The organism is Desulfobulbus elongatus DSM 2908 (genome assembly GCF_000621145.1).
In the GTDB taxonomy this organism is placed as follows: domain Bacteria; phylum Desulfobacterota; class Desulfobulbia; order Desulfobulbales; family Desulfobulbaceae; genus Desulfobulbus; species Desulfobulbus elongatus.
This window is the reverse complement of the sequence record NZ_JHZB01000006.1, coordinates 113,820-162,593: the sequence shown is the minus strand read 5'-3', so window position 1 is coordinate 162,593 and position 48,774 is coordinate 113,820. Positions and strand designations below refer to the sequence as shown.

The following is a 48,774-nucleotide window of genomic DNA, read 5'->3' as shown; positions in this document are numbered from 1 at the left end:
ATCATCACCACCAATATCGACTTCAAGCAACTCGGCGACTACCTCGGGGACCCGGTCATCACCACCGCCACAGTTGACCGGATGATCCACCACTCGATCATTCTCACCGTCAAAGGCCCTTCCTGGCGCCTCCACCAATCACGCCAACTCAACGCCCCCAAATAACGAGAACCACCTTCCCGGCAGGCATCAGGGCTGCGTCGGGCCCGACGCAGCCCTGATGCCTGCCGTCCATCCCATCATTGGGGACCTCTCTGAATCGGTGTGAGATCGCACGCTCATCGAAATCCGGCAACTTCGACGGGGTCAGCAATAATACGCCTAACGGGTCAGTTTTTTATCGGTGGTGACAGTGTGATCAGAGCGGAGGCAAGCAAAGCAATATTCACCAGGCCACAACCCAAGCCGTAGAGCTTTTCTCCTTCGATAAAATCCATGACTTCGGCCAACGTGGGCTGTTGGCTCGGACGCAGGAGCCGCAGGCTGGCCAGGGTCTGTGCGCGTGGTTCCGGCGGTGTGCCGCAGGCGATCTCGACGATGACCATCGGATGGACGAGCACCATGTCCGCTTCAAGCAGCCAAGCGAGCCGTGCATTGCCATATCGGAAATGGTCAACCCAGACAGAGGTATCAACCAGTACGCTCATGGCGTTGATTCTTGCCGTCGGCGCGGCACATCCGCCATCTCAGGGGCTGCCGCTCCCAGGGCGACAAGGCGCTTTGCCGCCTGCACCCGGACAAAGGTTTTGACGGCTTCCCGGAATATTTCTGTTTTCGGGATGTCCGGGCCAGCCATTTCCAGCGCCTGCTCGTAGAGGGCATCGTCAATGGTGATGGTGGTACGCATGGGCTTCCTCGTCAATTGCGATGACAATAAGCATCAAAAACAACATCAATTTACCGCACTCCCTGCACGAATGCAAGCCGGCGGAGCAAGAGAAGGGTCGTCATCTATTGTACGGCAAGGCACCGTGGCGCACGACTTCCACGGAAACAGGTAAAACCCTGCCATCAGATACCCCGCAATTGCTTCCGACGCTTCCGCAATTTCTCCCACGCTTCCTTTTTGTCTTTTTTTACATTGTTTTTATCCCATTTCTCCGTTTTGAACACATCCTGCAGTTTCAGGACGGCAGGCTCAGAGAGTTGATCGATTGTCTCCATGATCTTTTTCACCTGCTCCCATTTCTTCCCGGAATCGCAGCTATGCAAGGCAGCGATCCGCTCCTCTTGTTCCCGCTCTTCCGGGGTGAGACCGATGTCACTCCCCCCTTTTCCGGCAGTGCCGGAACCAACATCCTCTGCGGCACTCCAGGTCATTCCCGAAGGGGTAAGCCATTGCTGAAGATAGCTATCCCAATCCGATTTCCATCTTTTTGGGTTAGCTTCGCGGACCCGTTGCGCCGCCGCCTTAACCCGCTCGCCGACTTCCTGTTGTGCCTGGTGTTCCTGAAGATGTTTATTGTCCATGATCTTCTGGCGCAACGGCCCCCAGTCGGAGATCCGTTCCAAATCCGCCAACAGGCGACGCCAGGGATAAAGACGCTCTTCTTCTTTCTGCCGGCGCTGTTCCTCAGCCTGTCTACGCAGTTCGATATCCTGCGTAACAAGGCACCGAAAATGATCGGTGTTGTTGGTCGTGGACAAGGCAAAGCGCCCGTAGCCGATGGACGTTTTGCTGCCGAAACCCAGTTGGCTGAATGCCCGCTCAAACATGGCGATGACGGACTGTTCGTCCATGACGTCAAAGGGGCGAAAAACGTCGGTGGGTACTAGGCGTTGTCCTTGCTCGGGCAAAGGCGATGCAAAACAACGGAAGACAAATTCGGTTGCCGGAGCGACGGTGAGGAATTTCACTGGAATGGGGTTTTCGGTTTCCAGCGGCCCCTGATCACCCGAATAATACTTGCCGAAATGAGGGTTCATGATATCGGGCTTGATTGTCGGCGTCGAGGCGGGATAGGCATCGAGGAAAACAAGCTGCCCACGGACGCTGTCCGCTTTGCCGGTGTCGGTGTCGCCGAAATAGCGGCGCAGGGTTGCATGATCATCACGAATTTCCAGGTGGTCGGGTTCTTTTTCGCTTGGAACAACAGCACCCGGTTCCGTTTCTGCAATCTCCAGAGCACAGGCCAAACGCAGTACGCCCTTGACCGCACTGGCCGGGATATAGGGCAGGCCGGTGTTGCGGTCGAGGATCATGCCGGTTTCGGTAGGGTGACCGGAGCCCAGCCCGGAGACAAAGGAGCTGAGCAATCGGACGCGGAATTCCCAGACCATGACGCCACGACCGGACTCGGTTTTGAGAATATCGGTTTGGCGGGTGTGGATGGCTTTCAACAAAGCAGAGGCGGTGGGAAGAATATGGTGAGCTTTTCCACTCAACCGTTCAATATCTGGAGCGTACTCATCACGGGGGCCATTTTTCGTTTGTACAACACGAGCAAGGTACTCCGCCTTGAGTTCACCCCCGCTCGGTCGCCAACTTGTCATTCTGGAAAAATACAAAGCGTAATTCACCCCTTTTCCGTTTTCCAACAACTTGGCTTGCCAATCAGGGATCATATTCATTTTTGTCCCCCTTCTTCCTTTTCAAAAGCGCGAACATAGCGCTTCAGCCATTGCAGCATGGCAAGGGCTTCCTGTTGGGCCTGCAAATACTGGTCTTGCTTGAGGCCAGAGAATGACAAAAGAAATTCCATCTCTGGTTGCTTTTTCAGAGCAGGAAATTCCCGAGTCAACCATAGTTTGATGACATCGAAGGTATCCTTGTATTTTTTATCCTTCTTTTTAGAGAACAAAAAAGCCATGGTTTGAGCCAATCCGTTGCTCAATATCATGGTCGGCACACCAACGATAAAATTAGCTGTTTTCTCGTCAACTTGGCCTTTGAAGACCGCAGTAATTTGTTCCAGGGCAAAAGCCGAGCGTTTCTGTTCTTTGGTCTGCATGAGCGTCTCCTTCTCAGAACCAGGTAAGGGAAAAGATACCGCGGCCGAGGGTCTCGTCACCGCCGATTTGTATATGGCCGCTCACCACCTCATCCTGTATATAGCCGCGGATGGCATCTGCCTTGAGGCTCTCTTTGTCGTCGCGCGAATCGCCCCAGAAAAGAATGGTGTACATCAGGGTATCAGCGGGAAGTTCTTCCTGATAGCGGAGCGAACCGTTGCTGGTAGTGCCGGTTTTTTGGTCGATCTTAATCTGGGCCATGACCGAGGTGCAGTGGGAGACACCATAACCGAAGACCTCATCGTGGACCACCAACAGCCGTTCCGCCTCTTGAAAGAAGGGCGTACCTTCGCCGAGAGAGCATGGTTCGGTTGCTGTGACCTCCATGTCTTCCAGAAGGATACGGTCACCCTCTTTGCATAGGCCATTCGCCCATAGGGCCTTGTCGGTGGTTAGTTCCTGAAGGTTTGCAAGATCGATCGTCTTCCGCCCGGTCAGAGCCAGGTCTTGGTTCAATCGCTTCAATACCGCCGGGCAGGTAATCCAAACAAAAGGGGCGACGTTGGAACGCATGGGGAAAGCGAGAATTTTGACGTCACCAACCGTGAGCGAACCGGCGTGGTCATTGTCTCTGGAGTCCGATCCAAAGATCAGTTCGGTTATCTTTTTAAACGCTTCTTCATCGGGTCTGGCTGTTATCGAATTTTTGAACCGGTCAAAATGAGCGCGCAGGGCACCTTTCATACCCGAGGCTTGGATGACCGGCCAGTTGGTGTGGCGCTCGCGTTGAATAGGGAGGTCGACGACGCCGACCGAAGCGCCGCTCCCGGCATGGCAGGGAGTGACAGCATAAAGGCCAAGGATGGATGCAGTATTTTTCATTATTTTCTCCTTATTGAGCCAGGGGGATACAGAGAGAATCGATATTGTGGTTAAACACGGTTCCGGCGGGCAGCCAGGTGGAGGTGGCTTTGTGAAAACCGTTGGCCAGGTCCCAGCCGGCAAGGGTGACCGGTTTTGCCGCAGCAAACACAGCGGACAGGACCTCGTTGGTGAGCTCAACCGGGGCGAGAGTGACAAACAAGGCGGCAGGCATAGCCGGTAGATCTGGGGCCTGGCAACGGATATAGCCGCACACCCGCTGCTCGCCACCCAAATTGAGAAACCCCTTCTCTGCCAGTCCGAGGTTGCGGTCGATGCCGCAGACCATGGTCACTTCCGGTCGCAAGCGGATGTGCCCTGCCGAATAGATGGCGCCTTGCTTCACCTTGCGCTTGCTGTCGATGGCGATACCGGTGCGTGGTTCCACGTCGTAAAGTTCGCCGGGGGCGAGGAGGTCGCCTTCAACGAATTCGGTTGGTGGCGTACGCAGGCAATCCAGCCGCAACCAATGGCCAGCAAGCGGCTGCGCATCAGCGGCTCGGACCATGGGGAGGTTGGTACCGGCTGAGGAGTGCAGGTGAAGCGAATCTGCGGCCCGGTCAGGCTGTGCGGCCCTGAGAATAGTTTGCCCAACCATGGATGGCTGACCGCCTTTGGCCAACTGCCCTGCTTCGACGAACCAGTTCGCTGGACAGGGAACATAGATCGTCTCCCCACGGGCCAGCAAGATGGCGGTGACGCGAAACGGGGCTGGCTGACTGCAAGCGCCGATACCTTCAATGACATCGCTTGCGCAACGGTTAGCCTTATAGTCGGCAAAAGCGATACGGCGTTGTTTGAGCACAGCGGTCCGTAGGGCACCCTGGAGCACGGAAACGGGGGGCGGAAACAGGGCATCCCTGCTTGGTTGCCCTGCTTCCAGGGGCTCAGAGCCTCGAAAAAACAAGGTGTCCGCTGGAGTAATTTGGTACCAAATAGTCATGCATTCCTCCTTGCAGCAGGCAAAGCGAGAAAATGAGCGATGATTGCGGCTTCCGGATTATACCAACCGGGCTGGTTGGAAGTGCCACGCACCATCAACCCAGCCAGGCGACGGGCAAACAGGTTTTTCTCGTCATCTTTGAGCTTTTTCCCGGAATGGCCGACCTCATAGGCGATCAAGCTGACCACCTTGTCCCGGTTCGCCGCTCGGGTTGCTTCGCTGACAACCAACGGTGCGAGGGCCTGTTCCAGGTCGCCCAACCGATACAATAGGCTGCCGCCCATGAGATCGTCGGTAACGCCTCGCATTACTTCCTTAAACGAAGAGAGCAAAGGTTCCGTGCCGGGTGGAGTGCCATTGCTAGCAAAATAGCTATTCTCTTCATCCCATTGCATCCAAAGATCACGGTCGCCACCGGACCGTTTCTTCAAGCGGACGGCGAGAGCGTTACGGCCGGCTCGTTTTTTGGCAATGCCGTCAAGAACGGCATGGGCGTCACGCAACACCTCCCGCAGGGGTGCCTTGTGATGCGCAATGACCACGGCAGCGGAAATGGAAATCTTTTCTGCTTGTCCCAGGTGCATGCCTAGTTTGCCAGCACCGGCCGGGCACTCCCCCCGAACTTCTACTGCGCCGTCAGCGGTATAACGAACAAAGCCCATGGTGTAGGCTTGGCGGATGGCATCAGCCGCTTCCAGAGCTGCATCAAGGGGAAGAATGGCACAAACGTCGTCACCGCCAGCATAGATCAACCGGCCGCCCAGGCGATGGACCACCGGGGCCACACCATAGCGGGCGAAGCTGTTGAGCCCGTCGGAGACAGCCGCATGCAGGGCAGGATTGAGCAGGCGAATATTGTCCATGCGGGGTCGGAGTGCCGAATGGGGGTGAAAGGTGGCCTGCTCGAACCGGGCCTTTAAATCAGGATGCAAGACATCCCCCCAGGTGGCGGTCAGGGTTTTGCCGTTGATCAAATCCCCCATCTTGTCGCCATCCATGAGCAGGAGAGCATAGTATTTGTCGCGGTCGGTGAATCGTATCCCATGCTCCTCCCCCTTTTTCTTAAATGATCGAATCGGGGTAGGGGTATCGTCGTTGGCGTCCTGTTCCTCCAACTCGCTTTCGTGGAGTGATTGCACGACCTGCTCTTTCTCGTCCTCAGTTATCACCTGTTTTTCCAATAAAGCGTGGATATACCGGTCAGCCGCCATTGCAGTCGTGGCTGGGAACTTTTTGGCGTCGGTCAACACTTCAGCCAGGAGTTCCGTCTTGTTTTCGATATTTTTGAGAACTTGAGGCAAAAACCGTTTTACTGCACAGACCGCACAGAGGCGTTCGCTTTTCCCTATCTGGGCGAAACTGTCTCCGCTGTTTTCCTTACCGCGTACGCCGTCCCAAAAATCTTTCACCGCATTTTTGTATTCGACGGCCTTGGTGCTGCCGGCCTGACTGAAATCATGCAACACCTCATGCTCGCCGCAAAGCGGGCACTTTTCCCCCTGCTGTGGTCGCCGGATGCGCGTCGGTTTGAGCTTGGCAGCGGCCAGCACCGATTGCACCAGGGTATGCGATGTTCCATACAAGCGGGCGAGCGTCGCGCCTGTTTGCCCATAGGGTTTGGCAAAGGCGGCAATGGTCTGATATTCGTCCTGCCATTTTTCTTGATGCAGCAGCGAAGCCAGGGGCTCCCGGTCGTCCAAACCGGCCAGGCGGCTGGCGGCATGGTTGAACTGCCAGTAGTCGGCGATCTGGTGTTCAAACAATTCCGCCAGAGTTGCCCCGCCACCGTGTTGTTTAACGAGGTGACCCTTGACCAAGCGGGCTTGGCGAAGCCATTCCTGTTGTATCGCCTCTTCAAGGCGGCGGCAGATGTCACCTACCTGGGACGTTGGGCAGAGAAAGACGAATTTATTGGGAAAGGAGGCGATGGCAGCGCCGTTCTTTCGATGCTGCTGCAAGGCTTCGTCTTGTTCTTCAAGAAACCGTTCCAAGTGAAACGCCTTACCGATCCACGATTCCACCAGTGTTTGATCGTGCAGCGACGGATAGAGGATATGATCCGGTCCCAGGGTATCCGCCACATGGCGGATACCGGCGAAGGCCAGATACGACAGGATCACCGAACCAACCCAGTGGTCGCGCAATTTACGCGCCCGACTGATGAACGGCTGTACCGGCGTGATGGCGAACACCGCCAGCGACAATTCCTTGGCCGGATCGGCTGCCAGGCTGGAACCGATGGCCGAGGTCATGCCCAGATGATGCCACAGAGGATGGTCCGGCATGCGGGAATCGGCCGGGAGCAGGTCCCAAGCCCCGCCAAGGCCACCGACGTCTTTTTGTCGCAGCCGTTTTTTCAAGGCGAAGAAAAAATAAAAATAGAGCGCCCGCGCCCACTGTTCAGGGGTATCATGCCGATCGAAGTAGCCGCTTAAGGGACGCTCCTCCTCGGGGATGGCCCGCAATTGTTCAATAGTCTTGTCCAGACCGAGATCGGATTTCAGCAATTCGCGCAGGGCGGCATGGATTGCGTCAACCTTGACCGGTGGCATACCAAGCCGCAGGGCACGCCCTTTGACGAGCGGATGGGTGACCACGGGGTCGGCACTAAAGTCGATCGCTCCGTTTTGCGCGGAATCGGTATTGAATCCAGGCAATGCCGCCCTAGTCAGGCCGGCGGCAATCATGTCGGCGTTCTGGTAAGTGTCCTTGGACGGGGTGGTCACGTGCAGCAGTTCAGCCAGGTCAGCCGCCAGGGATTCATGCCGCCGGATGTCGAATATCTTATGCACCGGGTCATGCAGCCACAGCGAGAGTTTATGCTGCCAGTAGTTGTCGTGTGTCATTGCGCACCCCCGCAGCGATGGAATTGTTTGTTGGCGTCGAGTCGGGCGTGGATTTTTTTCCAGATATCGAGTTCCTGGCCCAAACCGTTATTCCATTTTTTGGGCAATTTATGGGGTAGATGGAGTATTCGGCCGACCAATTGATCGTTTAAATTCCGTTTGACCATAAGCCGAAGCTGGGAGGGCATGCGGCCTTCATTGCCGCCCCAGTCCCTGTCAGAGACGGCATGATTCGTCACTGGATAACCGAGTATGTGCCTCTCTTGCAGCCCTTGCGGTTTGATGTTGATTCCTGTCCGTAAGTTCATGTACATCTCAGCCAGAGTTTTCATGGTCGTCTTCCAATCATTCCCGAGTGGATGGGTCTCCCAACACAGAATACCTTCGCCGTCACTACCCAAGGAAGCCGGATACGGTTTTCCTTGTTCAGGATCAAGCAAGCGAGAGACGGCAACCGCGGCAAAGGCCCGGGTATCTTTCCGCTGAAACACATCTCCTGAAAACGAAACTGATCCCCAACCATTTCTGGACCTGGAACCAAACGTACCAAAGGCATCGACGTATTCCAGAATCTCACGCAGATCAGCCTCGTTGAGTTTCGGAAACGAGATATCAAGTTTAGCCTTGCTCCCTGGGGCGATGTATCTTTTTGTTTCTGTCTGACCTCCTTTGTAGGTGATCGGTCCGAAACCCAAATACAAAGCATTGGAAACCTTCATGCCACCCTTGACTTCCGGGTGCGATGTTTTACCAAAATCAACCTCCTGCCCGGAAAATGAAAAATCTCCTTCAACCGGAGTCAGCATGAGACGCACCCTGCTTGCGCTGGCCTTACTGTCGTCCAACACCGAGCCAAACAGATCGCCTTCCGCCGTCAACATCTCCTTTACATCCTTTTTTTTGCTTCCAACTGCCACCCGCCACCACTGACGGAGCAAATTCTTGAAGGGTGCGGTCCGCAATTCTGCGTTCTGATCCGCGCCGCCCAGAAAGGTCGGGGTGAGAAACTCGACGGTCAGGTGCAGGGTTGTCGTGTTGTAGTATCTGGTGATGATCACGTTTTCACCTCCTGTTTCACGAAATCAGTCGTTGTTCGACCAACTGGGTTATGATAGTGTCGAGGGTGGTCAAATCTTCTTTTCCTTGTTGTTCCACATCCTGTTGAGCTTCAGCTTTTGCCGTCCAGGCATGGTCAAAGCCGTTTCTTGTGTCGACTAACGGTTTGACGATTCGCCTTAATTGCGGTTCAACCCCAACATCCTGCAATGTATTAAACCAAGGCATCAGTATTTCCTTATCTGTGGCAGCTTGATCGCTAAACCGCCAATTATCCTGTGCGTATTGCATCAGGTTGACAAAAACCTCGGCAAACCTGCTTCTGTATTTCCTGCCATCGGCACAAGACATTTGTTTGCTGTATTTTCCGCTTAATCCAATCATGCCGATCGATCCGACCAACTCCCGCATGGCGGTGAAGGCCTGCATGAACAGGCGGTGTTCGAGCAGTACCCGGATAATCTCCAGTTGGCTCCTGAAATAGGCCTGATCGTAACGGCCGCTGGTCGGAACAGACAGCGTGCTGAATTTGTTCCAAACCAGATCAAGCATCACCCGAGCGGAACCGGAGGTCTTTGTTCGGGCCTGTTCGACTCGTTCCAGGGCAGCCTCAACCTTCTTGCCGATGTTGTTGACATCGACATTGCGGATGCAGTCGGTCATTTCCGCAAACGCGTCAATCAGGTGCTCGTTCGCCAGTGGTTGTAACGACTCCACTTCGGTATTTTTCGCCAACTCTCCCAATTTACGGGCATCGGCGTCATCGGCGAGCCGGGCCACGGCCTCGGCCCAGTCGTTGATCACGTAAAAATCACGCATGTCGACGATGGGATGCTCCTTGTCGGGCTCCTCCTTGTCCCACCAAGCATAAAGGGCGTGTGCCAGTTTGATGTCCTTTGCCCGGCGCAAGAAACCAATCGCGCTGGAAAAGACAATGGGAACGGACCGAAAGCCATGGGTAAAGTCAATGATCAGAGTATCCCCCTGATCTATATACCTCAGAAGTTGCTCAAACCACTTCCATTGATTAGGAGCGGTCATTTCTTCAGGGACGAGAACGCCGGGAGGGAATGGGTCCGGTACTGTTCGCAGGTGTAACCGCATTTCCTCTTCAAGAACAGGAAGCTGTTTGCGGGATTTCTCCGTACAAAAAAGGATTAACCTTTCGACGGGTTCTTCCGCTGTCTTTTGCTCTTCTAGAAATTTGAGAATAGCTGTCTGTGCGAAACGAACATCCACGATTATGTCCGACCTTTTCGTCCAACAATATTTAGCTTTGGAGTACGGCCCTGTCCCCAAAAAACTCACGAATACCTTTGCCATGGATTGCTCCTGTTGTTGTGATGAACGGCAACCGCTCAATGTGTATCAATTCCATTCCATCGTCATCTTCCCCAACCCGAACACGGTCTGTTTGCCGAGGTTGACCCGGCCGGCATATTCGAGCAGGGGCACAAACTCGTTCAGATCCCCACGGTATTCGGTGGTGCCGATCAGGCCGCTCAGGGAAACTTTCTGTTGTTGGCGGTTGCTGAAGCGCAGCGTCTCGTGCCAGCGAATCGTGGAGGCGGTGGTTTCAACCTGCTCGGCCCGGCGGACCAGGCCGCTGTAGTCCAAGGCCGGTTCGCCTTGACCGTAGGCTGTTTCCAGGGCCGCAATTCGGCGCAGGGCAGCCCGAATAAGGACGTGAAAGGGCAGGTCCTTTTGCAGCGAGTCGCCTTGTTTCAGCCGCAAGGGGGTATCCAAGGTGCAACGCAACGTGTGCACCGGTTCTTCAGGAGGCTCAGCCAATCCCAACTCAACGGTTGTCGGTGGGTGATGCAACCGTCCGCTGTGATCGTCGAAAATAAATGTGGCGCCATCATCGATTTTCTCGAGAACAAAACGTCCCAGCCCGTTCCGGGTCGCCGCGCCGATACCGACCTCGCCCATCTGCTGCACGCTATAGACGATATGGGGGAGGAAATCGATACTCCGGCCGATGAGCAGCAATTCGAAGGACCATTCCCCACAAGGCTGTCGTTGGCCGCTGGTGTTGTTTCCCGGCTGAAGAACATAGGGGTGCGGCCGGGCATTGACCTGACGGCCAGCGGTGTCCCTGTAGCGTTCAGTTTCGAAAATCCAGGCGTAGGCACAGCGCTGCCGCAGAATACAGACCCCGCAATCCTGATTTTTCAGGGCGCAACTGCTCTTCTTCAGTGCCCAGCCGAAAGCGCCGCGCAAGGCTGAACCGAGATACTCCGGCAATCGGGCCTCGGTGGTCCAACGGCAATGAAAAGTAAAATGGTGCAAAGGGATAGTCATGGTTCCTCGCTCATTCCTTGTTCCCGGAGCGGCAAAGTATTCACTCCCCATACCGCCGGAAGCGGACATGGTCGAAGGTGTGCTCCAGCCTGACCCGGCCGTCGCCGAGATGCTCTTCGTGGGCATGGCGTTCGGTGGTGGCGTAGACCGGGATGAGATTGCGTTCCAGGGCAAAGCGGACCATCAGGTAACAGGCCCCGAAATCTCCTTGAATCAAAAGATAATCTCCCGGTTGGGCGCGATCGGCCAACCAGTCGCGCATGGGCTGCAACCAGAGGCGCAGGCTCGGTTCTTCCGGGGGGATATTGGCCCAGCGGCGGCGCAGCTCCAGCGGTGGTTCCAGAATGGCATCCACCCCCAACTCGCGGCGGGCGCTTTCCTGTTGAATGAGGGTGAAGGTGTGATTGAACATCAAAAAAAGTCGGGGCATATCGTGCTGTTCCTGTTCAGTTATCCGGTTGGTACGGGGCATCCGCGTTGTTTGTTTCTGCTTTCCCTTACGGGCAGGTTTTTTCTTTTTTGAACGCACCCTGTCTTTTTATCGATAACTGAACGGAAAATAACGGCCGGGGTCGGCCAACACTTCTTCCAGGATCTGCACCGGAGTCGTCGCATCCATGAGCGGTTGAAAATGCGGTCGATGCAACAGGCCGCTTGTCCGTATTTTTTGTACGATTTCAGCGCAAACCGACCCTATCCCGGCATCGCCGGGATACAGGTCGTTGAGAACAGCCAAAGGCATCAGGGCCATGGGCACCATGGTTATCCCCCCGGCCCTGCAGGCGTCGACCGAACGATGGAGCAGCGCCGCGCCCTGGTCGTGCAGGCCGGCGGCATTGAACAGTTGCCCGAGATTGCAGGCGGTCAGCTGCCAGGGGTGCGACAGTCGACCGGGGAGCATGGCGGCCAGAGAGCGGCACCAGTCCGGTTGCGGCCAGAGATTGCCGGTATGGGTCAGTTCCACCAGCAGGCGACAGACGGTAGCGGTCTGAAACGGGGTATGCTCCGTTGGTCGCCGCCAGAGGCACAGCATCGCATCGATCCACTGTTGGGGACCACCCCCGGCAGGCGTACCCAGGTAACGGTTGAGCAGTTTCATCGCCTCACTGTACTGAGCGCCATCCAGAAGGCTGTAGATCTGGTAGGCCAGCAGCCGCAGACTTTCCCGGCGGTATTTCCGGCCAAAAGCTTCCTCCGCCTTGTGAATGCAGTCGGCAAACTGTGGTCGACAGGCAGGCCCGCAGAACCCATAATTCTGGGCCAGGGTGCCGTACATGGCCCCAAGGACGCGATTATCGCGCTGAGCGATCCCGTATAGGCGCTGTTCGATATCGAGACACTCGACAAAATCTCCTGGCGGCTCGGGTCGAAAATCGTAGCGGTTGAACCGGGCGGTGACGAAAGCGTGGTTGGCGTAATCGACCTTTTCCACTCCTTTAGTCGCTGAGAACTCCAAGGTCTGAGCCAGATCGATCCAGGCCCGGCTGTCGGCCACGGCACCATTGCGATTGGCGCAGGCGATCCGGGACACGCACCAGCGATGGGCGACCAAGGCCTCTTCGTCGGAATCTTGCCGGGCTATGGCGGATATCTCCTCCGGGCTGAACAGGTCGGCAATAACGGCGGCCCGTTCGGGATCGTCGTGACAATCGGCCAGGCAACGGCCGAGCACAGGGAACAACCGGTGCCGCTCATTTCCGATCCGGGCGAGCAGTTTCCGACCGGCAGCAAAGGACAGCAACCCCAAAGGCAACGATTTGAACCGCTCAAGAAACAGGCGGGGATTGGCCAGGCAGGCGCGAAAAAGGATGATTTTCCCCGCATCGGCCCCTTCTTGGACACAGTCGAGAGCAAAGACGGCCTGTTCCAGATCCGCGCAGCGGACCACCTTGGCATCCGGGATGAGTTCAAGCAGGCCGGTGTCCGGATACATCAGCATTTTCATGTCCTGGCCCACTCTGCCGTATTTCAGCACCTCTCCGGCAATATTATGGATGCGGCCGGCAACCGATAGGCCGCCGCTGGCATAGACGCCTTCCGGCCAGCGCTTGCCCCGATCCAGAAGCAGCATGCCCAGGGCCAACGAAAGCGCCAGGGAACCACCGGTCAGCGGCGGCTCGTCGGGATGCTGGAGCGTCACGGCAAGGAACCCGTAGTCCGGTGACTGCAGGTCGTGCCCGATGGCTGTCTGGGCCGTGATAGCGGCCTCCAGGCTGCTCGCTTGCGGTTGAGGATCGCCGATGAAGGAGAATCCCTGCCATCCCGGCATGTGTCCGAGCAGCATCCAAACGATCGAAGCCGTTGCTCCCCGGCAGGTGAGAATGGGCAAGCAGCACCAACGGGCCTGAAACAATGTCTCCTCAGTACAGCCGGGACAGATTGCAGTGGCGTCCTGCGGAAGTTGGCCGGGGTGCGGTCGGGCAGTTTCCGGCAGGGCCAGGGAGGAAAGCAGATGACGATGGAACAAAGGAAGAAGTCCGTGGTGCCGGGCCAGGGTGCGGAGCTCTTCGAGCAGGGAGACCGAAGGCAAAGGAACCGGACAGGGCCGACGAAGATGGCGGCCGGCAATCAATGCGTCTTGGCGAAAAAAGACGAGGAGTTCCTGCCAGTGGTTTTTCTCAGTCACTTCCTCCCCCTTCCTCCCGGAGAATGCGAACAACGAGATGACCGGGTTGCGTTGCCTGTTCGGGAGTCAAGGGAAAAGCCGCCCAAAAAAGGAGATTGTCGTGCCCTGCATGTTCGGGCAAAGGTTCGATCAACTGACCACCGGTGTGCCAACGAAAGAGCCAGGCGCGAGAACCTGAGGGAAGCGATGCGATCGATCCGGTGACAGTTAAAAGGTTGTCGGCATATTCGCAGAACGATACCGAGAGCGGCACAACCTCGGCCGCCGTCAGACGGCCGTACTCCAGGGTGAAGACCAGGGCAGGGACGATCTCCGTGTCAGCGGCGGCCAATGGCAGATGTTTCGGGTCCGGTTCGGCCCAAAACAGCAAATCAACCACTGAGGCGGCGGAAAGGTCGACCAATGGGAATCGGACAGGCAGGCTGTGCAGATCCCGCCGTATTGTGCCATTGTCGATCCCGGCCGGAAAAGGGATGGAGGCACGTTCATGTCTGGCCAGCAATTGGTCAACGGACCGGCTGCTGAAGAAAAAACCGGTTTCGACCTCCATTTGCCGAAAAAACCAGAGCAGCGATCCCGGCAGGGGGGAGAATCGGCCCTGATCGATTTGCCGGCGCACCATCTCGGCCACCAGCGCATCAACCGTTCCCAGATGCAGTCCGAGGTCCTGTCGCATCAGGGTGTAACAATTCCAGGGTTGCGCGAAGCCGGCGAAACCGCCCCCCAGGGCGATGTCATCCGGCCCGGCGAGATCCGGGTCCCCATACGTCTGGCAGACAAAGACCGAATGGGCGTCTGTCAGGGAGAGCACCAGGACGACTGGCGGGTTGTAATATCTCGCCTTCGGTCCCCAACCGGCCAGTTGCAAGTCAAGTGCATATAATTGTCCTGAGCCGAGCGGCGTTTCCGCGGGACAGCAGGCATCTTCTTCCGGAATCGGGCACAGGGGCAACTCCATGGCCGCCCGGCACCAGGGACAGATTTCGAGATGCTCGCGCAAGCGGTTATCGGGCGGCTTAACCAGTAGACGATCAGGTGGACAGCATCGCAGGCGCCATGCCTGCTGCCAGGCCGGATGATCGTCGAGGCGGAAAGGGAGTGATTCCATTGTTCTCGAAACAGAAAAAGTAGGCTCGGGCCCTGTCTGTTGTTACGGACAGAACAGGCTGTTTTTACATAACCGCTTCATTTCCTCGATAAATGAAAGTGCGACTTCCTCGGGCAGTTCGGACAGTGGCACGCCTGGCCAGTTGCCGATGAACCGCTGCAGGGAATGCAATGCTTTCTGCTGCAGGGCATAGGCACGATTATGATTGGCCAGCCCCAGGCGTTCGGCGATGGCTTCATATTGAACCGGCGGATCGGCAAGGCGCAAAACGAATACCTGTCGCTGTTCCGCCGGCCAGGTCGCAATCAATTGGGCGGCCAAGGACACGACGGATTGCAGTCCATTGATACGCTGCAAATGTTCCTCAGGGGTTTCCCGTTCATCGACAAGCTGGTCGACACAATCCCACTCTGTTCCCTCCTGGCGCTGAGGCTTGTTCAACCAGGGATGATGGTCGGCGAGGTATCGGCATAATGCGCGGATAGGCAGCGCAAGTGGTTCGGTTTCGTCTTGCATGGCCTGATGCCAAAAAAAATCGGCTGTGTCCAGGAGCCACTTTTCCGAAAACAGATATTTTTCCGCTGTCTGCCCGGTGGCCGGAGGAGGTGGGAGAAACTGGGCATACCCGGTCGAATGTTCCTCTTCCGACCCAATATTGGGTCGCACATGCTCCGCCACGCTTCTGGTCGGGTAGTAGTAGAGGTAGCCCCTCCGATTACGAATTACCACAAAACGCCCCGGGTTATGCTGGAGAATCTCCCGCAAACGACGGTACAGATATCCTCGCGGGTTGTGGTTTTTGCTTCGTGCGATTTCGCGGCGATGCCAGATGAATCGTCCCCAGGCCAGTTCGAGAACCCGGCGATACTGCGCAGAACGGATGAGGAGAATCTGTTCAGGAGAGAGTTTTGCCGCATCTAAATAACTGTCGACAAGAAAGAGCAGAAATTCGTGGCACAGGTCTTCCGGGTCATCGGCGCGGATAATGCCGGCACTCTCTTCAGACCGGCTTTTGGCATGCACGAAACGGGCAAGAAAGGCATACGTTTCCGATGTCTCCAACCATCGACGGAAGATGCTCACCAACTGGCCGGAGGATACTGTCATTTTTCAACCCTCTCGTCATGGATACAGGTGTCAGGGACCTGACCGTGGAAGCGAAGGTATTTTTGAAAACGATGATCCAGGGGAACGGTGAACCGATATTGCTCGATCAGGAACGAATCCCGGTCCATGACATTCGGTGTCATCTCGAGTTTACACCCGGAGGCTATATAACGGTGCTTTCGTCGATCCCCCTTCGACGAACAGGGACACATCAGGTGCCCCGTATTCCTGGCCTGCAGAAGAAAGACGGGATGCGTGGTTTTATCTTTGCGCAGTGTTGCCGGAAAAGAACCGGTGCATTGCCTGAGTTCCTTGTCAGCCACACCGGTAAAAAACATGTGATTCTGCCACTGTGTAGGAGGCAGAGAGCGGATAGAGTTGCCGAGAACGCTAAGATCGGGTTGACGAAGACATCGAATGAGGTCGGAGGCAGACTTTGAATTCACGGTGGTTGATCAAGAAAATATCTACGTTATCATACTTGCAGCTCTTGTTATTGTTAAAGAAATTTTGACTCAATCGACAAAATACAGATGCCTGTCAGCGGGAAGGGGCATCTCAACCCGTTGGGAAAACCGATGCTTCCGGCCGTCGATGGATTGCTTCGGACCGGGCCGGACAACAAAAAACCCGCAATTCTGCACGAATTGCGGGTTTTTATATATGCCGGACAACTCCGGACTGAGAAATGGTGGCGATGCAGGGACTTGAACCCCGGACACTACGGATATGAGCCGTATGCTCTAACCGGCTGAGCTACATCGCCAGTATCTGAAAAGCCGGGTGGCTTGGACGCGCCAATATTCTAGATTTCCCGTTGTTTGTCAACAAGAAAACTCCCGCCCGGCAAGGGTTGGCGCCACACTGAAAAACAATGCCCTTTCCCACGAAAAATCCGCAGGAAAGGGCACTTTGCACAGCACCCGGTACCGAGTACCGGACATCAGGTGGCAGGACTTACATCATGCCGCCCATGCCACCCATGCCACCCATGCCACCCATACCGCCAGGAGGCATACCGGCAGCGCCGGCACCCTTGTCTTCCTCGGGCATCTCGGCGATCATGCACTCGGTGGTCAGCAACAGGCCGGAAACAGAGGCGGCGTTCTGCAGAGCGGAACGGGTCACCTTGGCCGGGTCGATGACGCCGGCCTCGATCAGGTCCTCATATTTCTCGGTGGCGGCGTTGAAGCCCATGGGACCTTCCAGGTTCTTGACATGCTCGACGATGACCGAGCCTTCGCAGCCGGCGTTGGTGGCGATCTGACGAACCGGCTCCTCGAGGGCGCGGCGGATGATGTTCCGTCCCAGGGCCTGCTCACCTTCGATCTTGAGGGTATCGAGGACCTTGAGGCAGCGCAGGTAGGCCACGCCGCCGCCGGGAACAACGCCCTCCTCCACCGCGGCACGGGTGGCGTTCAGCGCATCCTCGACGCGAGCCTTCTTCTCCTTCATCTCGACCTCGGTGGCGGCACCGACATTGATCACCGCCACTCCGCCGATCAGCTTGGCCAGCCGCTCCTGCAGCTTCTCGCGGTCATAATCGGAGGTGGTGTCCTCGATCTGGGCGCGGATCTGCTTGACCCGGGCGGCCAGTTTCTCCTTGTCGCCGGCGCCGTCGATGATGGTGGTGTTGTCCTTGTCGATCACCACGCGCTTGGCGGTGCCCAGGTCGTTGATGGTGACGTTCTCGAGCTTGATGCCGAGGTCTTCGGTGATCACCTGGCCGCCGGTGAGGATGGCGATGTCTTCGAGCATGGCCTTGCGGCGGTCACCGAAGCCGGGGGCCTTGACCGCGGCGACGTTGAGGGTGCCGCGCAGCTTGTTGACCACCAGAGTGGCCAGGGCCTCGCCGTCCACGTCCTCGGCGATGATGCACAGCGGTTTGCCCATCTTGGCCACGGACTCGAGGATCGGCAGCAGGTCCTTCATGCTGGAGATCTTCTTCTCGTTGATCAGGATCAGCGGCTCGTCCATGCTGACTTCCATCCGCTCCGGATCGGTGACGAAGTAGGGGGAAAGGTAGCCGCGGTCGAACTGCATGCCCTCGACCACATCCAGCGAGGTCTCCATGGACTTGGCCTCTTCCACGGTGATGACGCCTTCCTTGCCGACCTTGTCCATGGCCTCGGCAATGATGTTGCCGATGGTCTCGTCGTTGTTGGCGGAGATGGTGCCGACCTGGGCGATCTCCTTCTGCTCCTTGGTCGGGCTGGCGATCTTGCCCAACTCGGCAACCACGGCGGCGACCGAGGCATCGATGCCGCGCTTGATTTCCATCGGGTTGGAACCGGCGGCCACCAACTTGGCGCCTTCGGTGTAGATGGCCTGGGCGAGAACGGTGGCGGTGGTGGTGCCGTCACCGGCGACGTCCGAGGTCTTGGAAGCGACTTCCTTGACCATCTGGGCGCCCATGTTCTCGAACTTGTCCTTCAGTTCGATCTCCTTGGCCACGGTGACGCCGTCCTTGGTGATGACGGGCGCGCCGAAGGATTTCTCGATCAATACATTGCGTCCCTTGGGCCCGAGGGTCACCTTGACAGCGTTTGCCAGGGTGTTGACACCGGTCAGCATCTTTTCCCGAGCCTTGGCACCATACTTCAGATCTTTTGCAGCCATTCTATTGTCTCCTCAATAATTCGTTTGGATGGATTCCTTTTTCTTACGCCTGTACCACACCAAGGATATCATCCTCGCGCATTATCAGAAAATCCTCGCCGTCCAGCTTCACCTCGGTGCCGCCGTATTTGGAGAACAGCACACGATCGCCCACCGCCAGATCAATGGCGACGCGCTCACCGGCGTCGTTGCGCTTGCCGGGACCGATGGCGACGATTTCACCCTCGGCCGGTTTTTCCTTGGCCGAATCGGGAATAATGATGCCGCCGGCAGTTTTTTCCTCTCCTTCCAATCGCTTGACCAGGATACGGTCATTCAATGGACGAATTTTCATGAACACTCCTCCTTCTTTGTTTTGTTGTGAGCATTGAAATGAAAACGTTTGAACCGATGGGGGTAGTTTGAGGTCCGACGGTCGGTTCAAACCGCATTGTTGGACGAAAACGAAGCTTCGGTCTTCAAACTGCGCAAAATAATAGGTTCGGTTCCCGAAAAATCAAGGGAGGGTTGGCCGAAAAAAAAATATCGACCAACCCTTTGAAATGAAAAGGTTTAAGGAGGCGGAAACGTGCGCGCGGATCGCCTCATCCGACCCGAACGCGCCACTTGTGCGGGTCTTCGCGATACCCGAACTGGATGGCCTGCAACTCTTCATACAACCGTGTGGCCAAAGCACCGGCAGTGCCGCCGTTGATCTGGACGCACTCATCCCGGTAACAGAATTCGCCCACCGGACTGATCACCGCCGCGGTGCCGGTGCCGAAACTCTCCTGCAGGGTCCCCTTTCTGCCAGCGGCGAGAACCTCGTCGATGGTGATGCGGCGCTCGCTGACCGGATAGCCCCAGTCGCGCGCCAGCTGCAAAACCGAATCCCTGGTGATGCCGGGCAGAATCGATCCCTCCAGCGGCGGGGTGATCACTTCGCCATCGATCAGGAAGAAGATATTGGAGGTGCCCACCTCCTCGACATACTTATGCTCGACCGCGTCCAGCCACAGGACCTGGGTATAGCCCTTGTCGTGGGCAAGGGCCTGGGCCTTGAGGCTGGCCGCGTAGTTGCCGGCGGTCTTGGCGTTGCCGACGCCGCCGGGAACGGAGCGGGCAAAGGTGTCCTCGACATAAATCCTGGTCGGGCTGAAGCCTTCGGAGTAGTAGGCGCCCACCGGACAGCAGATGATAAAAAACAAGTACTCCTCGGCCGGCCGCAGCCCCAGCGCCGGTTCGGTGGCCACCATGGTGGGGCGGATGTAGAGGGTGGCACCCGACGTTTTGGGCACCCATTCCTGATCGAGATAGACCATGGCCCGCAGGGCCTGCAGGACGCGCTCCTGCGGGAAACGGGGCATGCACATCCGCAGCGCCGACTGGTTCATGCGGCTGAAATTGTCCTGGGGCCGGAACAGGAAAATCTGGTCGTCTTTGCCGCGATAGGCCTTCATGCCTTCGAAAATCGCCTGACCGTAGTGAAACACCATGGCGGCCGGGTCCATGGCGAAGGTCCGGTACGGTTCGATGGCGGCCTCATGCCAGCCCTGCCGCCGGGTCCAGCGCATGGTGAACATGTGATCGGTGAAAAACTGACCGAATCCCAGGCTGTTCTGATCCGGTTTCGGCTTCATCTGATCGGCCGTGGCCTTTTGCAGCGTTACTTCAAGCTCATTGTTGAACATCGTGCCACCCTGCGTGCACCGGTTCCCTGTCACCGGTTTCCGATTTTTCGAGGAATTTTTCGAGGAATGAGGGGCCATGGGCAGGCGCCGGCAAGGCCCGGCGGAACGCGGTCGCCCCAACCGCCGTTCACCCGCAACGGTTTCGGGAGCATAATCGATTGGTCATCGGGAAACAAGCAGTAGTCCGATCCACCCGAGGAATTTTCCCGTATCCGCTCGACTTGGCGCGCATCCGGTCAGGCGGCAAGGGTCCGCAGCCGACGGAGATTTTCGGCATCCTCGGCCAGATCATCGCCCTTGTCGGTTTCCAGGACCATGGGCAGACGGGCGAAGCGGGAATCGTTGAGGAGAAAGCGGAAGCCGTCCGGCCCGATACAGCCCTCGCCGATGTGTTCGTGCCGGTCGACCCGGCTGCCACACTCTTTCTTGGAGTCGTTGAGATGAAAAAAGTGGATGCGGTCCACGCCGACATGCCGCTCCAGTTCCGCCATGGTGCGGCCATATCCTTCGGCGGTGCGGAGATCGTAGCCGGCGGCAAAGATGTGGCAGGTATCGACGCAGACGCCGAGATGGGCGGAAAAGCGGCTTGCGGCCAGCAGCCGGCCCAGCTCCTCGAAGCGGCCACCCAGCGAGGTGCCCTGGCCGGCAGTGGTTTCCAGGAGGATTTTCAGGTCGCTGTCGAGCGCTCCCGCACGCTCCAGAACCAGCTCGAGCTGGCGCGCCGCCCGCGCCAACCCCGCCTCGACGCCGGCGCCGCCATGGCTGCCGGGATGGATCACCACAAAGGCGATGCCCAACTGAAGGCAGCGCCGTAGTTCCTCGACAAAGGCGGTCGCCGACTTTGCCGCCGTGTCCGGCGCGCCGGCGGCCAGATTGATCAGATAAGAAGCATGGGCGGCCACCGGCAGGCCGCCGCATTGCGCCCAGCGCTCCCTGAACCGGCGGATGGCCTCCGGCTCCAGAGGGGCCGAGCGCCACTGGCGCTGGTTGACGGTGAAGATCTGCAGGGCCGCGCCGCCCACTCGCTCGATCCGGTCAAAGGCCAGGTGCAGCCCGCCGGCGATGGATTCATGGGCGCCCAGCAGCGGCATCGGCGGTCTCCGGACTGCTTGGGGTCACATCTGCCATTGCCGTTCCAGGTACTCCAGGCCGTCGTGGTTGGTCAGGTCGAGTTGGATCGGGGTGACCGAGATATAGCCGTTGCGCACCGCCTCCTCGTCGGTGTCGTCGCCACCGGACCAGTGGACGGTGCCGCCGCCGATCCAGTAGTGCTTGCGGCCCCAGGGGTCGAAGGTCTCCTGGATGGCGTCGCGGTAGAGCCGGCGCCCCTGGCGGGTGAAGCGGATGCCCCGGATCTCGCCGGCGGGCAGGGGCGGGATGTTGATGTTGAGCAGGGACTTGGGCGGCAGGTGCATGGCCAGGGCCATGGAGGCCAGCTTCCAGGCCACCGCCGCGGTCACCTCGAAATCGAAGGGCGGCTGGCCGCCCAGCGAAAAGGCCAGCGAGGGAATGCCGTACATGGTGCCTTCGATGGCCGCCGACACCGTGCCCGAGTAGCTGATGTCGTCGCCCAGGTTGGCGCCGGGATTGATCCCGGACACCAGCAGATCGGGCTTGCGGCGCAGAATCTTGTTGATGGCGATGGTGACGCAGTCGGTGGGGGTGCCGTCGATGGTATGGATCTGATTATCCAGTTGCACCACCCGCAGCGGCCGGTTCATGGTCAGGGAATGGCTCACCGCCGAGTTGTCCCGTTCGGGCGCGACGATCACCGCTTCGCCCAGCGAACTGACCGCCTCGTGCAGGGCGCGGATGCCCGGCGCATGCACGCCGTCGTCGTTGGTGACCAGAATGAGTGGTGTGGACATGGTCGTTTATCTGCGTTGAGGATTGGCAAAGGCGGCGACAAAGGCGCGGATCCGCTTGGCATTGGTGCCCAGGTCGCTGACCCCGGCCCGCGAGGCGGAGCGGAGATCGATGCGGCTGCCGTCGCCGGCGGCGACGATGCGGATGGCGATGTCGTCGGTGAAGCCGAACACCAGTGTCCGGTCGACGGCCTCGATGCTGCCCTGCTCGCGGCTCTGGCCGACGATCCGCCAGCCGAGCCGTTCAGCCACGGCCAGACTCCTGGCAAAAGCTTCGGCCGGCGCGAGCGCCACCGTCAGCGGCACGATGTCGGGATAGGCCTGCCGTTGCAGGTCCGCCGTTGCCCCGCCCGAATAGGCGATGGGATTGTCGCCCGAGGTTCGGAGCTGCGACGCGATCCCGAACAGGGGCGGATTACCGGGATCGGTGGTGATATCGTGAATCGGCGGCGCCTTGGCGCCGTGCACGCCCGCCAGCAGCACGCCAACCAAAGCGAGCAGGCCGAGGCCGGCGGCGGCAAGACAGGCGGCGGCGCTCCCCCTGCGACCGGCGCGCAGGAGCGAAAACAGCACCAGCAGGCTGACGAAACCGGTCAGCACCAGGCCGCCGATGGCCACGGCCACCAGCATGAGCGCCGGCCGCCAGGTCAGCAGCGCCGCCCGGAAAGCGAGCACGCCCGCCACCGCCAGGACCAGCCACAGCATTTGTCCTTTCAACAGCCATTGCGTTCGTCGGACCATGTTTTCCTCTTCCCCGCGTACACTCTCCCTGTCGTTCCGCCCGGCCCGAACGCCGTCTCACGTCAGGTTTCTAAAAATAGCCGCCATGCCTTGAACCCGAAGACGCTTCCCCGTATAATTGCGGTGTCGGCATTTTTCCACGGTCCACCCCAACTCCTCCAGAACACCGGGAACGTTCCGGCTCATTCCGCACGGCAACCATGCATACTAGCAGAGGCTCCCTCATCCTGAAAGCACTTTCCCCGACCGCCGACGAGCCGCAACTCATCGTCTATCTTGAAAAGCGGGCCAAAAGCATTCCGCCGGACAAAATCCCGACACTCTTGCGGAACCTGCCGGTGGTACTGAGCCGCAACGTGGCCGAGGACACCGGACTGCTCGTTGTCCGCAGGCTGCAGGAACTGGGAGCCGAAGCCCAATTTCTCCCGCTTCAGGATGGCGCCGACGCTGCACTCTTACCGGGGCCGGACGGGTCGGACGATCGTGCCGAATCTGACCGGATCAAGCTGCCGCCGCTGCGGCGAACCAGCGCCTTGACCCGCTCCCTGCGGCAGATCAACAGGGAACTCTGGATCATTGCCGCCATGCTGGCCATCGCCTGGATGCTCAACCACACCATTGCCTCGCAGTATCTGCTCCTGGGCTTCTATACCTTGCCGGCCGTGGTCTCGGCCTACTCGTTCGGCCGGCGTCAGGCGGTGTTCACCGCCTTTGCCAGCATCCTCCTGGTCGGGCTGGTCTGCCATTTCAATCCCGATCGCTTCGACCGGTTCAATCCGGCCGGACTCGGAGGCGACAGCCACTGGTACCACATCGCTTCCTGGGGGTGCATCCTGCTGGTGACCGCCTATACCATGGGGACCTTGTACGAGAGGAACAAAAACAAGATGCAGGAACTCAGGCAGAGCTACCAGGGGCTGCTGCTCATCCTCCGCCACTTCGTCGCCCAGAACGAGGAGCGGGAAAACCACTGTTTCCGCGTCTCGATCTATGCCACCCGGATCGCCACGCATCTGGGCCTGGAAAAGGACGAGATCGAGGATATCCGCTCGGCGGCCCTGCTCCACGACCTCGGCCGGATGCGGATCAGCCGCGCCATTCTCGACAAGGCGACCCGGTTTATCCGGGACGAACCGCCGCGCGAGGACTCCGGCGGCGGCACCGCGGACGAGCAGCTCCTCAGCGGGCCAATGGGCCGGATTCTTCCTCTGCTGATCGGCTTCCAGGAACAAGCGCCGCCCCCGTCCGGGGAAGCGGAGGAAACGATTCCCCAAGGCGCCCGCATCCTGGCCGTGGCCGACGCCTACGACACCCTGACCGCCGGCGGCCACGACCGCACAGCCCTGTCGCCCGAAGAAGCCCGCGACACCATCGTCGCCGGCACCGGCACGGCATTCGACCCCGAGGTGGTCCACGCCTTCACCAAGGCCTTCAACCGCCTGGAAATGGAGCTGCCCGCCGTCATTCTGTAAAAACCGCAGGAGCTGCGCCGTTTCCGGTTACTCGCCCCAGCGCTGCCGTCTGAATTTCTCCATCTGCCCCTGATAGTACACCCTGTTTTCCGGATCGAGACGAATGGCCTTGAGCTGGGTGGCCACCGCCTCCTCGACCAAGCCGTTGGCCCAGTAGGCCGTGGCCAGGGTATCGAGGATGAAACCACGTTCTTTCAGGAGGGCGGCGGTGTGCGCCAGGGTCAGGGCCCGCTCGGGATTGCGCAACCGCTTGTCCTGGGCGGTGATCAGCAGCCAGGCCAGGTTGTTGTTGATTTCGGCGCTCATCGGTGTGAGCGCCAGCGCCTTTTCATAGGCGTCGATCGCCCGCTGCTCCATCTGGCGGCCTTGCAGGAAATCGCCCAGATACAGCAGCCACAGACTGTTTTCCGGGTCCTGCCGGGCCTTCTGCATCAGCACCGCTTCAGCATATTTCGTCTCATAGCCCTCGGAGAGTTTGCCGACATCGATGCCCTGCAGGACGAGGACGCCCAGGCCGATGCAGACGGCATAGGCGAGTAGATGGCGGCGCACCCGGCGGTCGTGCCGGTCGATCAGGCTGCGGTCTCGCTCACATCGTTGCAGAAAATCGATCCGCTCGCCGATGCCGAAATGATGCCAGTTCTTCTCCTCCCGGCTGCCGCCGCCGAGCAGAGCGATCTTCTCAAAGGAACGGACCAGCGGCCAGCCCGTGCCCAGGGCGCGGAAAACGAAGGCGTCGGCCTGCCGTTCGAAGTTGCGGGCAAAATAGCCGAAAACGAAGCGAAAATAGACCAGGATCAGGACAAGGAGCGGCAGGGTCGCCAGGATGCCCAGCAGGTTGCCGGGCGCCACCGGCAGCGAGGCAAGCAGACGGTAGAAGAAATCGCTGGACAGGATGAGATGGGGCAGAGGTTTGGCCACCGCCCCGGCCAGCAGGCTGAATCCGAGGAACAGCGCGATATACAGCAGCAGGTGCCGGTGCCTGACATGGCCGATCTCATGTGCGAGAACACTGTCCAACTCCTCCTCGTTCAACGTTTCCAGCAGTGCCGGGGTGAGCAACAGATAGCGCAGCTTGGGCACGATTCCCACGATGCCCGCGGTCAGCACCTGTCCCTCGAAAATCGGCCAGACGTACATCTCCGAATGAAATCCCTGGGATTGACAGAAGGCCCGGAGCCGCTGCCGCAGCGGTCCGGGCGGCAGGGGCGTGCATCCCCAGAGGGTGCGGACCAGGGGTGGAAAGACCAGGATCAGGAACAGGAGGAACAGGGCAAAGAGGACGAGATCGCCCCACGGCGACCGTAACACGCCGTCCAGGCCGGGAATCGGCAGGAGCAGCAGGCAGTCGAAGACCAGGGAAAGCGTCAGCCAGGGCAGGATGATGGGCAGGTTGGCCTTGACGTTGCTGCGGACAAAGGCCCAGGGGGTGTACGAACGCTGAAAGATGCGCTGGTAGTGCGGCCTGGCGGCCCGCCACATCAGGATCAGGAGGAGAAAAAAGCAGCCGAGTCCGGCGACGTCGGCCAGCACCGGCAGCCGGCCGCCCAGGGACAGCGGATTCAGATAGTATTTGAGTTCCAAGAGATAGACACAACCGGCAAACACCAGCACCGCCAGGACCGACAGCTTTTTTTCCGCCGAGAAATACCCCGCCGGCCCCGATGCCGACCGGTGGAACATCCGGGCGGCCAGGCGGCCGAACCCCCAATAAACCACGGCCAGCGCGGCCAGCGCCCAAAAGGGCGGCAAGGCCGGCCTGGGTGCGGGCGTATTGGTGGAGAAAACAAAAATCGCCACCAGGAAATAGAGAAGATTGGTATACAGCATCAACACACCTCTTCGTGTTTCCGCCCGTAGCCCGGAAGGACGGCGGGCAGGAATGCAGCACCGGCATGCGGTTATCCTACGCATGCCAGGGGCAATATGCCAGGAATCGTTTGGACCCGCCCTTGTTTTTCTCCTTCGGCGCCTCGTTTTTTTCGGGAGTGACACAAAAAGGTCTTGACCTTTTTCGATTCATTGATATTATTTCTTGTTTATTGTGATATCAGGGCCTATAGCTCAGTTGGCTAGAGCCACCGGCTCATAACCGGTCGGTCCCTGGTTCGAGTCCAGGTGGGCCCACCACTTTTTTCGGAAGAGCGGAGCGAATGTTCCCCGGCCCCTGCCACCCCACGCCCGACATTGAAGACATTGAACAGCTCTTGGCAACCAGTGTTGAAACAACCGCAGGGCATTGCGGACAATGCCTGAGAAGAGGTACATCTCCGAAGGGATGTGCCTCTTTTTCTTTAAAGAATAACACGTGCCTACCGTTCGAGACGTTCTGACAATTCTCCAGCAGATCACCCCGGAAAGCCTGGCCGAGGAGTGGGACAATGTCGGCTTGCTGGTCGGCGACCCGCACCAGCACGTGCAGCGGGTCCTGCTGGCGCTCGACCCCACCTCCTCGTTGATCGATCAGGCCGCCGCCGAACATTACGACCTGGTCGTAACCCATCATCCCGTCATTTTCCGGCCCCTGAAGACCATCCGCACCGATACCCCCACGGGCCGGTTCATCGCCACCGCCGCCCGCCACCGGATCAGCGTCATCGCCTGCCATACCAATCTCGATTCGATTCAGGGCGGCGTCAGCGACCATCTCGCCCAGTCCCTGGACCTGGCGGACACCCGGCCGCTGGTGCCGTCGCGCCGGGGATGCGATCTCGACTGCGGCCTCGGCCGCATCGGTACGCTTCCCGCACCGGTCACTGCCGACGTCTTTCTCGACCGGATCCGGCAGGCCTGCTCGCCGCCGTGGGTTCTGGAGGCCGGGACCCGGCCCGAACGGGTGACGGTGGCCGCTGTCTGCGGCGGGTCCTGTTCCGACCTGGCGGAGATCGCGCACGCGCAGGGCGCCGATGTCTTCGTGACCGCCGAGGTCAAGCATGCGGTGGCCCGTTGGGCCGCGGATGCGGGCCTGTGGCTGCTCGACGCCGGCCATTTCGCCACCGAGCAGCCCGCCATGCGTGCTTTTCGCGACATGCTGCGGCGCCAGACCGCGGCGCGTTCCTGGAATCTCGCCATTGACGCCGCGGTCCAGCAACCGCCTTTGAACCTGGCATGAACGTCCATCGCACCCGCCAATCAGCCGCCGCCCAGGCCACCACGCATCGTGTTCACCATCACACCGCAGATTTTGTTTCCTTTGTTAACATCAGACTTACCGACCGAGGAGCCCATCATTGAAAGAGGAAATACTCAAACTCATCAGACTGCAGGCAATTGACAGCGAAATTGCCGGGTTCGACCACACCATCGCCAAGCATCAGGCAGGGATAGCCAGCCGCGAGCAGGCCATTGCCGAAAAACAGGAGGCGATCACGCAGTTCCGCACCAAGATTGAGCTGCTCAATCAGAAGCAGGCGGAAACCAAGGCCGAGCACGACGATGCGGGAGCGCGGGTCAAAGATCGCCAGAACAAGATGATGCAGGTCCAGACCAGCCGGGAGCATCAGGCCCTACTCAAGGAAATCGAAGAGAACAAACGGCTGGTCAAGGAAACGGAGGACCGCATCCTCCAGTTCATCGAACAGATCGAACAACTGGAACAAGAGGTCGCCGCCCTGGAGAATCTCTGCGCCGGCGAGCAGCAGTTGCTGGCCGAGGAGGTCGAGAACGTCGACAAGGAAATCCAGCGCATCGAGGAGGCGAAGAAGTCGGTGCTCGGCAGGCGGGAGGCTGAGTCGGCGGCGTTGCAGGGCCCGCATCTCAAGCGCTACACCATGCTCCTGGCCAAGCGCGACGGCCTGGCGGTGGTGGCGGTCAACGGCAGCGTCTGCCAGGGCTGCTACATGGCCCTGCCGCCGCAGCAGGTCATCGAGGTGCGCAAGGCGGAAAAATTCAATCTCTGCCCGACCTGCCAGCGCATCCTGTATTACAAGGAAGACGAGGAAGTCCAGGTTGAATCCTGAGTTGCTGACCAGGGATCTGATCCTGCGGCGGCTGGCGGACCACCTCGACGACGATACCCTGCGACGGATTTTTCCCGACCGGCAGCCGGATGCCATCCGGCGGCTGCTTCGCGGCGTCCCGCCGGCGGCGGGAAACGCCGTACCGAGTCCGCCGCCGGCACAGACACAACCGACAGACCGGACAGCGGCTGGCGGCCGCTGCCGCCTGTTCACCGACGGCGCCTCCCGAGGCAATCCCGGCCATGCCGGCGCCGGCGCGGTTCTTTTCGACGAGCAAGGCGGGGAGTTGGCGGCCCGCTCGGCCTATCTCGGCACCTGCACCAACAATGTCGCCGAGTACAAGGCACTGCTTCTCGGCCTCGAGGAGGCCCTGAGCAAGGGATGCGTCCAGGTGGCCATCTTTCTGGATTCCGAGTTGATCGTCCGCCAGATCCAGGGACGCTACAAGGTCAAGAACGAGACGCTCCAGCCGCTCTTCCGCCAGGTGCGGGAACGGCTGGACCGGTTCCAGGCCTGGTCGATCGCCCATGTGCCCCGGTCGCAGAACGCGCGCGCCGACCAGTTGGCCAATCAGGGGATCGACCGGAAAAACGGCTGACGGCACCTTTGACCGTCACGCGAGGTAAGGGGTGAATGCATGATCGCTCCGGCGCAGGCCGGGGAGGAAAGTCCGAACACCGGAGGGCACGGTGGTTCGTAACGCGAACTCCGGGAAACCGGGGGAAAGTGCCACAGAAACGACACCGCCGATGGAGCGCGCGAGCGTTCACAGGTAAGGTTGAAATGGCGAGGTAAGAGCTCACCGCCCCCATGGCGACATGGGGGGCAGGGCAAACCCCACCGGGTGCAAGACCAAATAGGGAGGCGTTTGAGGGCGGCCCGTCCGAAGCCTCCGGGTAGGTTGCATGAGGTGCCGGGCGACCGGCATCCGAGAGAAATGATCATGGTCCGTCTTCGGACGGAAACAGAATTCGGCTTACAATTCACCCCTTTTTTTCTGTTGTGAACGACCACACGTTCCCATTGCCGCCGGCCGGGGTCGTCATTCCGGCCGGAGGCACCGGCTCCCGCTTCGGCCATGCCCGGCCCAAGCAGTTCCTCGACCTGGCCGGCCTCCCCATCCTGGTCCGGACCTGCCGGGCCTTTTTCGCGGTGGAGGCCATCCGCGTCGTGGTGGTGGCCGCGCCCGCCGATTTCTTCGAGCACACCGCCGACCTGCTCCATGCCCATCTGCCGGCGCAGGATGTCGAACGGCTGCGGCTCACCGTTGGCGGCGTCACCCGCCAGGATTCAGTGCGCGCCGGCCTGCGGCAGCTTCCCCCCGAAATTGAACTGGTGTTGGTCCATGACGCCGCCCGGCCGCTGGTGGACCGGGCAACCATCTGCCGCTGCCTCGAAGGGGCGACCCGCCACGGTGCGGTCATCGCCGCGGTGCCGGTCAAGGACACCCTGAAGCGGATCGACGACCACGGCACGATCGTCGCCACCGTCGATCGCTCCGCTCTCTGGCAGGCGCAGACGCCCCAGGCCGCCCGACGGCCGCTGCTGGAGAGGGCCTTTGCCGAGGCGCTGCGCACCGGCTTTGTCGGCACCGACGAGGCCTCGCTGCTGGAGGCGGCGGACATCCCGGTGCAGGTGGTCGCGGGCAGCGAAGAGAACGGCAAGATCACCCGTCCCGAAGATCTGCGCGTGGCGGCAGCCTTGCTTTCCAGGGAGGACAGCATGAAAATAGGGCACGGCTTTGACGCCCACCGGCTGGTTGCCGGCCGCAAACTGATCCTCGGCGGCGTGACCATTGACTATGAGCTGGGCCTGGATGGCCATTCCGATGCCGACGTCGTGGCCCATGCCCTCACTGACGCCCTGCTGGGCGCCCTGGGCGCCGGCGACATCGGCCGTCATTTCCCCGATACCGACCCGCACTACCAGGGGATCGACAGCCTGCTTCTGCTGAGCCGAGCCTATAACCTGGCGGAACAGCAGGGTTTTCGTCTGGGCAACGCCGACATCACCATTGTCTGCCAGCGGCCCAGACTGGCCCCCCATCTCGCCGCCATGGCGAGCCACCTGGCCCGCTGCTGCCAGGTGGCGCCGGCGGCAATCAACATCAAGGCAACCACCACGGAAAAAATGGGATACACCGGACGGGGCGAGGGCATTGCCGCCCATGCCGTCGTCCTCTTGAGGTCGAATCATGGATGTGAATAGAGAACGGCTGGCCGCCAGCTTCACCGAACTCTGCGAGATCGACAGCCCTTCCCGCCGGGAAGGGCGCATCTCGCGTCACCTGCAACAGGTTTTCCGCGAGCTGGGCGCCACCGAAATCGTCGAGGACGATTCGGCCGGCCGCACCGGTTCGGAAAGCGGCAACCTGATCATCCGCTTTGCCGGCGCCCTCGAATGCACGCCGATCTTCTTCAGCTGCCACATGGACACGGTGCAGCCGGCCGAGGGCGTGCGGGTCAAACGAAGCGGCGATCTGTTCACCAGCGAGGGCGACACTGTCCTGGGCAGCGACGACAAATCCGGCCTCGCCGCCTGCATCGAGGCGATGCGGGTGTTGCGGGAGAACAACCGGCCCTATCGGCCGGTGGAATTCGTGATCACCACCTGCGAGGAAATCGGGCTGGTCGGCGCCAAGGCCCTGGAGCCGGCCCTGGTGCGTGCCCGCGAGGGCTATGCCCTGGATTCCAGCGGCTTTGCCCGGGTGATCACCCATGCGCCGGCGGCCAACCGGCTGACCATCACCGTGACCGGCGTGGCGGCACATGCCGGCCTGCATCCGGAATGGGGGGTGAGCGCGCTCATTCTCGCCGCCCGGGCCCTGGCCAGGGTGCCGAGCGGCCGGATCGACGAGGAAACCACCGCCAACTTCGGCACCATCAGCGGCGGTGCCGCCTCCAACATCGTGCCGGAAAAGGCGGTGATCGAGGGCGAGGTGCGCAGCCATTCGATGGCAAAACTGGAACGGGTGACCGGGGAGATCCGCGAGATCTTCACCGCCACCGTGGCCGCCTGGACCGATCCCACCGGCTCGGCCAAGGGGACGCCGGCGGTCGATGTCGCGGTCCGGCAGGATTTTCCGGTGATGCAACTGGAGCGGGAAGAACCGGTGCTCCGTCGGGTGGAAGCCGCGGCCCGGTCGATCGGCATGACACTCACTTACGAACGTGCGGGCGGCGGCTCGGATGCCAATATCTTCAACGGCAACGGCCTAGCCACGGCGATCGTCGCCACCGGCATGACCAACGTCCATTCCACGAAAGAGCAGGTGGAGTTGCAGGACATGGTCGACCTGACCCGGCTGCTCCTGGCTCTGCTGACCGAATCCTCCTGCTGAGCGGATCAGTTCAGATAGACCAAGCCCGGCTCGCCGGCCAGGACCTCGCCGATCACCCGGCACTCCGGCAGATAGCCCCGCCGCTGGAGTTCGTCCTGCAACCGCATTGCGGCGTCGCGCTCCATGGCCAAAAGCAGGCCGCCCGAGGTCTGGGGATCGTAGCCGATCATCTCCAGGGAGTCCATTTCGGGCAGGCCGGAGCGGACCCATTGCCGATAATGGTTGCGGTTGCGGTAGGCACCCTCGGGGATGATGCCCATGTCGGCGAAGGCGCGCGCTTCCGGCAGGATGGGCAGCGCCTGCCGCTGCAGACGGATGGAGGCGCCCGAGGCTTCCGCCATCTCGTGCACATGGCCGAAGAGGCCGAAACCGGTGATGTCGGTGCAGCCGTGCACCCCGGAGCGCACCGCCTCGTCCTCGCCGACGATCTCCATGGGCAGTCGGTTGAGGGTGGCCAGCAGCGCCACCAGTTGTTGTTCTATTGCCGCCTTCGCCAGGCCGCCCTTGATCGCCGTCGACAGGATGCCGGTGCCCAGCGGTTTGGTGAGCAGGAGCACGTCGCCCGGCCGGGCGCCGCCGTTGCGCAGCACCCGTTGCGGATGGACCAGGCCGGTGACCGCCAGACCGTACTTCAATTCCGTATCCTCGATGGAATGGCCGCCCACCAGCAGCGCTCCGGCCTCGCGGATGACGGCCAGGCCCCCTTCGACCACCCGCCGGAACACCGACTGGTCCATGGACTTGACCGGGCAGGCCAGGATGTTCATGCACAGAAGCGGTCGGCCGCCCATGGCGTAGACGTCGGACAGGGAGTTGGCGGCGGCGATCCGGCCGAAATCGTAGGGATCGTCGACGATGGGCGTGAAGAAGTCGACGGTCTGGATCAGGGCGGTATCGTCGCTGAGACGGTACACCCCGGCGTCGTCGCTGGTTTCGGTGCCCACGAGCAGATTGGGATCCTGCGGCAACTCGAGTCCGCACAATAACCGGCCCAGGTCCCCCGGGCCCAGTTTGGCGGCTCAGCCCGCGGCCTTGACGGTGGCGGTCAGTCTGACGGGAGCGGTGGTCATGGTTTTGTCGTTTTGCATACTGAAATCACAGTGAAATTTTATTCTGTATAAACTACCCGATATTTTGTTGAAAAAAAACGTATAATCTGGTTGAAAATAACCTTCTTCAGGCACGCCGGATCGACCAAAGTACAGGCACAAGGAATCGTTCTTTGTGCCTTTCGGTTTTTGGCGCATCCGACATTATTGTAGACAAGCGCTATGAACACCTTTGCAACGGACCAGCACTTTTCGACGAAACCCCGGCATGAATGCGGAATCTGCGGGGTGTACGGCCACCAGGATGCCGCCAAACTCGTCTACTTCGGTCTCTACGCCCTCCAGCATCGCGGCCAGGAAAGCGCCGGCATTGTCGCCGGCGACGGCAAGAAGGTCCTGATTCACAAGGACATGGGCCTGGTGGCCGATGTCTTCAGCGAACGAACCTTGCAGCGCCTTTCCGGCCACCTGGCCACCGGTCACGTCCGTTACTCCACCACCGGCGAATCCAACATCATCAATACCCAGCCGTTCATGGCCACCCACAAGGGGATGCCGCTCAGCGTCGCCCACAACGGCAATCTGGTCAACTCCATCGCCCTGCGGCGCCACCTGGAACAGCAGGGGGCGATCTTCCAGACCACCATGGACAGCGAGATCGTCATTCACCTGATGGTACGCCACCTGGACCGGGGCCTGCAGGAGGCGATCAAAACCACCTTCACTTGCATCCAGGGCGCCTATTCCCTGCTGCTCATGACCCAGGACACCATGATCGCGGTCCGCGACCCCAACGGGTTCCGGCCGCTCTGCCTCGGCGTGCTCGACAACGGCGCCCACGTGGTCGCCTCCGAAACCTGCGCGCTTGACCTGATCGAGGCCGAATACGTCCGCGATATCGAGCCGGGCGAGGTGCTGATCATCAACGAGCAGGGCTTGACCTCGTTCTTTCCCTGGGCGCCGACGCAGAAGAGCTTCTGTATCTTCGAACACGTCTATTTTGCCCGGCCGGACAGCAACGTTTTCGGGTTCAACGTGTACGCTGCCCGCAAGCGGATGGGCGAAATCCTGGCCAGAGAGGCGAAAATCGAGGCCGATTTCGTCATGCCCTTCCCGGATTCGGGCAACTACGCGGCCATCGGCTATTCGAACGCCTCGGGCATTCCTATGGAGATGGGGATGATCCGCAACCACTATGTCGGCCGTACCTTCATTCAGCCGACCCAGTCGATGCGCGACTTTTCGGTGCGGGTCAAGCTCAATCCGGTCCGGTCGCTTTTACAGGGCAAACGGGTCATCATCGTCGAGGATTCGATCGTCCGCGGCACCACCGGCCGCAGCCGGGTCAAGGCCCTGCGCAACGCCGGCGCCGCCGAGGTCCATCTGGTGGTCAGTTGTCCGCCCACCCGCCACGCCTGCTATTACGGCATCGACTTTCCCTCCAGCGACCAACTGATCGCCGCCGGCAACACAGTGGAGACCATCCGCGACTATCTCGGCCTCGATTCGCTCCACTATCTCAGCCCGGAGGGACTGGTCGAGGCCACGGGCCTGCCCAGGGATCATTTCTGCCTGGCCTGTTTTACCGGCGAATATCCGATCGCACCGGACAAGAATTTCACCAAGGAGGCCTTTTCCAACTGCGGCTGTTGAACGTCCGGACGCCGTGTCCTGCCGGGGCGGGGCCGCGGGCGCCCATTGCCGTTGGGTGCGCCGGCCGTTGCCGGCGTGCCTTCTGTTGTCCCGAAAAATGCGGCCACATTCCGGCACGCTGGCACAAGCGGCTTCGCACGACGAGCTAAAACTCCTTCCCAGCCCCTCCTTCAGATTGTAGAATGTCCTGTGCCTGTGGCAGCATTGCCGCCGGCATGAGGCCATTTCCCGCCCGATTCCGGAAACGGAGCCCTCAGCCACCCAGGAGGCCGCCATGGATCCCGCTGCGCTCATCCCCGTCCCGGACGCCATTCCCGTCCACTGGGGCTGGCTGCAGTTCTTTCTCCACCTCACCCTGTTCTGCCATATCCTGCTGATGAATGTGACGGTGGGCACCGCCTGCATCGCCATGGTTGGCTATCTGCGCGGCCGGGGCGCATCGACCCCCTGCACCGAACTCGTCTCCCGCACCCTGCCGTTCACCATCGCCTTTACCGTCAATTTCGGCGTGGCGCCGCTGCTGTTCGTGCAGGCGCTCTACGGGCACTTCCTCTATACCAGTTCCATCCTGATGGCTGTCTTCTGGCTGGCGGTCGTCGGCCTCCTGATTGCCGCCTATGCCCTGGCCTATGTTTATAAAAACCTGTATGCCCGCCTGGGGCGCGGCCGGCCGTTCGTTGTCGCCCTGATGGTCCTTTTGCTGTTCACCGTTGCCTTTTTCTTTGTCAACAATTTCACTCTGATGCAGACACCGTCCAACTGGAGCCGCTATTTCGCCCATCCCCACGGCCTGCTGCTCAATCTCGCCGATCCCATGCTCGTACCCCGGTTCCTCCACTTCATGGTCGGCGCGGTGGCGATCGGCGGGCTGGCCATCGCCCTCTGGTTTCACTGGCGGCGGTCACGGGGCGACCAGACTGCCGACCACTGGCTCAGGCACGGTTGCCGCTGGTTCAGCTTCGCCACCATCGCCAATGTCGCCATCGGCCTCTGGTTTCTCGCCGCCTTGCCCCAGGGCATGCTGCGCCCGGCCACCACGACCGGCTGGCTGTTCCTCCTCTGCCTGGCCATCGGCGGCATGCTCGCCGTGGCCGCCGTTCTCTTCGGCCTGGCCAATCGGGTCCTCCCTGCCCTGGCCTGCACCCTCGCCACCCTTGCCCTGATGCTCTGGGCTCGCGGCCTGCTGCGCGCCGCCCTGCTGTCTCCATGGTTTTCCATGGAGCAGTTGCCGCTCACCCCCGCGGCGACGCCGCTCTTCTTTTTCCTGTTCATGCTGGCGGCGGGGTTGACGCTGATCGCTTCGATGCTCCATTTCACCTTTCGCTCATGGGCCGGCAGGGAGGAGCTGCCATGAATTATCCGGTCTGGCAGCTCGATTTTCTCGGCGGCGGCCTGCCGGTGGCGCTGATCGCCGTCTTCCACGTCTACATCGCCCATTTCGCGGTGGGCGGCGGCCTGTTCCTGGCACTGGCCGAGCGCAAGGCCATCCGGGAAAACAATCCGGCCATGCTCGCCTACGTCCGCGGGCACGCCCGATTTTTCCTCGTGCTCACCATGGTGGCCGGTGCGATCAGCGGCGTGGGGATCTGGTTTGTCATCTCCCTGCTGAACCCGGCCGCCACCTCGATCCTCATCCACACCTTCGTCTTTGCCTGGGCCGCGGAATGGGTCTGTTTTCTGGTCGAGATCGTCTCCCTGTTCCTCTACGTGTACAGCTTCGATCGGCTGGCACCCGGCCGCCACCAACTGCTCGCCTGGATTTACGGCGGGGTGGCCTGGATGTCGCTTTTTCTGATCAACGGCATCATCGGCTTCATGCTCACTCCCGGCGACTGGCTTGCGACCAAAAACGTCTGGGACGGTTTTTTCAATCCCAGCTTCTGGCCTTCGCTCGCCTTCCGCACCTTCTTTGCCCTCATCATCGCCGGACTGTTCGGCCTGGTCACCGCCACCTGGCTCAAAGACCCTTCCCTGCGGACCACCCTGACCCGGTTCTGCGCCCGTTGGCTTCTTTTGCCTTTCCTGTTTTTCCTCGCCTCCGCCGTCTGGTACCGGGCCGCCCTGCCGCCGGACCTGCAGGAAGCGATCTGGACGCGCATGCCTTCGGCCCGCCCCTTCATCGACGGCTTTCTCGTCGGCGCTCCCGTGCTTGCCCTAGGCGGCCTGCTGCTGATGGCCCGCCTGCCAGCCGGCTTGAGCAGATCGCTGGCTATCCTGCTGCTGCTGATCGGTCAGCTTCTCATGGGCTGTTTCGAATGCATCCGCGAGGGCGGTCGCCGGCCCTACATTCTCCGCGATTACCTGTACGCCACCTCGGTGTTGCGCGACGATGTCCGGCGCCTCCAGACCGAAGGCATGCTGACCGCAGCCAAATGGGTACGCCATCGGCAGATAACCGAAGACAATGCGCGGGAAGCGGGCCGCGATCTGTACAACCTGCTCTGCCTCTCCTGCCACGCCATCGGCGGGCCGATGCGGGACATCAGGAAACTGGCCGCGCCGTACACCCCCAGTGGACTGGATGCCATGATCAGCGGCATGCACACCTTCCATCCCGTCATGCCACCCTTCACCGGCACGGCGGAAGAGCGCCGGGCGCTCGCCCGGTTCATCGCCCATGGCCTCAACGGTCGCAGCGATCCCCCGCCGGCCCGGCTTGCGGGAAAACTGGCTGAAATTCCGCCCTTCAATCCGCAGTCCGATCGGTTTGTCCTCGTAGCCTGGAGCACACTGGGCATGCGCTATGTTGCTGAAGTCAAGGGATTGTTGTCGCTGTTTCCGCCGGGCAATGGCCTGCAGGCGCAGCTGATCGAGCGGGGAGAAACACCGGAGATCGTCAATCAAGGCGTGCATCTCCGTTATCGGGTGGAGCACGGCTTTGTCGGTCCCGACGGCCAAGCGGCGCCGTCCGGCGATATGCTCCCCGAAGAGGATGTATTCACCGCCGAGGGGATCGCTCTGTACCCCGTTTCGGCGCAGGGGTTCGATCCTTATCCGGTGGTCACCATCGAAGCCAGGGACGAGAGCGAAAACATCCTGGCCATGACCAAGGTGGTGGCCCCGGTTTCCACCGAGATGGGCTGCACCACCTGCCACGGCGGCGCTCCCGAACCGGACGACCATGCGGGTTTGAACCGGCAGACCGCGCTGAACATCCTGGAAGCCCACGACCGGTTGAGCGGAACCTCCCTGCTGGTGACCGAACAATCAGGCAAAATGGTGCGCTGCCAATCCTGCCACGCCGATGTGATGGTCCGGGCCAAGGGCGAACCCGACCGGCTCAGCCTTTCGGCCTCGATTCACGGATTCCACGTCCATTATCTCAGGGACAAGGGCGCCGAGGCGTGCTCGTTCTGCCATCCTGCCTCACCCACCGGCGCCACCCGCAGCCTGCGCGACATCCACTCGGCGCTGGGTTTGGACTGCACGAACTGCCACGGCTCCATGGAGGATCATGCCCTGGGCCTGTTGCAACTGGAGCGGCTGGCAGGCAAACAGCAGGCCGCGCGCCTGATGACGGCCCTGACGCCCAGGGCGGTGGCCGCCATCGACGCCATCGTCCCGCGCAAGCCCTGGATCAACCAGCCCGATTGCCTGCACTGCCACGTCGATTACCAGCCGCCGGCAACCGACACCACCATCAACACCTGGACCGAAGGCGAGCAGGCGCTCTATCGCAACCGGACCGACGAAAGCGGCCGTCTGTTCTGCGCCGCCTGCCACTCCAGCCCGCACGCGCTCTATCCGGCGAACAACCCGCACGGCGACCAACTCGATGCGCTTCAGCCCCTGCAATATCAGGGAAATCGCCTTCCCCTGGGCGCCAATCGCGCCTGTTCGGTTTGCCACACCGTGGCCATGGACGACGAGATGCATCATCCCAACAGCTTGGGAACATTCCGCAATGAATGAGCGGAGAGTGCGGGTCGGATGAACGCTGCCGGGATGCGAGGGGAAGCGAATGCGGTCGAGGCGGGGAAACGGTGATGCTCCGGTTGATCCTCCTGTGGCTGGCTTGGTGCGCTGCGCACAGTCTGCTGATCACTCCCGGCGTGTGTCGCTGGTTCGAGCGGAAAGGGCGGGCGTGGCAAGCCCGCCATCGGCTCGGTTACGTCTGTTTTTCAGGGGTCAGCCTGCTGCCGCTTCTTTGGCTGACACCGACTGTGCCACACCATCCCCTTGCCCTGCCCGCCTGGATATTCCCTGTCCGGGTGGTGCTCGGCCTCTACACCCTGATCATGTTTGTCGGCGGCTTGAGGGTCTACGATCTGCAGAGCTTTCTCGGGATCCGCCAATGGCGCGACTACCGGATGGGACGAAGCGGCGCGCCTCCTCGCTTCGAGCAAACCGGCATCCTCGGCCATGTCCGCCATCCCTGGTACAGCGGCGGCATTGCCCTGCTCTGGGCTCTGCCGCAACTCACCGATGCCTCCCTGATCATCCGCACCCTGCTCACCGTCTACCTGATCGTCGGCACCCTGCTCGAAGAACGCAAGCTGCGGCAAAGCCTGGGCGAACCTTATCGCGCCTATTGTCGGGAGGTCCCGATGCTCATTCCGTGGAAATTGTTCCGCCGATGATTCGCCCTGCTGTGGTTGCGGGCAATCAAAAAGTGGTGATCACGCCAAGCGTCACCGCGTGGGCGCCTCCCTCGGTAAAACGACCATCAATGGCCGAGGTGTTGGCATCGGCTTGGCTTACCGAGCGGGTGCTGGTCCGATGGTACATATACGAAAGACCGAATTCCATCCTCGGTGAATACCGGTAACGGATCCCCGCACAGTAGACCATCGCATCGGCATCCGGCAGTTCAAATCCCAGCGTGGTCGCAGGAACCGGCGTCCGGTCATAAGTGAAACCGAGGGTCGTGGTCCAACTGGCATTCCAGTCGTAGGTAAGGCCGATGCGATAGGCATCGGCATCATCCCAGTTTTTCACAAGCATACTGTCGAAGACCGCAAAAAAGGGGGACGATTGAAAATTCTGGGTGTATGCAAAATCCAGATGATCGAAAGAGGACCAGAAGGTCCGATCCCAGGCCAGTTCCACGGTCAGCCGGTCCACGGTCAGAGCTGTCGCCAGGCTGAGGACGGCCGGCAGGGTGATGCCCACGGAGCCATCACCCGCATAGGCAGCCAGCGGCAACGAACCTGCCGTGGCCTGAAGGTCGCTGTGTCCGTCCAAGTCCAGTTCCACCTCCGAGCGGTAAGTGGCCGCCACGGTCCACTGTTCGTTGGGACGGATCGACACTGCCAGGTTGTAGCCCAGTTGGGTGTCGGTTCCATCCGATGATCGCGATAACGTGGCCAGGGGAGAGAGCGGTGCCCCTATCTCGTTTTCCACCTCGCCCTTGCCGTAGACGAAGCGGAGCCCGCCGCCGATGCTCAACCAATCGGCAAGGCTGTACGCAAAAGTCGGATTCGCTTCCACGGTGAGCAGGGAAAATTTTTCGGCAAGGGCTTTGGGATACGGCTGTTCCCACTGTTTCGCCAAGCCAAAGGGATAGGTCAGGGAAAACCCGTAGCGCAGGCGGCCGTATTGCGGCGAAGTCATGTGCAAAAGCGGCATCCAGAACAATTCGTTTTCCGACGAGCCATTGAAGGCACTGCCCCGGTTGTCTGCGTATTCGATGGCTGGCAACTGCAAGGCAGTCAACGATGTTTCCACCAGCCAGCTGTCGGGCAGATAACTCATGTTGGCGGGATTGTAATAGCTGGCGTCCGGACCTGGGGTATAGGCCGTACGGGCTCCTGACAACCCCACCGCCCCGAGTGACTGGTTGGCGATACGAAACCCCGATGCCTCCGCTTTATGCGGCCATGCCAGGAGCAGCAGCACTGCCGCGAAAAGGGTTGCCTTGCGATAATCCGACTGCATGATATTGCTGATTGTTGAAAGAGTTTTTGTTGTGTTGATCTACTGATTTTTCCCAAAAAAATGGGCAAGACCGCTTGTGCGGTCTTGCCCATTGAACGAAAAAATAGAGCTGCTCAGCGCCTAGTCTTCACCGGTGGTGCCGGTGGCGGAACATTGTAGACCACTTGCGCAAAATCATCGACCAAGGTGGTTATCGCCTTTTCCGTGGCTTTTTCAAAAAGGGCGTCATACTGGTAATCAGCCAAGACGGACTCCGGCGATACCCGTACATCCACCCGGTTTGTCCAGACAACGTTGCCAGTATACGCATCTTGCACCCAGAGACGTAATTGAACAACCGCCTGGGGAATTCTTCCTGAATGATGCGCCATGTTCCCCAAGACAGCCCCCGCGGCTCCCCAGGCGATGGCGTGATTCAGATCACCATCTGTTACTCCTGAGATAAAAGCGGCGTCGGCCGCTCCAGCCACTGTATTGTTCCACTCATCGTATTGATCTGATTCGGCTTGGCCAAAGGCTATTTTATTGGTCACACCGCTCACAAAGGTGATAAGTCCTTTCCGCATTGGATTCCAGGAAGGATCCTGGCGATCCTTGTATTGGATAATCCGACCGCGAATGATGTAATCTGCGGAAAAATGCCTACCAATCTTGACCACTTCTTGCATCGTCAGGCCATGGGTTCCCATCGCCTCCCCCCCGCCCGTTTGGGCACCGGTCTTATGAGCGAGATCCATGTATCGCTGCAATTCACCTTTCATCGCGGAAGACCATTCTCCCTTCATTTCCTGCTCAAGAGATTCCGTTTTGGGCTTGGCATAGGTTTGTACTCTGATGATTTTCTGATCAACCAAATAGGGGAAGACATCATCCTGCACCGGAAGATAGAAGCCATATTTTATGAATTGGTCGGTTATATTTTCACTGACAAAAAGTTGGCGACGATACGAACTTTCAAGATTGTCGGCTTGGGAATAATCAGCAAAGGGAAGGATAACAACGGTCTTCCCTGCCCCGACCGGATTCATGGTCGCCTGCTGAACCTTCAGGGATTCATGAATGGTTGTACCGCAACCACCAAGAAGAAGGACTGACAAGCCAACAAGCAGATGGCGACTATATTTCATACCATATCTCCCATGCACATGAATTCATAAATAATCTTAAATAATTCTCGGAGAAAGGAGGATGACGAGTTCGCGTTTTTGCAACTTCTTTTCCTCAACTCCAAATAAATATTTGAGAACAGGGACACTGCCCAAGCCGGGCACGAAATTGTCTGTTTTGCTTTCAACGCTATCGATCAGACCACCGATAACGAGCATCTCGCCGTTCTGAACTTCAACCATGGTCGACATTTCTCGGACCTTAACTTGCGGCAGACCGAGTTCAATGGCACCGTCACCAATCGAGGTCATGGTAACACTACCATCAGATTCCAGATTTTCTATATCAGTGGTAATCGGGGTCAAATGCAATATCACTCGATCTTTGTCAACGACAGATGCCATAACTCCCAATGCAACGCCTTGCACCACATTGCCAACTTCTGCTGTATAAGTGACCCTAATAGTTGATCCGCTATCATTCTCATCTCTCTTGATCGATTTGACATAAGCCACATCTTTTCCGACACTAATAATAGCTGGCTGACCATTTAATACGGTGATTTTAGGGTTAGCAAGCACATGAGAGTCACCTTGTTCATTCAATGCGTTAATCAACACAGAAAAATCAAATGTACTAATATCAACTCTACTTACAAATGTATTAGCATAATTTGAATTACCGGGAACGTGGGGATAGACCTGCCCATTACTGCCAAATTGTACGGTTCCTTGCAATGGATGGTCTTTGAATACAGCACTCCAATCGATCCCTATTTTTGAATTGTCCTGAAGAAAGACTTCAACTATTTTTGCCTCTATATTAACCTGTTGAAATAAATGCTTTTTTAAATTATCAAGATACTTTTCAACTGTATTCAAGAGAGCTGGTTTAGCAGTAACTGTTATCAAACCCACACTTTTATCGATAACAAACGATGGCTCATCTTTTGCTGAATAGCGAGCAGAAGGATGAGAAGCCGACGCAGTCGCCTCGGGACCACTTTCTGCCTGATCCTTTCCTGTGGCATTCCCACTATCTGAGTTTTGACTATTCGATGAAGGCGAAACGTTTACTATATCTTTTCGTTCAACCGAAGAAGTTTGCAAAATACTTTTCAAATTGGTTTCAATATTTTCCCATACATTAAATTTATTATCAGCACTTGCTATCTTCACTGATCCTTCAGTGCCCGAAGCAGCATCTTTGTTAGAAAGAAAATTGCCACCTACAGTCGATGTATACGCTCCTTGCATGAAAGGTACTGACATTTTAAATACTTTCGTCGTTTTGTTACGTATGACGATATTCCTGCCGTTCATTTCATGGAAATAATCCGCTTGCCGCAATAAATTCGCTACCGCATCGTAAAAATTGTCTGTCGCTGCGATATCAACATCAACCAGAACATTTTGATCGACATCACTTGCCCAACTCACGGTCATACCTTTAAGATTGGCCAAGCGTTTCATGACATCCCACAAGGGCTGGGGCCCATTAGTAGAACGGATGGTCGCCCCGACCTTGATCTGATATTCACCAGCCCCACCGCTTCCTAAGCTTTCGTCCAGCGTATCCTTTGGGACAACAAATTCTGAAGACTGGTACCGAACCGGGAGTTGCACAGGCTTGGACAACGAGGAGGCAGCAAGGGCACTCTCCTTGCCACTCGCTGAATCCATAGCTTTCGGGAGATCACGAGGCGGCTTATTTTGCGCACATCCATACAACCCGACAGTAAACGAGCAAACCAAAAAAATAAAAGAAACAACAATGCTAACAAGTTTCATCATTAACGCCCCTCACCCTCTATATGCAATGATCGGACAGGCTTTATTAATTAACAGTCACGCGGCTTCTCACGTACTTCTCTAAATCCGGCGGAATTCGATAACCGGAGATGAGTAATTTATTATATTTTTCAACAGCCTTATGCCCCTGCCCCATTTTATCATAAACCCGAGCGGCATTAACCAAGGAATCCATATCTTCACCATAAAATAAATTATATCTTTCCAGATTAGATATCGCACAATTGTAATCATGAGTATCCTCACAGAATGAAGAATAGCTCAGCAGCGCCTCTTTAAGGGGTGTCTTAACTTTTGTACATTTATCAAAATAACCAATAGCCTTCTCATTGTCCTGCATATTGGCAGACGAAATAGCAGCTAGCACCAACGATCTACTATTATTTTTGTCATGCTTTAATGAAAGATTTGAATAATAAAGTGATTTTGCATATTGTTTCAAATATACCAAATAAATAGATGCAATTTTATTCGACAAATTGCTATTTGACGGCCATTTTTCGTATGCACGCTCATAAAACGAAACAGCAAGTTCGTAGTTCTCATTCTTTTCAGCTTCCTTGCCCTTATTTATCTCCTGCCTGGCTTCAGGATGCTCAAAGGACTGTCCAGCCTGCTGTTTAATAGTCAGTGACTCACGCTCAACAACTTTGGCATCAGCCTGAAAACTGAGGTTATCCTGACTCTTATCAGGCCATTTAAATTCTTTTTTCTTCGGATAAATCACCAACGTATTGAACCGCTCTTCTTTTTCCAGATCTTTTAAATTCAAGATAATGTCAAGAGCAAAATCCCAAGGCACATCGTCGAGCACCAATGTAAGCGAACCCTGTACCGATTCATCGACAACGATATTCACTCCGCTCACTTGTCTTAAAAAATTGAAGACATTATGGAGGTCCATTTTTTGAAACTCTACAGTAATCCTCTCTTTATTATATCCAGAAAAATTAAACGCATCCTCCATTTGTTGCGCCTTTGTTTTAGGCGAGACTCTGGAATCAAGAGGGTTGATTTCAGGCAGTTGGCTCTCAATATTTTTGGCAGCACCTATCACCGAACCGATCTTATCTCCTGTTCGCTGCCCTTTTGAATCGCCCCCTCCCTTGCCGCTCCCAGCACGTTCCGAATACACGCCCATCGTATCGCTCGGCGTCGAAGCAGCCGGAGATTGGCTTGTCGCGCCTCCACCCCGCTTAAGCAACACTCTTATTTCATTGTCATTTTTTCTTGTTTCAAAATCAATCTTTTCAGGCAAATAGAACTCGAATCTAAGAATGGTTGGTTTACTGTCAGCAAGGTGCTTCGTCTGTAAAGTAATGCCGTCAGCGTTAATTTGACTTGTAAAATTATTGGACAAAGCAGCATTGGCAAGGTCAACGATTATCCTTTCAGGATTAGGCAACTCATAAACGGTCGATGCACCAATATTTTCTCCATTAATTTTGATTTCAACAGCTCTATCGATATTACTAACATTAACTGATTTTACTTGCATCGAACCATCAGCAATCGCAATATTGACAAGGGATGATATCAAAAGACATAATATGCCGGTCAGCATCGATACAGTTGATTTTATAACGTTTGAGACAAGTTGCGCCCTCATCATTTATCTCCCTCATGTTTCATCTTCATGATAACGGTACTCTTCATCTCTTGTCCGGAGCGGGTACGAGCAGTTTCTGTAATGACAACCTGGTGCTCGTCAATCGAAGTCACCACACCTCGCTTCCCTACCAACTCTCCGATTTTTAACATGTATCCTTTCTTTGTCTGATCTTCGACCATTGCAATAGGTTCACTTGAAGTCATCATTATCCCAACCAGAGCAAGCTGACCGGGCTCAAATAATTGCATTCCTGAATATTCGGTTTTTTCTTCAACAATCTCGTTCGGGTCGGGAAGAGCGGAAGAGGTAGACTTAGGAGTAACAAAAGGTTTGAAAGGATCAGAGCGCCCTTCGGCTTTATACTCATATCTCTCGTTTTCCAACTGTTGCCTCAGACTATCATCGCTCTGATCTGCCAATCCTTGCGCTGAACAGTTATCAGATGCAAAGTACATGGCTACTGTTAGGCATAATACCAAATATCTTACGGCGTTATTCATTCTCAATCGCTACAATAATAATTGGCTTATAGTTATATCACGTTCTATTTCTTTTTGTTTTCGATTGTAACATTAGTAAATCTATACGTTATGAGCTTACAACTCGAACTCAATACCATTTCATTACTTTCCTGGTCAACTTTCTCAGTTTTTATATTATTGACAGTAACTATTCTTTCTAATTTACTTACTCTATCGAGAAAAAGGCCGAGATTATGGTACGGCCCTTTAATTTTGATATCAATAGGAATTTCTGCATAAAAATCTTTTGGCGCCTCTTGGCCTGGTGTAAAAGAAATAAAATCAAGTCCAGAATTTCTTCCGAGATCAGATATATTTCTTAATAAATTTGGTATCTCTTGACTTTTTGGCAACAGCGCCGAAGTGGTTTCAAATTGTATCCGTGCATCTTCCAAAGCCTTTTGGTGCACAGGCAAATCCCTCGCCGCTTTTCTTACCTTTCGTAACTCTTCATTGCCTGTTGATGCTTGCTGTGCCAATCTACCGAGTTCTTCATGATTGGGTTGGTAAAAGACGATATAAAACAATCCCGTTAACAGCAACGTAAGCAATGCCACTGCCAGCAGCTTGTTACGGGTGCTTATCTTCGAATATTGTTCATCTAAGAAAAGATCAATCTTTGTCTTTTTAGGACTATACATCATATAATCAACCTAACGCAGAAATATAAATTGCTTTTTTACATTTTGGGCATATCAACATTCGCCGTAATTGAGAAAGCTTTCAAGCTCCTTTCAGCAACGATCTCCAGAGAGGAGCTTGCCAAACGGACGTTTTGAATATAATGCGATGCCTCCAAGTCATCCATATACCTGGCTATTGTTTGATCATCGAGTGCCATACCTGTCAGCGCAAGTTGATTACCATTCTGCGAAAGACTTTTTAGCCACATTCTATTTGATGGCGTTAAGGTTGCTATTTCATCCAGAACGTGTACAGTAAGCGATGATGATTGCTTTAATTGATTTATAACATCAGTTCTTTTCAATAAAATGGCTTTCTCTTCCTCTATCTTCTTTATTTCAGATAGGGTTTTGGCAAACTGTTTTTTTTCCGATTCAATTCTAGCAATTTCGTTTTTTATTTTATTTATTGAATTCAACTGATAGAATTCAACAAAAATGAATGCACATACAATGCAACCAATAAAAAATGAAGCCGCAATGATTTGCCAAAAATATTTCTTGCGTCGTACAATATCACGAACTGGCAGAAGATTGATTTTAATCATAGTTAAAAAGATGCTGATCTAATTGCAAGTCCTGTCGCAATTGCCATTTCAGGAGCTATTCCAAGAATATAATGCTCATCTAATTTACTTTTGTCATAATTCATTCTATCAAAAGGATTAAAAGCAACGACCTCCATACCTGTTTCACGAATTAGATATTCTTTGAATCCATTTACTTTTGAGCCGCCACCACTCAGAATAATGGATTGCAATGGTTTGTCCGGATTATTCGCCTGATACAGATCAATAGCTTTCTTTATCTCAAGGATCCATTGTGTGCATGTTTTGTTAAAAATATTCTCTACAATCGCCCGATGCTCACCGGATGACGCGATGCCAAGTTTAATATTTTCAGCATCCTTATACTCGACACCAATGGCGCTCATGATCTGATCGGTCAGTTGTTCGCTTCCGACAGCCACATCCCTGGCCAGGACGGACACCCCTCCCGAGATGATGTTAATATTCATCTTCGATGCGCCAACATCGACCAAAGCAACATTTTCCGATCGCGACTCAACTGTTTCCCAGATATTTTCTAAAGCGAAACCATCAACATCAACTAGCACGGTATTCAATCTTAACCCGCTTAGCATCTCAAGATAATCGTTGACAACTTCTTTTTTTGCGGCGACCAGCATCACATCACACCGATCAGCAACCTCCTTTCTCTGCGGCAGTTTTTGGAAATCAATGTAGACATCATCAATATCGAAAGGGATATATTGCTCGGCCTCTGATTTAATGTAATCTGCAAGCTCATCATCCGACATTTGTTCAAGATTAATCTTCTTTACAATGACAGAATAACCCGATATCGATATCCCTATTTTTTTATTTTTTATTTTAAGATTTTTCATCAACAAAGAGAGGACCTTACTCACCTCTGATGGTTCCTGCAACACCCCATCTTCCACAGCTCCAGAGGGCAGCGCAGCAGATCCAACCGATTCAATCTTGAAGTTATCACCCACTTTTTTAAGCTGGCATACTTTTATTGCATGCGATCCTATATCTATACCGGTGATCAACTTCTCCTTTTTGGTTATCTTATAGAAATTCATTATTGGCAATTAATTTAGTATAATCATATTAATAAATACATCATCTTCGCTAACTACATTAAAATGCACGATTTATTTTTTTCGTCTCAAAATTAACCCATGTAACGGGAGCGAGCTACAAACTCCCGTTCTTTCTTATTTTTATACAGCAAAATTACCTGGTTATGCAATTCGCAACATCTCCCCTCACCAACTCTCCCGCATCCTTTCAAACCAAGCGAGCTAGTCCCAGGATTTAATGGCTTTTTTTCATATGATATTAAGCACACAAAAAACTTTCTTTGTCAAGTCGTGCGGTTATTTTTTTATTTTTTCCCATCGTCTTTTAATTGTTCCATATTTCAGAGCGTTACGATATTTGGTACAGGTTGTTGCGAACACCTGATAGCTCGCGTTCCCTTGATTTGTCCGCAATCGCCCCGTTCCCTTTGCCTTTGTGCTTTAAACCGGGCAACAGGTTCTCGGTATGATGTTTTTTTATTTTCACACTCCTGAAAAGTCTGATGAGCCTCGTGCATCTGCCTCGCTTGTCTCTCCGAGCGAAGGAGACACTCTTGACATCCGGCATCGACCTCTGTACCACTGATTATCGCTGCCCCGTATTGTGCATCGGCATTTGGTTGCCGGGATGACGGCACACCTCTTTACATCCTATTCATGGACTGGATGGAATGAAGTCACGACAGATGCTTCTTGTTGTCGGCATGCTCGTGTCGATCACCCTGCCGTACCGCGCCATGGCCTTGGTGCGGGATGAAGGCGCCTCTCTTTACGCCCGAACCCTGCTGGAACAGATCAATCTCTATCGCCAGGATAACGGCTTGGGCCCGCTGCGATTTGATGCCAACCTCATCCGGTTGGCCAGGCACCACAGCTTCGAGATGTTCCGGCAGAAGATGCTCAGCCACCGCAATTTCGACGAGCGGTTCGAACGCGCAGACAGCCGCATGTGTGTCGAAAATGTCGGCTGGAATTACAGGACTCCCCTCAAGCTATTCGATGGCTGGCGGCGATCGAGCGGCCATAACCAGAACATGCTCAAAGAGGGGGTGACCAGGGTCGGTATCGCCGATGTCGGCACCTATGTCACCTTTTTCGCCTGCCAGTGATCCGGCGATCGTTCCTGCCGGAAACGGCATCGCCAACCGAGTCGGCCACTTGCCACTATCTTTTTTGTCCCGGATTCGATATAACAGCAGACTGTCGACCGGATCTTCATAATCTTTTCAAACGAATCCAGGCTGTTGCCTTTTTAAAGACGGGACCTTGGGTCACGCAGCACGCAGGCGAAACGGACCGAAATTTTTTCACCGGGGTGGA

General features: G+C 57.2%; 43 protein-coding genes, 2 tRNA genes and 1 other RNA gene. 14 read left to right on the top strand and 32 right to left on the bottom strand.

Features of this window, described 5'->3' with window-relative positions:
- The gene (locus Q362_RS24965) at positions 1-165 is read left to right on the top strand and encodes an ATP-binding protein (protein WP_084312695.1); all 165 of its coding nucleotides are present in this window, start codon (positions 1-3) and stop codon (positions 163-165) included.
- Positions 166-329: 164 nt separating this feature from the next.
- Here Q362_RS24965 and Q362_RS19250 read toward each other — a convergent pair whose 3' ends face one another.
- The 22 genes from Q362_RS19250 to Q362_RS0105235 all read right to left on the bottom strand — a co-directional run bounded on the left by Q362_RS19250 (position 330) and on the right by Q362_RS0105235 (position 22,758).
- Positions 330-647 carry a type II toxin-antitoxin system VapC family toxin gene (locus Q362_RS19250; RefSeq protein WP_211248448.1) on the bottom strand — a complete coding sequence of 106 codons (318 nt, stop codon included), beginning with the start codon at positions 645-647 and terminating at the stop codon, positions 330-332.
- Positions 644-847 (bottom strand): type II toxin-antitoxin system VapB family antitoxin, encoded by a 204-nt coding sequence (locus tag Q362_RS0105345; protein ID WP_028317847.1) that lies wholly within the window; start codon positions 845-847, stop codon positions 644-646. The genes Q362_RS19250 and Q362_RS0105345 overlap by 4 nt, the downstream gene beginning before the upstream one ends.
- A 164-nt stretch (positions 848-1,011) precedes the next feature.
- A complete protein-coding gene (gene cmr6 / locus Q362_RS0105340; protein WP_028317846.1) occupies positions 1,012-2,571 on the bottom strand; it encodes a type III-B CRISPR module RAMP protein Cmr6 in 1,560 nt (519 codons plus the stop codon).
- Positions 2,568-2,951: a type III-B CRISPR module-associated protein Cmr5 gene (gene cmr5 / locus Q362_RS0105335; protein ID WP_028317845.1), complete on the bottom strand. Its 384-nt coding sequence runs from the start codon at positions 2,949-2,951 to the stop codon at positions 2,568-2,570. Before cmr5 ends, cmr6 begins: the two co-directional genes overlap by 4 nt.
- 13 nt (positions 2,952-2,964) lie before the next feature.
- Complete coding sequence (gene cmr4, locus Q362_RS19245; protein WP_035215682.1) at positions 2,965-3,834, bottom strand: type III-B CRISPR module RAMP protein Cmr4; 870 nt, start codon at positions 3,832-3,834, stop codon at positions 2,965-2,967.
- A 10-nt stretch (positions 3,835-3,844) separates the two neighbouring features.
- Positions 3,845-4,816: a type III-B CRISPR module-associated Cmr3 family protein gene (locus Q362_RS0105325; protein ID WP_028317844.1), complete on the bottom strand. Its 972-nt coding sequence runs from the start codon at positions 4,814-4,816 to the stop codon at positions 3,845-3,847.
- Positions 4,813-7,662, bottom strand: a complete 2,850-nt coding sequence (gene cas10 / locus Q362_RS0105320) for a type III-B CRISPR-associated protein Cas10/Cmr2 (RefSeq protein ID WP_028317843.1) — start codon at positions 7,660-7,662, stop codon at positions 4,813-4,815. Before cas10 ends, Q362_RS0105325 begins: the two co-directional genes overlap by 4 nt.
- Entirely contained in the window at positions 7,659-8,720 is a 1,062-nt protein-coding gene (locus Q362_RS0105315; protein WP_028317842.1) for an RAMP superfamily CRISPR-associated protein, read from the bottom strand. Before Q362_RS0105315 ends, cas10 begins: the two co-directional genes overlap by 4 nt.
- Positions 8,721-8,736: 16 nt before the next feature.
- Positions 8,737-10,041 carry a TIGR02221 family CRISPR-associated protein gene (gene csx2, locus Q362_RS0105310; RefSeq protein ID WP_028317841.1) on the bottom strand — a complete coding sequence of 435 codons (1,305 nt, stop codon included), beginning with the start codon at positions 10,039-10,041 and terminating at the stop codon, positions 8,737-8,739.
- Between the two features lie 45 nt (positions 10,042-10,086).
- On the bottom strand, positions 10,087-11,022 hold the full coding sequence (gene cas6 / locus Q362_RS19240; protein ID WP_035215679.1) for a CRISPR system precrRNA processing endoribonuclease RAMP protein Cas6: 936 nt from the start codon (positions 11,020-11,022) through the stop codon (positions 10,087-10,089).
- A gap of 40 nt (positions 11,023-11,062) precedes the next feature.
- Entirely contained in the window at positions 11,063-11,452 is a 390-nt protein-coding gene (gene csx20 / locus Q362_RS0105300) for a CRISPR-associated protein Csx20 (RefSeq protein ID WP_028317840.1), read from the bottom strand.
- A gap of 108 nt (positions 11,453-11,560) precedes the next feature.
- Positions 11,561-13,648 (bottom strand): hypothetical protein, encoded by a 2,088-nt coding sequence (locus tag Q362_RS0105295; protein WP_157469902.1) that lies wholly within the window; start codon positions 13,646-13,648, stop codon positions 11,561-11,563.
- Positions 13,641-14,279 (bottom strand): hypothetical protein, encoded by a 639-nt coding sequence (locus Q362_RS0105290; protein ID WP_169737363.1) that lies wholly within the window; start codon positions 14,277-14,279, stop codon positions 13,641-13,643. Before Q362_RS0105290 ends, Q362_RS0105295 begins: the two co-directional genes overlap by 8 nt.
- A 519-nt stretch (positions 14,280-14,798) precedes the next feature.
- Positions 14,799-15,863, bottom strand: a complete 1,065-nt coding sequence (locus tag Q362_RS23455) for an RNA polymerase sigma factor (protein WP_157469898.1) — start codon at positions 15,861-15,863, stop codon at positions 14,799-14,801.
- Positions 15,860-16,201 carry a hypothetical protein gene (locus Q362_RS23450; RefSeq protein WP_157469896.1) on the bottom strand — a complete coding sequence of 114 codons (342 nt, stop codon included), beginning with the start codon at positions 16,199-16,201 and terminating at the stop codon, positions 15,860-15,862. Before Q362_RS23450 ends, Q362_RS23455 begins: the two co-directional genes overlap by 4 nt.
- 351 nt (positions 16,202-16,552) lie before the next feature.
- Positions 16,553-16,629: transfer RNA gene (locus tag Q362_RS0105265), tRNA-Met, on the bottom strand.
- A 191-nt stretch (positions 16,630-16,820) separates the two neighbouring features.
- On the bottom strand, positions 16,821-18,482 hold the full coding sequence (groL, locus tag Q362_RS0105260; protein ID WP_028317834.1) for a chaperonin GroEL: 1,662 nt from the start codon (positions 18,480-18,482) through the stop codon (positions 16,821-16,823).
- A 43-nt stretch (positions 18,483-18,525) separates the two neighbouring features.
- On the bottom strand, positions 18,526-18,816 hold the full coding sequence (gene groES, locus Q362_RS0105255) for a co-chaperone GroES (RefSeq protein ID WP_028317833.1): 291 nt from the start codon (positions 18,814-18,816) through the stop codon (positions 18,526-18,528).
- Positions 18,817-19,066: 250 nt separating this feature from the next.
- Entirely contained in the window at positions 19,067-20,152 is a 1,086-nt protein-coding gene (locus Q362_RS0105250) for a branched-chain amino acid aminotransferase (RefSeq protein WP_035215676.1), read from the bottom strand.
- Positions 20,153-20,388: 236 nt separating this feature from the next.
- Entirely contained in the window at positions 20,389-21,243 is an 855-nt protein-coding gene (locus Q362_RS0105245) for a deoxyribonuclease IV (RefSeq protein ID WP_028317831.1), read from the bottom strand.
- A 24-nt stretch (positions 21,244-21,267) separates the two neighbouring features.
- Positions 21,268-22,020 carry a 5'/3'-nucleotidase SurE gene (surE, locus tag Q362_RS0105240; protein WP_028317830.1) on the bottom strand — a complete coding sequence of 251 codons (753 nt, stop codon included), beginning with the start codon at positions 22,018-22,020 and terminating at the stop codon, positions 21,268-21,270.
- Between the two features lie 6 nt (positions 22,021-22,026).
- Positions 22,027-22,758: a DUF1499 domain-containing protein gene (locus Q362_RS0105235; protein WP_028317829.1), complete on the bottom strand. Its 732-nt coding sequence runs from the start codon at positions 22,756-22,758 to the stop codon at positions 22,027-22,029.
- A 200-nt stretch (positions 22,759-22,958) separates the two neighbouring features.
- Here Q362_RS0105235 and Q362_RS22050 point away from each other — a divergent pair, with 200 nt between their 5' ends.
- The gene (locus tag Q362_RS22050) at positions 22,959-24,230 is read left to right on the top strand and encodes an HD-GYP domain-containing protein (RefSeq protein WP_028317828.1); all 1,272 of its coding nucleotides are present in this window, start codon (positions 22,959-22,961) and stop codon (positions 24,228-24,230) included.
- A 27-nt stretch (positions 24,231-24,257) separates the two neighbouring features.
- Here Q362_RS22050 and Q362_RS0105225 read toward each other — a convergent pair whose 3' ends face one another.
- Complete coding sequence (locus Q362_RS0105225; RefSeq protein ID WP_028317827.1) at positions 24,258-26,060, bottom strand: M48 family metallopeptidase; 1,803 nt, start codon at positions 26,058-26,060, stop codon at positions 24,258-24,260.
- A 223-nt stretch (positions 26,061-26,283) separates the two neighbouring features.
- Between Q362_RS0105225 and Q362_RS0105220 the strand changes: the two genes are divergently transcribed.
- The 7 genes from Q362_RS0105220 to Q362_RS0105190 all read left to right on the top strand — a co-directional run bounded on the left by Q362_RS0105220 (position 26,284) and on the right by Q362_RS0105190 (position 31,529).
- Positions 26,284-26,360: transfer RNA gene (locus Q362_RS0105220), tRNA-Ile, on the top strand.
- Between the two features lie 178 nt (positions 26,361-26,538).
- Positions 26,539-27,342, top strand: a complete 804-nt coding sequence (locus Q362_RS0105215) for a Nif3-like dinuclear metal center hexameric protein (protein ID WP_028317826.1) — start codon at positions 26,539-26,541, stop codon at positions 27,340-27,342.
- 118 nt (positions 27,343-27,460) lie between these two features.
- Positions 27,461-28,189 carry a zinc ribbon domain-containing protein gene (locus Q362_RS0105210; RefSeq protein ID WP_028317825.1) on the top strand — a complete coding sequence of 243 codons (729 nt, stop codon included), beginning with the start codon at positions 27,461-27,463 and terminating at the stop codon, positions 28,187-28,189.
- Positions 28,179-28,787, top strand: coding sequence for a ribonuclease HI family protein (locus Q362_RS24210; protein ID WP_211248447.1), 609 nt, complete (start codon positions 28,179-28,181; stop codon positions 28,785-28,787). The genes Q362_RS0105210 and Q362_RS24210 overlap by 11 nt, the downstream gene beginning before the upstream one ends.
- 27 nt (positions 28,788-28,814) lie before the next feature.
- Positions 28,815-29,184, top strand: an RNA gene (gene rnpB / locus Q362_RS22055) — RNase P RNA component class A.
- A gap of 7 nt (positions 29,185-29,191) precedes the next feature.
- Positions 29,192-30,397 carry a 2-C-methyl-D-erythritol 4-phosphate cytidylyltransferase gene (gene ispD, locus Q362_RS0105195; protein WP_028317823.1) on the top strand — a complete coding sequence of 402 codons (1,206 nt, stop codon included), beginning with the start codon at positions 29,192-29,194 and terminating at the stop codon, positions 30,395-30,397.
- Entirely contained in the window at positions 30,384-31,529 is a 1,146-nt protein-coding gene (locus tag Q362_RS0105190) for a M20/M25/M40 family metallo-hydrolase (RefSeq protein WP_028317822.1), read from the top strand. Before ispD ends, Q362_RS0105190 begins: the two co-directional genes overlap by 14 nt.
- Before the next feature lie 5 nt (positions 31,530-31,534).
- Here Q362_RS0105190 and selD read toward each other — a convergent pair whose 3' ends face one another.
- Positions 31,535-32,599, bottom strand: a complete 1,065-nt coding sequence (gene selD, locus Q362_RS0105185) for a selenide, water dikinase SelD (RefSeq protein WP_084312326.1) — start codon at positions 32,597-32,599, stop codon at positions 31,535-31,537.
- A gap of 201 nt (positions 32,600-32,800) precedes the next feature.
- Between selD and purF the strand changes: the two genes are divergently transcribed.
- From purF to Q362_RS22045, 4 genes are all read left to right on the top strand, one after another.
- Positions 32,801-34,231, top strand: coding sequence for an amidophosphoribosyltransferase (gene purF / locus Q362_RS0105180; RefSeq protein WP_028317820.1), 1,431 nt, complete (start codon positions 32,801-32,803; stop codon positions 34,229-34,231).
- A 274-nt stretch (positions 34,232-34,505) separates the two neighbouring features.
- The gene (locus Q362_RS0105175) at positions 34,506-35,585 is read left to right on the top strand and encodes a hypothetical protein (RefSeq protein WP_028317819.1); all 1,080 of its coding nucleotides are present in this window, start codon (positions 34,506-34,508) and stop codon (positions 35,583-35,585) included.
- Positions 35,582-38,143, top strand: coding sequence for a cytochrome ubiquinol oxidase subunit I (locus Q362_RS0105170; RefSeq protein ID WP_028317818.1), 2,562 nt, complete (start codon positions 35,582-35,584; stop codon positions 38,141-38,143). The genes Q362_RS0105175 and Q362_RS0105170 overlap by 4 nt, the downstream gene beginning before the upstream one ends.
- 74 nt (positions 38,144-38,217) lie before the next feature.
- Complete coding sequence (locus Q362_RS22045) at positions 38,218-38,811, top strand: methyltransferase family protein (RefSeq protein WP_051553698.1); 594 nt, start codon at positions 38,218-38,220, stop codon at positions 38,809-38,811.
- Between the two features lie 25 nt (positions 38,812-38,836).
- Here Q362_RS22045 and Q362_RS0105160 read toward each other — a convergent pair whose 3' ends face one another.
- The 8 genes from Q362_RS0105160 to pilM form a co-directional block, all read right to left on the bottom strand.
- A complete protein-coding gene (locus Q362_RS0105160) occupies positions 38,837-40,108 on the bottom strand; it encodes an OmpP1/FadL family transporter (protein WP_035215668.1) in 1,272 nt (423 codons plus the stop codon).
- A 113-nt stretch (positions 40,109-40,221) separates the two neighbouring features.
- Positions 40,222-41,235, bottom strand: coding sequence for a hypothetical protein (locus Q362_RS19225; RefSeq protein ID WP_084312320.1), 1,014 nt, complete (start codon positions 41,233-41,235; stop codon positions 40,222-40,224).
- Between the two features lie 36 nt (positions 41,236-41,271).
- Entirely contained in the window at positions 41,272-43,008 is a 1,737-nt protein-coding gene (mshL, locus tag Q362_RS22750; protein WP_084312318.1) for a pilus (MSHA type) biogenesis protein MshL, read from the bottom strand.
- A 43-nt stretch (positions 43,009-43,051) separates the two neighbouring features.
- Positions 43,052-44,638, bottom strand: coding sequence for an AMIN domain-containing protein (locus tag Q362_RS22745; RefSeq protein WP_084312316.1), 1,587 nt, complete (start codon positions 44,636-44,638; stop codon positions 43,052-43,054).
- Positions 44,635-45,138 carry a pilus assembly protein PilP gene (locus tag Q362_RS22740; RefSeq protein WP_084312314.1) on the bottom strand — a complete coding sequence of 168 codons (504 nt, stop codon included), beginning with the start codon at positions 45,136-45,138 and terminating at the stop codon, positions 44,635-44,637. Before Q362_RS22740 ends, Q362_RS22745 begins: the two co-directional genes overlap by 4 nt.
- 44 nt (positions 45,139-45,182) lie before the next feature.
- Positions 45,183-45,803 carry a type IV pilus inner membrane component PilO gene (locus Q362_RS22735; RefSeq protein ID WP_084312312.1) on the bottom strand — a complete coding sequence of 207 codons (621 nt, stop codon included), beginning with the start codon at positions 45,801-45,803 and terminating at the stop codon, positions 45,183-45,185.
- 35 nt (positions 45,804-45,838) lie between these two features.
- Entirely contained in the window at positions 45,839-46,390 is a 552-nt protein-coding gene (locus Q362_RS0105130; RefSeq protein ID WP_028317813.1) for a PilN domain-containing protein, read from the bottom strand.
- 2 nt (positions 46,391-46,392) lie between these two features.
- Positions 46,393-47,421 carry a type IV pilus assembly protein PilM gene (pilM, locus tag Q362_RS0105125; RefSeq protein ID WP_245590163.1) on the bottom strand — a complete coding sequence of 343 codons (1,029 nt, stop codon included), beginning with the start codon at positions 47,419-47,421 and terminating at the stop codon, positions 46,393-46,395.
- Positions 47,422-48,125: 704 nt separating this feature from the next.
- Between pilM and Q362_RS19220 the strand changes: the two genes are divergently transcribed.
- Positions 48,126-48,563 (top strand): CAP domain-containing protein, encoded by a 438-nt coding sequence (locus tag Q362_RS19220; protein WP_084312310.1) that lies wholly within the window; start codon positions 48,126-48,128, stop codon positions 48,561-48,563.
- Positions 48,564-48,774: the final 211 nt, after the last annotated feature.

What these genes read in the sequence shown, in the direction of transcription:
- Q362_RS19250 (WP_211248448.1), bottom strand. Translation starts at nt 647, where the DNA reads ATGAGCGTACTGGTTGATACCTCTGTCTGGGTTGACCATTTCCGATAT.
- Q362_RS0105345 (WP_028317847.1), bottom strand. Translation starts at nt 847, where the DNA reads ATGCGTACCACCATCACCATTGACGATGCCCTCTACGAGCAGGCGCTG.
- cmr6 (WP_028317846.1), bottom strand. Translation starts at nt 2,571, where the DNA reads ATGAATATGATCCCTGATTGGCAAGCCAAGTTGTTGGAAAACGGAAAA.
- cmr5 (WP_028317845.1), bottom strand. Translation starts at nt 2,951, where the DNA reads ATGCAGACCAAAGAACAGAAACGCTCGGCTTTTGCCCTGGAACAAATT.
- cmr4 (WP_035215682.1), bottom strand. Translation starts at nt 3,834, where the DNA reads ATGAAAAATACTGCATCCATCCTTGGCCTTTATGCTGTCACTCCCTGC.
- Q362_RS0105325 (WP_028317844.1), bottom strand. Translation starts at nt 4,816, where the DNA reads ATGACTATTTGGTACCAAATTACTCCAGCGGACACCTTGTTTTTTCGA.
- cas10 (WP_028317843.1), bottom strand. Translation starts at nt 7,662, where the DNA reads ATGACACACGACAACTACTGGCAGCATAAACTCTCGCTGTGGCTGCAT.
- csx2 (WP_028317841.1), bottom strand. Translation starts at nt 10,041, where the DNA reads ATGGCAAAGGTATTCGTGAGTTTTTTGGGGACAGGGCCGTACTCCAAA.
- cas6 (WP_035215679.1), bottom strand. Translation starts at nt 11,022, where the DNA reads ATGACTATCCCTTTGCACCATTTTACTTTTCATTGCCGTTGGACCACC.
- csx20 (WP_028317840.1), bottom strand. Translation starts at nt 11,452, where the DNA reads ATGCCCCGACTTTTTTTGATGTTCAATCACACCTTCACCCTCATTCAA.
- Q362_RS23455 (WP_157469898.1), bottom strand. Translation starts at nt 15,863, where the DNA reads ATGACAGTATCCTCCGGCCAGTTGGTGAGCATCTTCCGTCGATGGTTG.
- Q362_RS23450 (WP_157469896.1), bottom strand. Translation starts at nt 16,201, where the DNA reads ATGTTTTTTACCGGTGTGGCTGACAAGGAACTCAGGCAATGCACCGGT.
- groL (WP_028317834.1), bottom strand. Translation starts at nt 18,482, where the DNA reads ATGGCTGCAAAAGATCTGAAGTATGGTGCCAAGGCTCGGGAAAAGATG.
- groES (WP_028317833.1), bottom strand. Translation starts at nt 18,816, where the DNA reads ATGAAAATTCGTCCATTGAATGACCGTATCCTGGTCAAGCGATTGGAA.
- Q362_RS0105250 (WP_035215676.1), bottom strand. Translation starts at nt 20,152, where the DNA reads ATGTTCAACAATGAGCTTGAAGTAACGCTGCAAAAGGCCACGGCCGAT.
- Q362_RS0105245 (WP_028317831.1), bottom strand. Translation starts at nt 21,243, where the DNA reads ATGCCGCTGCTGGGCGCCCATGAATCCATCGCCGGCGGGCTGCACCTG.
- surE (WP_028317830.1), bottom strand. Translation starts at nt 22,020, where the DNA reads ATGTCCACACCACTCATTCTGGTCACCAACGACGACGGCGTGCATGCG.
- Q362_RS0105235 (WP_028317829.1), bottom strand. Translation starts at nt 22,758, where the DNA reads ATGGTCCGACGAACGCAATGGCTGTTGAAAGGACAAATGCTGTGGCTG.
- Q362_RS22050 (WP_028317828.1), top strand. Translation starts at nt 22,959, where the DNA reads ATGCATACTAGCAGAGGCTCCCTCATCCTGAAAGCACTTTCCCCGACC.
- Q362_RS0105225 (WP_028317827.1), bottom strand. Translation starts at nt 26,060, where the DNA reads ATGCTGTATACCAATCTTCTCTATTTCCTGGTGGCGATTTTTGTTTTC.
- Q362_RS0105190 (WP_028317822.1), top strand. Translation starts at nt 30,384, where the DNA reads ATGGATGTGAATAGAGAACGGCTGGCCGCCAGCTTCACCGAACTCTGC.
- purF (WP_028317820.1), top strand. Translation starts at nt 32,801, where the DNA reads ATGAACACCTTTGCAACGGACCAGCACTTTTCGACGAAACCCCGGCAT.
- Q362_RS0105175 (WP_028317819.1), top strand. Translation starts at nt 34,506, where the DNA reads ATGGATCCCGCTGCGCTCATCCCCGTCCCGGACGCCATTCCCGTCCAC.
- Q362_RS0105170 (WP_028317818.1), top strand. Translation starts at nt 35,582, where the DNA reads ATGAATTATCCGGTCTGGCAGCTCGATTTTCTCGGCGGCGGCCTGCCG.
- Q362_RS22045 (WP_051553698.1), top strand. Translation starts at nt 38,218, where the DNA reads ATGCTCCGGTTGATCCTCCTGTGGCTGGCTTGGTGCGCTGCGCACAGT.
- Q362_RS0105160 (WP_035215668.1), bottom strand. Translation starts at nt 40,108, where the DNA reads ATGCAGTCGGATTATCGCAAGGCAACCCTTTTCGCGGCAGTGCTGCTG.
- Q362_RS19225 (WP_084312320.1), bottom strand. Translation starts at nt 41,235, where the DNA reads ATGAAATATAGTCGCCATCTGCTTGTTGGCTTGTCAGTCCTTCTTCTT.
- mshL (WP_084312318.1), bottom strand. Translation starts at nt 43,008, where the DNA reads ATGATGAAACTTGTTAGCATTGTTGTTTCTTTTATTTTTTTGGTTTGC.
- Q362_RS22745 (WP_084312316.1), bottom strand. Translation starts at nt 44,638, where the DNA reads ATGATGAGGGCGCAACTTGTCTCAAACGTTATAAAATCAACTGTATCG.
- Q362_RS22740 (WP_084312314.1), bottom strand. Translation starts at nt 45,138, where the DNA reads ATGAATAACGCCGTAAGATATTTGGTATTATGCCTAACAGTAGCCATG.
- Q362_RS22735 (WP_084312312.1), bottom strand. Translation starts at nt 45,803, where the DNA reads ATGATGTATAGTCCTAAAAAGACAAAGATTGATCTTTTCTTAGATGAA.
- Q362_RS0105130 (WP_028317813.1), bottom strand. Translation starts at nt 46,390, where the DNA reads ATGATTAAAATCAATCTTCTGCCAGTTCGTGATATTGTACGACGCAAG.
- Q362_RS19220 (WP_084312310.1), top strand. Translation starts at nt 48,126, where the DNA reads ATGAAGTCACGACAGATGCTTCTTGTTGTCGGCATGCTCGTGTCGATC.